Below are 56,145 nucleotides of genomic sequence, written 5' to 3'. Positions count from 1 at the left end.
CCTCCTATTTCTCAATAGACATTATCTTAATATTCGCCGTATATTTTTGTATTAACTGCGGAAAATAAGTCGTGCGCTTTTATATAAGGTGTATTTTAATAATAACAATCAAAACTTGTATAAATTTACTGTTTTTTATGTGCTCTTCACCAATTGGCATTGGCTATTCCTATAAAAGGAGTTTATAAAAAAGTTTTTTATTTCAATTCAGGTAAAATTATGAATATCGTTATCGTTGAATCTCCAGCAAAAGCCAAAACAATTAATAAATATCTTGGATCTCAATACAAAGTCGTAGCATCATTTGGACATGTTCGTGATTTGCCTGCAAAAGATGGTTCTGTTCTACCTGATCAAGATTTCTCTATGAAATGGGATGTAGATTCTGCCTCTGCTAAACGTTTGAATGAAATAGCAAAAGCAGTCAAAGAAGCCGATAGCCTCATCTTAGCAACGGACCCTGATCGTGAAGGGGAAGCTATTTCATGGCATATTCTGGATGTTCTTCGTCAAAAAAAAGTTTTAAAGAATAAACCTGTTAAACGAGTTGTATTTAATGCAATTACTAAAAAATCTGTGCTTGATGCCATGAATAATCCACGTGATATTGATATATCACTTGTAGATGCATACCTTGCACGTCGTGCTCTCGATTACCTTGTCGGATTTACACTCTCCCCTGTTTTATGGCGAAAACTTCCCGGTGCACGTTCGGCTGGTCGTGTTCAATCAGTTGCTTTGCGTATTATTTGTGATCGTGAATCAGAAATAGAACATTTTATTAAAGAAGATTATTGGACCATTACAACACACTTGAAAACCATCCGAAATGATAGTTTTCCAGCACGATTAACGATGTTTAATCAAAAAAAGATTGGCAAACTCGATATTCAATCTCAAGAACAAGCAGATCAGATTCGCCTTATGTTGGAGGAAGCAGAATATCGTACATTAAGTGTTGAAGCAAAGCCCAGTAAAAGAAATCCTTCTCCTCCGTTTACAACATCCACTTTACAGCAAGCAGCTTCTTCAAAACTAGGTTTTTCAGCTTCTCGTACTATGCAAATTGCTCAAAAGCTTTATGAAGGTATTGAAATTAATGGTGAAATGGCAGGACTTATTACCTATATGCGTACTGATGGTGTACAAATAGCACCAGAAGCCATTGATACAGCACGAAAAATAATTCATGAATCCTTTGGTAGTAATTACATTCCTGAAAAACCACGTTTTTATTCAACAAAAGCAAAGAATGCACAAGAAGCACATGAAGCTATACGCCCTACTGATTTTCAACGTATTCCTAGTCAAATACGCGATTTTCTAGACAATGATCAAGCAAAACTCTATGAGCTAATATGGAAGCGCGCTATTGCCAGTCAAATGCGTTCCGCTGAAATTGAACGTACAACTGTTGAAATTGAAGCACAGCAAGGAGAAAATCACGCAAATTTACGTGCTACGGGGTCTGTTATTCGTTTTGATGGTTTTATTTCCGTCTACACTGATCAACGAGATGAAGAAAACAGTGAAGAAAATGAAACAACACGTCTGCCACAAATGAACACTGGCGAAGCCCTTACAAAAGAAAAAGTTGAATCTATACAACACTCCACAGAACCACCTCCTCGTTATTCTGAAGCTTCATTAATTAAAAAGCTTGAAGAGCTAGGAATTGGTCGTCCTTCAACCTATGCATCGACATTGGCTACATTATGTGATCGTGGATATATCGTAATTGATAAACGTAAGCTTATACCTGATGTTAAAGGGCGTATTGTTACAGCTTTTCTTGAAAATTTTTTTAATCGCTACGTGGAATATGGTTTCACAGCAGATCTTGAGGAAAAATTAGATCTTATATCAGATGGAAAACTTTCTTGGAAAGACGTGTTGCACGATTTTTGGAATGGATTTAATGCATCTATTGCCAGTATTCAAGAACTGCGTATAACAAATGTCCTTGATGTTTTAAACGTAACATTAGCACCTCTTGCCTTTCCTGTGCGTGAAGATGGAAGCGATGTCCGTTCCTGTCCTCTTTGTACAAATGGCCAGTTATCCTTAAAACTAGGGCGTTATGGTGCATTTGTGGGCTGCTCGAATTATCCCGAATGCAAATATACACGCCAACTTGGCACAGATACAGGAGAAGAGAATGAAGCCATGCGTAATGATGAACCTGTTACACTTGGTATCGATCCTAAAACAGGAAAAGATATCTCTCTTCGCAATGGTCGCTTCGGACCATATATTCAACTTGGCGAAAACAAAGAAGCTAAGCGCGCAGGACTACCAAAAGAATGGCAAACAGAAAAAATTACTTTTGATAAAGCTTTGGCCTTACTATCCCTGCCCCGTGAAATCGGTATTCACCCTGAAACAGGGAAAATAATCAAAGCTACAATTGGCCGATATGGTCCCTATCTTATGCATGATGGAAAATATGCTCCTCTTCTCCACGCAGATGAAATTTTTGATATTGGCATTAATCGTGCAGTTACAGTGCTTGCCGAAAAACAAGAAAATAAAACAAAACGAAGCAGAACAACAATTTCAGCACTCGCAACATTAGGGGAACACCCAGATGGAGGAACTGTCACCATACGCAATGGACGTTATGGCCCATATGTTAATTGGGGTAAAATTAATGCAACATTGCCAAAAGATAAAGATCCAATTAATGTGACGCTTTCAGAAGCTTTAGAACTAATATCAGCTAAAGAATCCGGTAAAAAAATAACTTCAAAAAGAGCTTCTTCTAAAACAAAAGAGACATAAATTTTGGCTAAAGGTAAAAAAGAAACAAAATATTTCCAATCGCTGAATTTGGAACGATTGCCCAAGAAGGCAGAAATTCTCTCTTTTATCAATGATAATCCTAATCGATCAAGTAAACGTGAAATAGCTAGAGCTTTTAACTTAAAAAGTGATTCTCGCATCTGGTTAAGAGATATATTACGTGATTTAAAAAATCATAACTTAATCCCAAAACAGCATAAAAAAGCAAAAAATAAAGATTCTCAACGTGCTCCTTATACAGGACGAATTATTCGTAAAATAGATATATCACCCAAAAGCATATTTGGTATTGTGCACAAATTAGAAAACAACAAATGGCACCTTGAACCTATAGAACGCAAAACTGAAGAACTATTTATTGATACGCCTTCAAAAATTAAGGTAGAATCTGGTGATCTCGTTGAAGTTGTAATAAAAAAAAATACTGGTTATGGACTAAAGAGTGCGCAAATCAAGAACGTTTTAGGACATATTGAGAATGAAAAAACACTCTCAATGATTGCTCTTCTTTCGAAAAAAATTCCCTATACTTTTCCTGAAGATGTTCTTAAACAAGTAAAAAATGTAAAACCTGCTAGCATAGTCAATCGCGAAGATTGGCGGCAATTACCACTCATTACAATTGATCCATTAGATGCAAAAGATCACGATGATGCAGTTTATGCAACAAGGGATAAAGATCCTGCAAATAGCGATGGTTGGATTGTTGTCGTCGCAATCGCAGATGTTTCTTACTATGTAAAAACAGGAAGTGCTTTAGATAAAGAAGCCTTGAAGAGGGGAAATTCTGTATATTTTCCTAATTATGTTGTACCAATGCTGCCAGAACGTATTTCCAATGATTTATGCTCTCTGCGTGAAAAAAAAGAGAGACCAGCTTTAGCAGTTCGTATGGTTTTTGATGCAAATGGTAACAAACGAAAACATAGTTTTCATCGTATTATGGTGCGTGTAATCGCCAAACTTTCTTATCAAGAAGTACAGTTGGCAATTGAAGGAAATATAAATGAAAAAACAGCTCCCCTTTTTGAGAGCGTCTTGCAACCATTGTGGGAAGCTTATGTATGTCTAAAAACTGCACGTAATCGTCGACAACCACTAGAATTAGAAATAACAGAAAAAAAGATTATTCTCAATGAAAATGGTTGCATCCAAGATGTTGTGAGTGAAACACAGCTAGAAGCACATCGTTTGATTGAAGAATTTATGATACAAGCTAACATTGCAGCTTGTGAAACATTAAAAGAACATCATCAACCCCTCATTTATCGTATTCATGATAAACCTTCTCTTGCTAAGCAAGAAATACTCCGAAGCTTTCTTCAAAGTTTGGATATATCACTCTCTCGTGGAAGCGAACTTACCTCAGCACGGCTTAACAGTGTTCTGGCAAAAGTTATGAATACACCGCGACAAGAATTGGTCAACCAAGTTATTCTACGCGCGCAATCTCAAGCTGAATACAATCCAAAAAATATTGGCCACTTTGGTTTGAATTTACATAACTATACACATTTTACATCACCGATCCGCCGTTATGCTGATCTTATTATTCATCGAGCACTCATTAAAGCTCTGCAATTAGGTGACGACCACCTAACAGATGAACAAGAACAAAATCTTACAGAAATTGCTACACAAATTTCTTTATATGAACGCCGTGCAATGATGGCTGAAAGAGAAACCATTGATCGGCTCGTCGCACACTATTTAACCAGCAAAATTGGTTGTACTTTTACAGGTCGCATCTCCGGAGTTACAAAGGCAGGTCTTTTTATCTCGCTTGAAAAACTCAATACTGATGGTTTTGTGCCTATTTCTACACTTAAAAATGATTATTATCATTTTGATGAAGCACAACATGTTCTTATAGGAAAACGTAGCCATAAAGGCTATCAATTAAGTGATATAGTAGAGGTGAAGCTTATAAAAGTACAACCTTTTGCTGGTGCTTTATGCTTTGAACTCTTAACAGAACCTCGCCCAATAGCCTTTTCATCTGCATCCTATCATAAAAACAAATTTATAACGAAAAAACGAAAACGTACTTTTTATGAAAAAAATAATATTAGATAAAAACCAAAAAAACTGCGCAAAAATTAATCCTTAAACACCATACGCTTGATGAAAAACAACAATAAAAAGAATAATTTAGAAATATTTTTTAAACTGAATTTTCATCCACGATGTATATTGCATCATATTATTTAAAGGAAAAAATACCCTTCTGCCTCATATGGTTTTATGTATTTTATTCTTTATCAGTAACGAGCATATAAAAATCTAGAAAAAGTCCGAATATTAAACGGATTGGAAAAGCTGCCATGGACAGAGTTATCTTCCTCTCACTGAAAAATCAGCTTTTCATAAAATCGATGAATAAAGGCACAATGAAGCTATCCTCGTGGTAAAAATTCCGATATTCAAAATAATTCTCTGCATACAATCATTGCTGCAATTACAACCATTGAAAATTTTGAGACAGCATTGGGAATGAGAACACAGCATATCTTACTGCTGGTGACCAAAAGAGGTGGTTTAAATGGTGCCATCGGTTACAGCACAACAAATGATGAAATCACCATAATTATTGCAACCGTTTTTGCTTCTCGAAACAAAGGATATCTGAGTATTCTCAAAACAATATTGCTTATGATTCTTATTGGCTTTTGAAGCTTTTTAGCACTTTATTTTTTTGAATTAATATGCGTAGGGTTCATGTTAAGATTTATATCACATTCACAATGACAATTATATTTATCCTTGAGATCAACGGTTGCGCGTGATCAAAAAAACGTAGTTTGGTATTTTTCATTTGTGCTATTATATTAAGATTGCAACCCAACACTTTTAGGAAAAGTGAGAACATAACGATTTCTACTTTTGCTGCTAGCTACATCCTTATTGTACTTTCTAAGATTACCAATTTAACTGGCTTGGAAATGAAAGAAAAATTTAAAGAGGGCTAACATATTTATTGCCCCTATGTTTTTTCACGTTCTTACCTCAACAGTAACAGTATTTGTTTATGGTACTTCCAAATAGAAATATAACCCTTGTAACACGCTTTAATTTATCTATCATTAGAGATATAATAAAAATAGGCATCCCATTTTATAGCTTAATTTTGAGCGATTATGCAAAAGATTAGCGCTATCCCTTTATGTATTGCACGATCCTGGATTTTATTAGAATTTTCATTATACCATGGATAATCAGAGAGCAATGGATTTTCACGTTTGCTCTCTTTCTCCTTGCTAGCATCTTTTCTCACCTTTATACAGCCGAGCTTACGCAGTTAGGGGGATGTTCTCAAAGAACACAAACTTACTACTGCTAATTATAATTTATATTTTTTACTATGGAATCGGTATAAGCATTACGTTAATCATTCTTTATAAGACAATATATATCCTTAAATCATTTAATTTTTCAGCTAAAATAGCCTACTTTTTAAGTTTATATATCATTTTAGTATTTGTTCCATTTAAGGAGGAAATTAATCAGCTCTTGACTTTTTTTTACAACATCCGTACTGTTGCGGCAAAATCTGAGTGTATCAAAAATAAACTTTGATATTAAAATGATATCCATTTTCAATATAAATAGGACTCTTAAATATGGCTAAGGCAGCAACCATTAAGATCAAACTTTTGTCGACTGCAGATACAGGCTTTTTCTATGTGACGAAGAAAAATAGCCGCACAATGACAGATAAGATGAGCAAACGTAAATATGATCCAATTGTAAAAAAGCACGTCGAATTTAAAGAAACAAAAATTAAATAATTAATGTGCATCATTTAAATAATAATTGCTGTCACTGAGAGTAATGCGGCTTGTGTTACTCTTTAAACGTCTTTTGGACTGAGTATTCTTTTGCTTTTTTAAAATAAAAAATATAAGCTGATAGTGTATTTTGTTTGTATATTGTTGTATAAATTTGAATGGGATTGATTTATTTTTTTCATCCCTTGTAAATTTTGATTATCGATATGATTATAGTGTTTGATCTTTTTTATATTTAATCAAGCTATAAAGTAAGTTGAATATACAAAAATTTTTCTATTATAATTAAGTGGTACGTTTTTTTGTCAAGGCAAGGGAAGCCTACTGTAAAAATTATAAGCAAATCCTCTCTAAATTATGCATCCTATGGTAGCATTTTTTTGATTTCATGAAGAAAAAAACTCATTTTGATTTAAGAAACTTTAACTTAAAGGCTGTAGGTTTCAGCATCATTATCGTCGCTACCATTCTTATCGTTGCGATAATTTATTTTCAGTATACTCAACCACACCCTAAAAAAGCAGCCTTTATTTCCAAAGAATCACTCGAGGGGCATGCATTTGTTATTGATGGTGATTCAATCATGATTTCCTCTGTCATGATTCGGCTTGCAGGGATTGATGCTCCTGAGCTTCACCAATTTTGTGGTACAAAAAAAGCACGCTATCCATGCGGTCTTGAGGCAAAAAATTATTTAGAACAACTCATAGTAAACCAGCCTGTTACATGTCATTGGTACAAAAAAGATAAATATCGCCGTATTCTTGCGACATGTAAAACAAAAAAAATCAGTAACATCAACGCAATGATTGTAAATAATGGTTGGGCTGTAAGCTACCATGACTATCCTAAAGAAGAGGAAGAAGCTAGAAAGAAAAAAAAAGGAATATGGCAATCAAGTTTTCAAAAACCGCGGAAATGGCGAAAAGCGAATCCTCGAACAGAGTGAAGTATTTCTTTTGTAGCGCATTCTTTAATTTCTTATTTACCAATGAAAAAACAACAGAAAATTTTTAAACTTGAGAAAGAAATTTATTCTTGTCGTGTTTGTATCAAGCATCCACATTATCTCCCTCCTCTGCCACATGAACCGAACCCCGTGGTTTATTTATCCAGTACGGCTTTGATAGCAATCGCAGGGCAAGCGCCTGGGCTGCGTGTACATGAAACTTCTATTCCTTTTAATGATCGTTCTGGGGAAAGATTACGGTATTGGCTTGGTGTCACGCGTGAGGAATTTTATAATAGATCTCTCTTTGCTATTGTTCCTATGGGATTTTGTTTTCCAGGCTATGATCAAAATAAATCTGATTTACCGCCAAGGCGTGAATGTCAAGAAATATGGCATGAAAAGGTATTTCAAGCGATGCCACAAATAAAACTTGTCCTTGCTATTGGAAGTTACGCGCAAAAATGGCATATTGCAGAGCAAAAACATAAAACTGTCTCAGCAACCGTCAATGATTGGAAAAACATTCTCTCCATACGTCAACCTCAAGGCTACAATGTCATGCCTTTACCCCACCCATCATGGCGAAACACTTCTTGGTTACGAAGAAATCCATGGTTTAATGATGAGCTGATTGTGTACCTGCGCAGTTTAGTGCGTAAATTTTTATAAACTGGATATTGAGAAAGAAAAACATGGATCGTCTTGATCGAAAAATTTTACATCTTTTGCAAGAAAATGCGACACTCTCTGTCGCTGATATCGCTAAAAGAATTGGACTTTCTACCACTCCTTGTTGGCGCAGAATTCAAAAACTTGAAGAAGACGGTGTTATTCAACGCCGTGTTGCCGTTCTTTCTCCAGAAAAAGTAAATGCAAGCGTTACAGTTTTTGTTTCTATTCGTACGAACACACATAGCCACGAATGGTTTAAACGTTTTTCAAAAATTGTGCAGGAATTTCGTGAAGTGATTGAATTCTATAGAATGAGTGGAAATATTGACTATTTATTGCGTGTTGTTGTTCCCAATATTGAAGCTTATGATCTTTTTTACAAAAAATTGATTACTAAAATCGATATCCGTGACGTTTCGTCTTCTTTCGCGATGGAACAGATTAAATATACAACGGAACTACCACTCAACTATATAAAACTGCACGAAAAAACAAATGAACAAAACTCTTAAAAAATTTTTTAATCTTTTTTTAAATGATCAAATCTTCTTGTTCGAACACTGCCATTTGTGCATGAGTTAAAACAGCAGCCTTAACAATACCAGCTGCCATAGCCGCACCGGTCCCTTCACCAAGACTCATTCCCAGATCTAGGAGTGGTTCTTTGTCAATTTTTTCTAAAAGCTTGCGATGTGCTGGTTCAGAAGAAACGTGCCCAACAAGAGTATGATCGAGAACTCTTGGATGCATTTTATAAAGTACTGCTGCTGCAGCTGTTGCCACAAAACCATCCAAAATAACCGGTATTTTTTCCATTCTTGCAGCTAAAATGGCACCCACCATAGCGGCAATTTCACGTCCTCCTAAGCAACGCATTATTTGAAAAGGATCATTAAGATGATTCTTATGCAAAGAAAAAGCTGTCTTAATTGCAGCTATTTTACGCTGATAAAATTTCTCTTCTACTCCCATATCGTTGCCTATCCATTCCTCAACTTCCCCACCAAACAATGCTAAACATAAAGCTGAAGCTATCGTTGTATTTCCAACCCCCATTTCACCAATACACAAGAGATCTGTTCCACCAGCAATGGATTCCATTCCAAATGCCATTGTAGCAGCAGTGCTCCGCTCATCCATTGCTGCATCTTTGGTAATATTCATTGTTGGATATTCTAGTGCCAAATCAAATATCTTCAACCCAAGATCATAAGCCATGCAAATTTGATTGATAGCAGCACCACCAGCTGCAAAATTTTGTACCATCTTTTGTGTCATAGATTGCGGAAATGGTGTAATATTCTCATCTGTGATGCCATGATTTCCAGAAAAAATAGCGACTAAAGGCCGGGTTACGAGAGGTTTTTCAGCACCTCTCCATCCTGCATACCAAACCGCTATATCTCCTAATTTTCCTAGCGCTCCTTGCTCCTTTGTTAAACTTGCTTGGCGTTTTTTTGCCAGAATTATAGAAAACTCATCAGCAATAGGTAAATTTGTAAGTAAAGCACGAAAATCATCAAACGGACTGATGGCCATGAAGATACCTTTTCAAATCTATAATGTGTAATTAAAATCCTTGTCATATAAACAGGATATGAATAATTTGTTGTTTTTTAAAAGAAGCGTTTTAAACACATTAAATATTATTAACGAAAATTTTTGCACTCAATAACTGTTTTTATTGATGTATAAATGACAATATTTCAAAGGCTTATCCTATTTCAATATTGAGAGAGGCATTGATAATTCACACTCCTTCAACATCTGATTCAGCATCCTCTACACAAGAAAGAGGATAACTTTTTAAAAGTTACAAGTTTGGATTACTTTAAAAGCTTTAGCAAATCTAAACTTTAGTACCTCTTGATATGATAAAACGTTACTAAATGAGAGCAGAAAAAGCTTCTTTTAAAACATGTACGCCAGCATCTCTTTTTGTTGCATCATTTGATAATATTTGTCGCCATCGACGCGCCCCATCTCGACCATGAAACAAACCAATCATATGACGTGTTACATGAGAAAGCCTACCCCCTGAGGCGATATGTTTGGCAGCATAATCACACATGGCCTCAATAAGATCACCATCACTAAGATCACTCTGCGACTCACCATATATTTCAGAATCAATATGCTTTAAAAAAATTGGATCATGATAAACCTTTCGACCAATCATGGCAGCATCACACAAAGTCAGATGTTCTTTAATCTCATAAATTGATTTAATTCCTCCATTTATCCCAATGAATTTATTATGATATTTGCGTTTTAATTTATAAACTCTTTCATAATTAAGTGGAGGAATATCACGATTCTCCTTTGGACTTAATCCTTTTAACCAAGCTTTACGTGCATGTACCCAAAGTGCATCACCTCCAGCATTCCAAACTTGATCAGCTAAAAGGTCTAAAGCTGTTTCTTCATCCTGCTCGTCCACACCAACACGACATTTAACAGTTACAGAAACTGTAACAACTTTTTTCATCGCTTCTACAGCATTTGCTACAATGTCGGGATGTAACATCAAACAAGCACCAAACGCCCCAGACTGCACGCGATTTGACGGACATCCAACATTGAGATTTATCTCATCATAACCAAAATCTTCTGCAATTCGAGCAGCCTCTGCTAATTTTTGCGGATCTGATCCTCCTAATTGCAACGAAATTGGATGTTCTTTATCGTTCAAAGATAATAGTTGTTTTCGAGCACCATGGATTACAGCATCTGCTACAATCATTTCTGTATAAAGCAGTGCATTTTTCGTTAAAAGACGATAAAAAAATCTGCAATGTTTATCTGTCCAGCCCAACATTGGTGCTACCGCAAATTTTACTGATGAAGGAAGACTATAAAATATCATAGGAGTATTACTCTTATATCTCCGTGAAGTGCTTTCCATTTATCCATATAAATATCTGCTTTTTACTACTTTACAGAAATTTTTTTTATCTTTTACTATCAATTGAAAGCATAAAACACGCTCTCTCCAATTGTCTTTCTCAATTGACATAAAACTTTCTCAAAACCAATAAAGAAAAAACAAAACATCCTGTTCCTAACGGAACGACTTCTGGATATATGATGACTCAACTGACTTTATAAAACACGCATATAACTTATAGAGAATCCGTGGAAATACTGTTCTTCTCCATTCATCTTATTCTTTAAATATTATATCGACAGCATTTGGCACAGCATCTAAGATATTTAAAATCCTATAAATAATAGATCAAGACATTGCATGATCATGCCATTATGGTCTATCTTCTTTCAGCTTTTTGTAATTTAGTGCGCAAATGGATACCACAATAAGGTGCTATAAACTTTGTAAAGACTGCATATCATCATAAACTTTGTTCACTCTCTATTGTTTGCTTTTCATGTAAGCAGAAAGAGCATCAACCTCTTCTTTATTAAACAAAAGCCCAAGTTTTGAACGACGCCATAGCACATCTTCACACGTTTTAGCCCATTCCTTTTCCATTAACCATTTCACTTCTACTTCATAAAGTCCATGTCCAAAATTTTTTCCTCTATCTGCCTTACCATTTGCAAATATCAACAATGCTTCCGAACCATAAGATCGAGCAAGTCTACGGTATGTGAAGGCATCTAAACCTGGAATCAAAAGAGCGATCTTATTTTCAACTGTATCCAGCCTGTTATATGGAAAATCACCGCCAGGAAGAGCTGAGTTGGCTGTCCACTGTGATCCCTTTTTACCAAGCGCTTTTTCAACAAATTTCATCGCATCTTCAGCCAATTTGCGATAAGTTGTAATTTTTCCACCATAAAGATTAAGAATCCGTGGCATACTTTCTGTACCCATTTCTTGCAAAACATAATCACGTGTAATTTCTTGTGCTTTTGAAGCTCCATCATCATAAAGCGGACGAATACCGGAGTAAGTCCAGACAATGTTATTACGCAATACCGGTTGTGTGAAATATTCACTTGCTGCTGTACAGATATACTCAATCTCTGTATCTGTAATATGAACATCAGCAGGATTACCTTGATAGTCACAATCTGTTGTCCCAAGCAATGTAAACTCTTCTTGATACGGAATGGAAAATATAATACGTCCATCACCGTTTTGAAAAATATAAGCACGATCATGAGCATAAAGCTTTGGAACCAGAATATGAGAACCTTTGACAAGTCGTACGGGTGGATGCTCTTTAGAATTTAATACATCTGCCAAAATATGATTAATCCAAGGACCAGTCATATTTGCAACATAAGAAGCTTTAACGCAATATTCTCTGCCGCTTAACTTATCTCGAAGAATTATAAGCCATTTTTTTTCTTCTCTTTTTAAAGACAGAACTTCTGTCTGTACTTTTATATCAGCCCCCCATTTTTCTGCATCACGCGCATTAGCAATTACCAAACGAGCATCATCTACTCTTGCATCAGAATATTCAAAACCTTTATGGTATTCTTCCTTAAGTGTAGAGCTAAAATTTTTTGAAAAATTAACTGTTTTACTGCGCCACAGTTTTTGATTCCAGTTACCGAGATAATCATAAATAAAAAGTCCAAAACGTAATATCCAAGCAGGACGCATTTTTTTATGATAAGGGAGGATAAAACGCAAAGGACGCACAATATGTGGAGCTATACGCCAAAGGATCTCACGTTCTTTCAGCGCTTCACGAACAAGCCTAAACTCATAGTGTTCAAGATAACGAAGACCACCATGAATAAGCTTTGTTGATGCACTTGATGTCCCTGATGCAAGATCATTCATTTCAGCTAATCCGACTTTAAATCCGCGTCCAGCTGCATCCCTTGCCAATCCACATCCGTTTATTCCTCCTCCGATAATAAACAGGTCATAATGCGTTATGGTTTTCATAATTTCACTTTTCATCATTCGACTTAACTTGTTCCACTGTGCTCAATAAAGTAACAGCAAAAAGTCAATACAAATGCTCTCTTATTAGATTGTTAATGTGATTTTTTCCACAGTAAATAGGCATGAAAATATTTTTTATAGCATCATAAATAAAAACAACATTTGATAAAATAAAGAACAAGATTGAGATAATACAAAAAATATAATCACTGTAAAAATATGCGTTACATGAAATATTCTTTAAAAAAAGAAAAAAATTGATATTTTTTCTGTAAAACACTAGATTTGCAAAATAGTTAATTGCTTTGTTTCACATACGCAATGCTTTTCATAGAGTTTAATCAATATCACAAGAGAAATATGAAGGTATACGGATGCCCTATCTATCTCAACATAAAAAAACAACGCTCAGTGCAAAATTTTTAGCAATAGTTATCTTGAGTATTTTAATCTGCTCACCTTCTCTATCAAACACAAAATCAAGCGAGAAAACACCAAATTATTTGAACTCAGAAAATCTTAAAAAACAACTTTTGGAAGATCCCACCTTTTTAAATCAACTTAAAGAAAAAATTACACCACATATCGATGATCAGGATATTCAAAAGATTGTAAGAGAATATTTACTCACTCATCCAGAAATTATGATTGAAATGCAGCTTATCCTTCAAGAAAAGCTGGAAAAACAAAGCAAGCAAGAATCTCAAGAACAAGCTTCCGTTATCAATTTATTAAAAAAGGAAATTTTTCAATCTCCTCATGATGCTGTTTTAGGAAATCCAAATGGCAAAAGAGTGCTCGTTGATTTTTTCGATTACAATTGCAGATATTGTAAAATTTCCTATTCATATATAGAAAACTTAATAAAAAAATACCCAGACCTACGGATTATTATCAAAGATTTACCAATTTTAGGATCTGATTCTATGGCGGCACATAGTGTTGCTTATGTTTTTCGAAAACAATTTCCAGAGAAATATTCTCAGTTCCATAAAGCGCTTTTAACGCATATGAGTCGTGCAAATGAAGCTCAAGCTATAAAAGTAGCAGTTTCATTAGGAGCAGATGAGAAAAAGCTGCGCAATGCAATAAAAAACCCTAACCTGCAAAACTCATTTAAAGAAAATATTCGAATTGCCTCTCAACTCAATATTACCGGAACCCCTTCTTACATCGTTGGTGATAAAGTGCTTATCGGAGCTGTGAGCGAAGATATTCTAAAAGAAGCTATAGAAGATATGGAGTGAACATTTTTTCCTTAGCGCGTTAACTTTGTCAACAATACCGTAAATGAGGTGATTTTATGCTTTCTCTTTTTTAATAACAGGCTTATAAGTACAGTTCTTTTGAGTAGACACTGATTTTAAATTGCAAACTATAATTCTGAAAAAACTAAATAGCTTTTATATAGAAGCCTCGTTAAAAGCGCATCCCTAATCTAGAGATATTAAGTCATAAGAATTAAATAATGACGATCTTCATTGATCAAGGAGTTAGAAATAAAATGGCAACAAAAAAAGTGGACGCGGCAAAACATACCGCCGCAATTGATACGAAAATTATCCGTGACCTTGCTGAAATTTTGAATGATACACATTTGACAAATATTGAACTTGAACAAGGTGGACTTCGTATTTGTGTATCAAGGCAAAACACTTCCACCACTCCCGAACAAACAATTTACGCTCCTATTTCCACTCCTACTGTTGCTGTACCTTCTACTCCTGCTCCAATAACTGAAATCTCTCCACAAGAAGACAAATTAAAGAATGCAATAACGTCTCCAATGGTTGGTACAGCCTATCTTGCACCTTCGCCAGGAGCTCAATCTTTTGTAGAAGTAGGGCAAAATGTTTCTGAAGGACAAACGTTACTTATCATTGAAGCGATGAAAACGATGAATCAAATTCCATCACCACGCTCAGGTACGGTGACCACTATTTTTGTTAAAGATGGCCAACCCGTTGAGTTTGGTGAACCACTTATTGTTGTTGAATAAAGCGAGGAGCAATTATGATTCAGAAAGTCCTCATTGCTAATCGGGGAGAAATTGCTCTTCGCGTTTTGCGCGCCTGCAAAGAACTTGGAATAAAAACTGTAGCGGTTCACTCAACTGCTGACGCTGATGCAATGCATGTTCGTCTTTCTGATGAAAGTGTTTGTATTGGGCCTCCCCCAGCTCGTGATTCTTATTTGAGTATTCAGCAAATTATCGCTGCGTGCGAAATTACAGGGGCTGATGCTGTTCACCCAGGCTATGGCTTTCTTTCGGAAAATGCAAAGTTTGCAGATGTTCTAGAAGCCCATGATATTACATTTATTGGCCCAACGGCTGCTCATATTCGAATCATGGGCGACAAAATCGAAGCAAAGAAAACCGCTAAAAAACTCGGAATTCCCGTAGTACCAGGTTCCGATGGAGCTATCACTGAAGAAATAGAGGCTTTACGTACTGCGAGTGAAATTGGTTATCCCGTTATTATTAAAGCTTCTGCCGGTGGTGGTGGACGCGGCATGAAAGTTGTTCATTCTGAGAAAGAATTTGCTCTAGCTCTCGAAACAACCCGTTCAGAAGCGGCAGCAGCTTTCGGTGATGACGCTGTTTATATTGAGAAATATTTAGAAAAGCCACGCCATATTGAAATTCAAATTGTAGGTGATGGAGCAGGAAATGCTATCCATTTAGGAGAACGCGATTGTTCACTTCAACGACGTCATCAAAAAATATGGGAAGAAGCTACTTCACCTGCTCTTAATGAAACTGAAAGAAAAAAAATTGGCGATATTGTCGCAAAAGCTTGTGCGCAACTTGGATATCGTGGAGCAGGCACCATTGAATTTCTCTATGAAAATGGCGAATTCTATTTTATTGAGATGAATACGCGTTTACAAGTTGAGCATCCTGTAACTGAAGCAATTACAGGTATAGATTTAGTTCATGAGCAAATTCGTATTGCATCAGACTGCGGCCTTTCAGTTGCACAAGACGATATCTGTTTTTCTGGCCATGCTATTGAATGCCGTATCAATGCGGAAGATCCGGTTAACTTTACTCCATCACCAGGAACTATTACACATTTTCATACACCTGGAGGTTTAGGAATTCGGGTTGATTCAGGTGCTTATTCAGGTTATCGCATTCCACCTTATTATGATAGCATGATTGGAAAGCTGATTGTTCACGGACGCACACGTTTAGAATGCATGATGCGTTTACGGCGTGCTTTAGATGAATTTGTGGTTGATGGAATCAAAACCACATTGCCTCTCTTTCGCGATCTCATTAACAATCAAGATGTTACAGATGGTAATTATAATATTCACTGGCTAGAAAAATATCTTTCTACTCAAGGAGCCTCTTCTGATTCGTGATCTAATAACGAAATGATGGATTCTTACCCATGCTTTGACTAAATATTAACGTGAGAATAATATCTGAAATTTTTGAAAGAGATGGTAAAAAAATAAAGAATCTGATTATTTTATAATTTGTGATAAAGTTTTTTAAAAATGTGCACAAAAACTGATAATTTTCTATTTTCCTTTTTATTAGTTTGTGCTAGTGCCTGTGCATGGTTATGCCCTTATAGCTCAGTTGGTAGAGCACCTGATTTGTAATCAGGGGGTCGGGAGTTCGAGTCTCTCTGGGGGCACCATTTTGTGTCTTTAACATATTGAAATATATGGATTTTTTCTTTAATTGGCAATTTTCAGACTACCTTTTAGACCACCTTCTATAGTTTATATAACTTTATCTAATTTGTTCTTATTTGCTCCTTATTTTTCTTTGGTGTAAATGCTAAGATCTCTTTCTTTCTCCACCTTACTGCTCTCCCTAGCTTATAGGGTTGGGGGAACTCTCCTTGAAGCGCCCAATTGCGAATCGTTGTTGTAGATACACTAAAAAGCTGTGCACACTCACGTGTCGTTACATATCTATCGCCATCATCAAATATCATCTCATTATCTTTCTCTTTTTTATATTAATTATGGGTGGGGGCACTCGGGAGGAGAGAAGCACCCCCATAAACTTCAAGCGGCTTTTGTCAAAATTTGCTTCATATCTTGCTCTATTTCTGCTAAAAAGGATTCAACAGCTTTATTAATCTCTTCAATGTGTTTCTCATCACGGAAGATGCGTTTGATTTTCATTCTTAAACCCGTAGATCTCCCTACAAATTGTGGATTATAGCTAATGAAATGACACCATTTGCGTCCTGTGCATGCCATTTGGAATTGCATCTGTGCGATATATTCAGGTTTGATTTCGTCATACATAAAAAAACGAAGATGGCTCGTTGATTGTGGGCATTTGACTTTGATTAAACCGTCTTCTCCAATAAGCCCATCAGGACTTGCACCAGCCATTTCCATTTTGGGGTGTTGAATAAATCCGCATTTTGTGACATTGGTGTCATAAATGAATTCATAATCTTTCAGGGCATCCTCTTCATGTTCAATGCCCCATTGCATAGCCTGTGTTATATAAGATTGGCTTATTTCCCCTGTTAAGCGCTCTGTGATGAGTTTGATTTTGTAGTCTTCATATTTGCTTGTCGGCAATCCTTTTGCTGTCTTACTGAGTACGTTGTAAACATGAGATGCTGTGACTTTACCCAAGCGCGCTTGAAACCATTCTGCTGTCCTTTGTTCCATCTCACACCGCCGTTTGTTGTTGTGTTGGTGCCATTTGCTTATTTTGTTTATCTTTTAAAAGGTGCAAAATGGTTTGCGCTCTTTGATCAGAGATATCATCAAGTTTTTCAACATTCGCATAAGAAAGTATCTTTTCTTCTTCTGTCTTTGTTTGTACTATTAATCTTCTGATTTCATTGATCTTTTGTGGAAAAGCCTTTTTAATAGGTGTGTTCCCATCCGTATCATCATCTTCACTCACGACATTAAGAAGCATACCTAAAAGATATCTGCGTGCGTATGTGATTGCAGAACCAACCGATTGTATATTTGATTTGCATCCTTATAGCGATACGTGAAATACCTTGTTCTGTTTCTAGTAAATCAAAGTCTGCTTCAATATGTAGTAGCTCTTTCAAAGTACGTATATCTTTATCTTTTAATAAAATTTTCACGTTTTGTTCTGAGCACATGGCAATCTTTTCAAGAGCGACAGTTTGTTTGTCGCGTTCTATAAATTGTTTTTCTAGTCCTTTCTTGTCTTTGTGTCTTAAAATAAGTGCCAATAAAAGAGATGCAATAAATGACAAAAAGCTGTAAGAAATATATTTATCCATTCTTGCATCTTTCCCCTCCCCACTTTTTTAGAATCATTGGGAGGTTACTTTTTCAAAAACATTTTTGCAAGACAGGCAATTTCTAAGCGCTCTGTCACAGCGCACGTATAAATACACAACAGCCTTAAGGGGGGATTATGATCATCAATGCACAAACCATTCTATGTCTTGATCTAGGTACCAAGACAAGCTGGGCGATTTGCGGTGCGGATGGTCGTATAACAAGCGATACAGAACATTTTCAATCACATCATTTTGAAGGCGGTGGTATGCGTTATTTACGCTTTAAGCAATGGCTTACTGAACTAAAGAGATCCGTTGATGAAATTGACGCAGTGTATTTTGAAGAAGTGCGCCGGCATGTAGGGACAGATGCTTCTCATGTTTATGGTGGCTTGCTAGGGATCTTAAACGCTTGGTGTGAACATCACAGAATTCCTTACAAAGGCATTCCTGTTGGCACAATTAAGAAGGCAACAACAGGAAAAGGCAATGCCTCAAAAGAAGAAATGATTAAGGCAGTATGTGCAAAAGGACATGCACCTAAAGATGACAACGAAGCAGACGCTTTAGCAATTTTATATTTAATGAAAGAAGGGGGTATACATGTCCAGTAAAATACCTTGGACAAGGCTTTTTGCCGATAAATGGATTCTTGATCTCACTTGTTTGTCTTCTATTGAAGGCAATATATACATGAGGTTACGGTTGCAAATGCTTCACACGGGTGAACCTCTTTTAAATAGCATTAAGGTTTGGGCTAATTATACTGGCTATTCAGTGAAAGCATTTGTAAAAGCATTAGACGTTTTACAGAGCACTGGTCATATTATTCGTTTAGAAGATGGTCGTTTATGGAATCTAGATGTTGAAGCAGAATTAAATGATAGCGTGGGAAAATCGGAAGCTGCATCAAAAGCTGTTAGTGCTAGATGGAAAAAATCTAAAGAAAAAGATGTAAAGTGTAATACGGAATCTATACAAACTAAATACGGAAGTAATACGGATTCTATACGAACTGAATACGAAAGCGATACGCAATCGATACCATATAACAATAACATTAACAGTTATAAAAAAACTAATACTATCGTATTAGCAAAAAAAGAAATCGATTCAGAAAATTTAGAAACGACCAATTTGATTCATGAACCAACAGAGGTTCATGCTTGCGAAAGCCTACCAGAGCAAATCGCAACAACATCAGAAACCCAACCATCCCCTCACGAGCAAGAGAAAGTTCCCCAAAAAGCAAAACAAGCGCAAGCTAATCGCGGTTGTCGATTGCCAGAGGATTTTGAACCCGATTACGATTTTGCAATCGAAGAGGGCTTACCCCCAGAGCGTGTAAAAGTCGAAATCGCAAAATTTCGAGATTATTGGAAAGCTAAAGCAGGCAAGGATGCATGCAAAACTGATTGGAAAGCAACATGGCGTAACTGGGTGCGAAAGGCTATCGAGGATTTAAAGAAAGGACAAAACTATGGAAATTACCCTCAAAAGCAAAAAAGCATTAGTGAACGCCTCGCAGACAGCGTCCTTGATATCGGATCTAGAGGTTTCTTTGAAGCACATTCACGGGATGATAGCAGAGGGGTTCCCTTTGGTTTTGAAGGATGGCAGCCAGTTAACCAAACAGCAGGAAACGATAGCCTTAGATGCTTGTGATCAATTGCAAGAGCTGTTTTCAGTAAAAGCGAGCAAAGAGGACATAGCCAAAGCACTTCGGATGCTTTCATGTGGTTTAAAGATATCACAACAGGCAGATCATGCGGGGATGGCGTTGACCTATGGAATGGTTTTGGAAAATGTTTCTGCATGGTCACTGATGACAACGGTTAAACGGATTTTGTGTGATGAGATAGAAGGTTTATCCGATACGTTTTTCCCTAGCACTCGCGAGCTTGTGAGATTGTGTCATGATCTAGAAAACAGGCTTTTGACCAAAGCCAGTCTTGTTCGCAAAGCTGTTTTGAACACCCGTGCAAAAAGGCTGAAAGAAAAGGCAGCAAGAGAGCATTTTAGTCCATTAAGGGTTGTTCACAAACAAGAGCTTGAAAAAGTTTTAAATGGCATTGGGGGAAAAATAAAAACATTTGAGACAGCAAAATAGTGAAAAGTGCTGATCATTTTTGGATTAGACATGCGTTTAAATCTACAAAAAAGCACCGTACAGAGCGATTTGGTATTTTTTGAAATTACCACGTTGGAGGTAAAAACGACTCTGTACGGTCAAATTTGAGGCAAATAGACCAATTGGTAAAATTATGGACTAAAAGCATGGGTATTTTAAAACATCTGTTCTTAAAAAAACGTAAACAGCCAAGGCAAAAAGAGTTTGTTGCAACGGCGGTTGGCTATGTTCCATGGGGCGATGGAGCAGAAGAGTATTTTTACAACCTCTACGAATATGAAGATGGCACAAGAGAGTGTGAAAAGTTTGATGGCGGCCAGTATTACACCATACCAGAAAATGCAGATTTTAGCACAAAAGCGCAGGTGAAAGCGTGGGTTTATGGGGGTGGTATTCCGAAAAGCGTTCTCAATTACGAACCTCTGATTGATGAAATCAACAAAGGCATAAAAAACTATCGGAAACCGCTTGATGCGCTTTAAGTGGAGGAAAAGTTAACGCATCGAACGAAGCATGGCGTCACGTAAAATGGCGTTAATCCGCGTTTGATACCCTTTCCCTTGACTCTTAAGCCACGCTAGCACATCTGAATCCACACGCACTGTTGTAACAGTTTTAGTGGGTTTATAGAATGGATTACGAACGGCGTTTTTCCAAAATGCATCATTGAGTGGTGGAATATCACTATGATCAATTGCACTGTCTGGCATTGCAGCCAGTTTATCAACTTCAACTCTCTGTTTATCTGTCAAAGGTGATAAGTTACCTACATCAATTTCATAACGAACTTTCTTCTTCATAACGTTTCCTCTCTTTCGAATTGGCGCGCCGCGCTGAAATAATACGGATTACCTCTATGCCATCTTTATCATCATGGAGACAGTATGCGCTACAAGCAGCAGTAAAAAGCCATCCACAAGCCCCAAAGTTTGCCAACGATATTCTCCGTTTTCAATACGGTCCTGTTTAACCATAGCGAATGGATCTGCAAAAACACGTGCCGCTATTTCAAAACTTACACGGTGCTTTCTAAGATTACTTTTTGCTTTAGTTTCATCCCATTCAAATCTTATTTTCATATCTTATGTTAATACATTTATGTATGTATATCAAGAGTTTTAAATAAATACTGAACTATCTATGTTTTTTTGCATATTAAATGTAATTTAATACTTTAAAAACTGTTATTAATAATCTGAATTATTTGAATAAATATGCAAATCATGATAAGATTTTTCATGTATAAATTGCAAATCTAATGGGGCTACAAATATGCTAAATAAAGTGACATTAATCGGGCGCCTTGGTGCTGATCCCGAAAGCAAAACTATGACTTCTGGAGCAGAAGTGGTCAATTTTCGTATGGCGACTTCTGAAAGCTATACAGATAAAAAGACCAATCAAAAAATAGAAAGGACAGAATGGCATTCCGTGGTAGTTTTCAATCCCCATTTAGCAAAAATTGCTCTTCAATACCTAAGCAAAGGTTCAAAAGTTTACACATAGAAGGAAAATTACAAACACGGAAATGGAAAGATAAAAACGGTAGTGAATATTCTTCAACAGAGATTGTCTTACCACAATTCAAAGGCGAATTGTATTTACTTGATGCAAAGAAAAATCAACCTGCATCCCCTGCCCCTTCATCTGTCACTACAAAAAGTTATGCTGTAGCTTCAGGAGCCGCTGATTACAGTACATCTTTTAATGATAGCATACCATTTTGATTGAAAAAATATGACAAAGAGAAAAAAACGTGCAAAACGCGGACGTCCACGGATTCAGGGGTGTATCAGAGAACCAAATGGACGCATCTCGCGAGCAAAAACACCGCGTGATCCTGTTGATCAATTGGCAATTAAAATGCGTGCAAAACGCTTTGGTTTGACATTACAAGAAGCTAAAAATCCGCTTTCCGGTACCTATACCTATATCGGGCGACTTTATTTGCAAGGCGAAATCAATCAAGACCAATATGATGCTGCGCAAAAATATCTTGAAGTGAAAAACAATTACCTATGTGCAAAAGCATTGCCTAATGCAATTTATGATGAAATGCCTACAACTTCTGATGACGGAGCAAGAGAAAAATGGGTACAGACGGCAACAGAACATCTTTCAGCTGTAAAAGGCGTTGTTCAAGAAGCTCAATATTTATACCGTCAATATAACCTTCATGCCGCATTACAGTATCTTGTGATAGAAGATCTATCACTGCCACATCTTGTGCTTTCATTGCGTATTGCTCTTAATGCGCTTTATAAACATTTTACGCAAAACCGGTAGTTTTCAAGCGGCATCTTGGATATTAATGGCAACCTCTTTTCCAAGAGCAATGAGAGTGGACTCTAAGGCATCTAATTTTGTTGCGTGGTTTAAATCCAACAATCGGTCAATTTGTATTGGATGAAGTTTTAAAAGACGTACGAGATCAGCTTTGCGTAAGTTTTTTTCAATCATAGCGTTATGTATTGCAATTTTTAAAGTCACCAATGAAGATACTTCAACAAAAGGATAGGCAATATCACGATGTCCAAAGGGAATAGGTTCACGATCTTGAAAACGCCCCATAATGACTGTTAAAAGTGCATTTTTAGCCTGTTCCAAAGCTTCTTTTTCGTCGTTACCATAGGTAATAAATTCCTGAAAGTCTTTAGAAATGACCAGAAGAGTATCATTGTCATCTTTGATAAATTTGATTGCATATTTCATTTACATCTCCATATTCAGATTTATTTCAGGTCAAGATCTTTAAGGATCTTCTGGACTAATCCTGTTCCTAATTCTTTTCGCGTACCATGCATAGGTAAAACGGACTTTTTAAAACCACGCTTTACAAGCAAATGCCCTCCCTTCCCTGAAGTAAAACTGCAACCATGCTTTATAAGATATCTTTTCAATTCTTGACTATTCATTATAATAACATAACATCTAAAATGTTTCAATGCAACAAAAATGTTGCATTGAGGAAAATAAAAGACATCTTTTGAAACACCATATTTAGGTAAAAAAATAAAAAAACACAAGATCATGATTTTTTTGTTGACATGATGTGAAAAATCATATTTAATGACATCACTGCACTAGTCGTATTGTGTCTAAAATTCAAAAATATTCCCAAAAATTCAGTAAAATGTGAACTTGAAACGTGGCTAGAAAGCCCTGTTTTCTTGCTAATTCTGGCTAATCAATTTTTCACAGAATAAAAATCAATATTTGACTCATGATGTCATTAAATAATTCCCCAAAAGGAGCTATGATGAAAGCTGTCATCACTAAGCCAATGTGTGTCGTTGGCGACAATAAAAGCACCGTTCGTTTTGAACCTTCAACACAAACTACCCCATTTGTTGAAATTTCCAATCAGGTCTATGCACGTCTCAAGCGTGCCAATGCTGTAAAACCTTTTGTTGAGATCAAAACAACAGCAAAACATGATAAGGCAGTTGAAAAGGTTGAGAAAGCAGAAAAAGAAATTGTACAAACATCAACTGAACCAGTGGTAGAGGAAATCACACCAGAACAGCCAAAAGCATCTAAAGCTTCTAAGTCATCAACACCTACCACAAAAAAGACTTAGAAGTTGAAATTAATCATCCGTCAAAAATGGTATCTTCAACAGGTGAAGGATACCTTTACAAGTCTTCAAGCAACACGCCTTAATTGGGCTTTGCGGAATGCTCTAAACACCGCAGCAAAACAAATCGAACGCTTTGCAGAAAAACAAATTGCCGATGTTACATCAGCCAAATCAAAGCGTATCAAGCAAGGCGTTTATATTAAAGAAAAGGCTACAGCAAAGTTCCTTGAGACAGATATCATTGGTTCTGGAACACCGATACCTCTTAAATTTTTTCAAGCAAGAGAAACAAAACGCGGTGTAACTTACAAAATGTTTGGAAAAAAAGAAATCTTACCTCATGCTTTTATCAAAGGTGGAAGTTTTCCAAAGCGTGTTGATTTAAAAAAGCTGAATGGTAATGTCTTTCAAAGAGCGGATGGAGATCAATTCCCCATTGCAAAACAAGAAGGACCCTCAATTGCTGGAGTGATGTCCAAGCCAGAAATTGCAAGTTCTATTGCACAATATGCCAATGAGAGATTAATTGCCAATATACAGAGACAACTTGCTCGTCAAGAATATGCCGCCAATAAGAAAGCTAAATAATGTTCTTATGCTATGCCTATCTGCTACACAATAAGATTTTCTTTCTTGACAAGATTCACAGAAAACATATATCGTTAAATCAGGTGCCTGAAAACACCTTAAAACAACAAGCGGATTGATTACCGAAATAATCAGTCTTCTGTATATTAAAGGCTTTGACTCATTATATGCTGCGCGCATATAATAGCTTCGTCGGGTGTGGTTATGCTATACAATACCCTTGTGGGGAAAGCATAACGACGGGCTTGTTGCCGTGTTTTCAGCGCCCGATACCCTTCTGGGTGTCAATGAAAACCTAATCAACAAGGAGTTCATTATGAACACTCTTATTAAAATTACAGAACAAATGATTGATCAAGAAACTGTTCAAACCGTCAATGCACGAGAATTGCATACGTTTTTAGAAGTTAATGTACGTTTCAATGATTGGATCGCACGGCGGATAGAAGAGTATGATTTTCAAGAAAATCAAGACTTTATGAGTTTTACTCAAAAAAGAGTAAAACCTAAAAGCGGTCGTCCAAGTACAGAATATCATCTCACTTTAGACATGGCGAAAGAGCTTTCTATGGTTGAACGTAATGAGAAAGGACGTCAAGCCCGTCGTTACTTTATCGAGTGTGAAAAGAAACTAAGAAACCAAGCTGTTGATTATGATAATGATACGCGCTTTGATTTACCAAGCTATTGGGAAGGTATGAATGCTGGCGAAAAAGTTTTATATCTTTTAGGTCCTATTCATATGCGTCTTCTTGATGCCTTCAGAGTAGATGAAGAAAACAGAAAATACAAAGCTCTCATTAAAGAAGCAAAACAGGTATTAGCTAGATCTGTCGTAAAAGCGGCTTAGATTTAAAAACTGATTTCATCTTCTCCTCTTTCAGAGTGGAGAGGATGTTAATTTAAAGAAGATTGCCAATTATGCCTCTCCTGTTTCAGAAAAAAAACACAATAAAAACAATGCAAAAGGTACTTCCCAGCGGGTTGGGTCTGTTGCGGGGCAGGCTAGCGCGAACTATCGCTAGCGACAGAATTTTCAAATTGACTGTACATTGTACACTTAATGTATTGATAAATAACAATTCCAATATGTACACTGTACAGTATGTGATTATTTTTAGATAAAAATTATTTTTATTCTTGACATTATTGCGTCAATGTCTATTTTCGAATCAGGTGCCTCAAAAACACCTTAAACCAGCAGCGGATAGATTGCCGAAACAATCTCTTCTCCGCCAATTAAAAACTTTGACTCATTATATGCGTGTGGCATATAGTAGTTTTGTCGGGTGTGGTTACGCTATACAATACCCTTTTGGGAAAAGCGTAACGACGGGCTGTTGGCCGTGTTTTTGAGCGCCCGGCACTCTTTTAGAGTGTCAATCAAAAACATCTAACCAACAGGAGTTCTTATGAACACTCTCATTCCAATATTGGAACAAACTGTTGGACAGGAAACTGTTCAAACCGTTAACGCGCGTGAGTTGCACACATTTTTAGAAATAACATCAAAGTTTGCAGATTGGATTAAAAATCGCATTAAAGAATGTAACTTTCGAGAAAATCAAGACTTTATAGGTTTTTCTAAAAATTTAGAAAAAGGTGGGCGCCCAAGCATAGAATACTACCTCACATTAGATATGGCTAAACACCTTTCGATGATCGAGCGTAATGACAAAGGGCACGAAGCACGTCAATACTTTATCAAATGTGAACGGCTTTTGAAACAAGTAGCAACACCACAAGTTGACTACTCCAAGCCCGAAGCATTGCTGGGAGTCTTGAATCATCTACAAAGCCAAATAGAGCAGAAAGATCATGTTATTTCTGAGTTAACACCAAAAGCAAAAGCTTTGGAAGGCTTAAAACGTTCTGATGGTTTGTTTGGCTTAATTGAAGCAGCAAAGATGTTAGAGGTACGACCAAAAGATTTAACGGATTACTTGCGTAAACATGATTGGGTGTATCGGCGTGCTCCAGGGGCGCCTCTGTTACCTTATCAGGATAAGATCAAGAAAGGATTTATGGACTGTCCTGCTATTACTATTCAAAGACCGGATGGTACAGAAAAGGTGCTCCCCTCAACAAAAATCACATCCAGAGGATTGGCATGTTTGAGAGAACAAATCCATGGAGGTGTACAATGAAGTGCAGTGTCGATTTCTTATGTGATTTGTGGATGGCGTTGTCTCAATTTTCTAATCATCAAAGCGCTGGAGATGAGGATTGTAACACGCTGGTGCAGGTCATGGGTGTAGTGGAAAACGCTTTGATTTTAAAACTTCAAGATGAGGTGCCCAATATTACAAAGATTTTAGCAGTTCTTACAGACTTTGGAGCTTCAGAGTTTCCCACAACTATTGACCCTTTGTTGAAAGCTTACAATCCAGACTTGGAGATCCCCATTAAAAAGGTTGCTTAAGTTTAAAACTCCCTCCCTCCCTTCAAAAGTGGGGAGGTGGTTGGTTTAGCTGCCACTTGCTTTTTAAAGACTTCACCCCTACGTGTTCGCCAGTCTTTTCCTTGTTTCTTAAAAGAGGCAATAACACGTAAGTTCACCATGAAGAATATAACAAATCTGATCCCAGTGCTATTATTATTACACTTAAAATAAATGAATATATAGCTTCAATTATAACCCACATCTTAATAACTTCAATTAGTTAGAGCATAAAGCTAATTCGTTTTCCTAAATGTTAAACAAGACAACAGTATGTCAATATCTTAAAAAAATCATATTTATCTCATTATACTATAAAATCTCATTATTTTAAAGTGGAGAGCTAGTTTGGTTTAGCTGTCACTGGCTTTTTAAAGACTTCACCCACGTTTATGGCGCTCTTCTGTTACATATTTAAAGAAGGAGGGTAGTAAAATACCTTTGGCTGGCTTTAAGCGTGCAAGTTCTTCATTTGTCAATGGTAGAGAATGCACGGCTTCCAAATCTTCTTTTGTATAGCCGCATCCTTCTTCAAAGGTTTTTTTTGAGAACCAATAATTCTTGTGTGACTTGAAGTGTATCCACTTGCATACCGGAATATATACCCGATTATACCGGACCGTCAATTATCTGTTACCTCGAAAATCTCCTGAGTGGAAAGATCATTAAGCACATTCAAATTTATTGATTTTAGAAAATTCGTCTGCTTTTTCAGTTTGTAATATACTAACGTCGTAAGCAGCTTGCATGTTAAGCCAAAATTCAGCAGTGGTATCAAAAAAATAGGCTAATCTTAGTGCTGTATCGGGAGTTACTGGACTGTTTTCAGCAACAATACGTTCTATCCTCGTACGTGGAACATTCAATGCTTTTGCAAGAGCATAAGCAGAGAGAGCATATTCTTTTAAATATTCCTCCCGTAAAATTTCTCCGGGATGAATAGCAATATAATTTTTCATCTCGACCTCCTACAGATCAATGATAATCTACGATTTCAACTTCATAGGCGCTATTAGAATGCCACTCAAAACAAATACGAAACTGGTCATTAATACGAATAGAATATTGACCTTTACGCTCTCCTTTCAATGCCTCTAGACGATTTCCCGGAGGACTGCGCAAATCTTTGAGATCAACCGCTTTATCGAGCATAAACAATTTTCTTTGGGCTATACGTACTAGAGTTGAGGGAAAGCCTATGGGCGAATTACCTTCTAAAAGATCTTTACAACGCTTATCTGCAAAAGATTCAATCACCAAATCACCTTCATTCGCTCTTTTGTGTATCATATCATGATACCAATCTAAAAAAAAGATGAATGTTGAAAAATATTTAGCAAAAGAGATGGAAATGAATAAGAAGCATCGGCATGGTCTCTCGGTTCGTGCATTTGCGAAAAAGATGTGTGTCTCTCCTAATGCGGTGGTTTCACGATTTAAGACAGGTAAATTTGATGCGGCTCTTTTTGAAGATGGTTCTGTCAATGAAACCCTTGCCACAGCCATCTGGAATGAGAATCCTACAAAGCGCCCTGCCCCACTTTTAGCATCTGATGGACAACGGCGGACAAAGATCAAACAAGCCTCGACAGATGGAGCCAACGAATACAAGATAAAACTGGAGCGAATGCAAGTTGCGCTAGCAAAAGAAAAGATTGCTCTGGAAAAGTTACGCGAAACAACTGTTGATCGTGAAGAAGTAAGAAAAGAAGCATGGAACTTTGGAAGAGCGCATCGAGATACAATGCTCAATTTTGCCTATCGCTTTGGTGCTGAAATTGCGGCGCAAGTGGGATGTGATGCTGCGAGCCTTATTGGAGCTATCGATCATCATATGCGCAAAGCTTTAATGGAAAATGTCGTCCCTGTTTCTTTTCACGATCCCAACATTTTAGAAGAGAATCCAGAACATGACAAATGATGCTTCTCCCCCATCCTCTGGTGCTGGACTCTTTTTTTGCTATGCGAATGAAGGACGCCGTCCTGACCCGCCTTATACTGTTTCCGAGTGGGCTGATAAAAATCGTTATTTGAGTACAGTCACGAGTGCTGAGCCTGGATTATGGAGGACTATACGTACCCCCTATTTACGAGAGATCATGGATAATCTTTCTGTTTATGATCCGACTGAAACAACCATTGTCATGAAAGGGGCACAGGTTGGAATGTCGGAAGCAGCGTTGAACTTTTGTGGTTATGCCATTCATCATAGTCCAGGACCGGCACTTTATGTGATGCCGACAGTTGAGACCGCTAAGAAACTGTCAAAGTCTCGTCTTGATCCGATGATTTCAGCTAGCCCTGCTTTAAGCGAACGCATTGCCCCTGCCCACGCACGAGACAGCGGCAATACAATGTTTTCGAAAGAATTTGATGGTAGAGCATTGATACTTACAGGAGCCAACAATGCTGCTGGTTTACGTTCCATGCCTATTCGTTATCTGATTTTGGATGAGGTTGATGCCTATCCTATCAGTATGGATAATGAAGGTGATCCGGTGATGATTGCAGATGTACCTGCCCGTGAACAGAATTTAAGTCTCTGCTAGAGTAAGCTGTCTACTGAGGTAAGACAAAAAAAACTAAAGGAAGTTGGCTTAGCAGATGAAAAAGCTGCTAATGACATCCGCATTCTGCATGATTTGCAGGCTCAATCATTACTTGGAAACCTGTTGAGCTTTTTATCATCCGCGTTCCAAAATTTTCTGAAACTCTGTCGTGACCATACCAACCGTAAACATGAGCTGACTATTCTGGATCTACAAATGGAAGCGCAACACCAAGGCCATACACAACGCCTTGAAGAAATATAGATTCAGGCTGATGTTGCTGAAAGCAAAGCACTCTATGCTCATGCTAGTTAGCCCAGCGGTATAAAATGCGTAGAGGCTTTGCGTGCCTCGATGCTTCCGGTTATTTTACCTATGCATTTTTCATTCTCTTCGCTATCGTTAAAACCCACTTCTCTCTTCAAGCCATTGGATCAGGGTATAGGCATTTGTGACGGACTGATCGCTGTATGAGACGTTGTAACACAAACGTTGTTTGCTTCTGTGATGTCTTTCTGTTTTGGTCAGCGTGCCTTAACAAAATTACGCTCAAATCCTTGAAAAACATGATTTTATTCACTTGATAAGCGCCCAGAATAAAACGTTACTGTAATTGTAAAAGCAATTGAAAACAATGAGATAACGCCATGAGCAAACTATTTTACAAAGCCATAATTGAGAACCTTCAAAACGAAAAATGCACCGATGCAGAGCTGAAAGCGCTGCTGAATGCTTTTGAATATACGGTCAAGAAAATGGATATCACGCTAGCTCACAAGGCTTGGTATGAGCTTAAAGATTATGTCACTGCTAAGCAATACAGAATTAACCTTTTTACGTTGATGATTGAGCCTAGAAAATCCTCAGGAAAGAGCAATGGCATAGCGTGTTTGAATACGGCAGCAAGAAGCTGAAAATTATAGAGACACTGGAAAAATGAGACATATCACACAAAACGGACTAAACATGATTAAACGGTTAGAGGGGTTTTATCGAACCTTTTATTTTTGTCCGGCAGGCTATCCCACCATCGGTTGCGATCATGTCGTCAAAGATGATGAGGTATTTTCAATGAGTATTGATAAAAACAGGCCGAAGAGTTGTTGCGGCAAGATGTGATGATTGCAGCACGTGCTTGCTACAGCTGATTAATGCGCCGCTGACAGATCTCCAACCCGATGCATTGGCATCTTTCAGCTACAATCTGGGCGGGTAGACATAAGGTCTCTAAAGAGCTGGTACAACGATGAGCTGCTGAAGCTGGTTGTATAGGCTATTCTTAAACTCATCCTCAACCTGATAGAATTTTCTCCTCGCCACCTTATTATAATCATAATTAGCACATTCCTACTTAAAATAATTAATTTAAAAGGAAGGTAGAAGGCTAGAACTTAAATCACAACTTTACATTATTGTACCCCATCCAATATAAGAAAAATCGCACGATTCAATTGAATCTCTATCGCCTTTTCTGTTTGAGCGGCAATATGAGATGTGGCATAAAATTGATCCGGACCAAGTGACAGAAGCCCTTGAGGATCATCAGTTATACCTTTATTGTTTTCCCACTCTTGATAATATCCATCCATATAAAAAAAACTTAAACTGCCAGCCTTAAGCAGCTCTTTAATATCTGCAGCTACAACTGTTCTCGGATTGGAAAAACAAAGTATAGATAACTTCGGATTCGCGTACGCCAGATTAACCCGATTGATGATTCCTTTGGTCGAATTATTGAAAGGAATACACATAACCAAAGCATCACAAGTTGAAACGAGACCTTTGAGATCGGATTGCATAAGGCTGAGTTCTTTCTCAAGCGTAGGTTTTGAACTTCGGCTGACATAGAGAATCTTCGCTTCTGAAATGAGACGTATCTTTCGGGCAAGAAGAGAACCGATCTCTCCAAGTCCTAAGATGCCAATTCGGCTTTCCGAGAGCTCTTTTCTGGGCTTTTGCCACCAAGCCGAACCATTCCGCATTTGTGCATAACTGTTGAAGGTACCTGCAAGAGAGCTAATCAACATGGAAAGTGCATATTCGGCTACCCCGTTGCAATTCATATGGGGTGTGTTTGATAGTCGAATACCTGTATTGCGAATCGCCTCTTCATTCACAAAGCTCGGAATACCTGTGCCTAGAAGCACCAAATGTTCTAGCTTGCTCAATTTGGATAACTCTCGGTGACCAATATATTCTGGTCCTCCTAAGATATAGTGGGTCACATCCGGAAAATAAGCGCGTATTTCTTCAAAATTCTTAGGATTTTCTATATGAATGATCTGAAAACCTGCGGTCTGCAATTGCACAAGATGGTTTTTCAGAGACGGTAAAGCACCTGTAGCCAACAACAAGCGTTGTCTATAATTACGAGAAGATTTTTTCATGATGAATTTTCGTTCTATTAGTTCAATTTCACTGATCTGTCCTCTTCACAGCTCGCCTTCAGAAATAGTAAATCTTTTTACACATTCATCAAAAATTTTATATATCAATGAGCTATGAGGACAGTTTCTCTTATAATCACTCTAATCCAAGATATTATCCGGATAAAATCTTATAATGGCTTGCATTAACATGCTGTCACTAATAGTTGAGGGGATTAATAAGTATTTCCAATACTCCTTCCCAAATACCCATGTCGCGATAACGGATACCGCAGCTCACATCCTAGCTCGCCAATACAACGTGGACAACCAATTGGTTTCCCTTCAAAACACCACACTATTTACCTTCTCGACCTGATAACTATGCGGTTCTAATAATCCCATACTTTGTGTCATATATCCTGATGTCATTACGGAATTCCCCCTTGCATTATAGAATCTACTATTTTAAGTGCTCATAGTTAAGCTATTTAAAGCTTTTCAAGCTTGAAATTAAAATTTTTTACGAAACCATCATTTGTTTCAGCGGGTCGTTGCTGCCTGTTAACAATTTTTTTAAGTTGTTCCTTGTGTATCTGATAATATGATTTCTGCGTATGCTGCAAGCTTTCCTTTATATAAAAATTGACTTTAGGTAAATTCCACGGCGGTACCGATGGTAAAAAATGGTGTTCTGCATGATAGTTGCTGTTAAAAAGAAAATATTTTAGAATCCTACTCTTAAGATAAACCGTTCGTGTATTTGATAATTTATTTTTACTCAAGCTACATTCATAGTGCTCAGCAAAAGATGTATAAAAGTTAAATGATAAGCCAATTTGCAACGGCAACCAATATCCCATTAAGCTGAACTTTGGATAATAGAAAGTTACAAATGCAATAAAAACTATCCATCCTAGAAGAAATATCGTATCCAGCTTCACATGGTTAAGCTGTTTCCTATTCTTAATAAAGAATGAACGATAGTTGAATAAACTTGCAATAGATAATCTGAAAAAGCCGTAGATAAAATCTAGATTTGATAAAGCCAAAAAATAGCTCGGAAAAGAATTAAGCTCTCCTTTTGGTTCTGTATCCCCTAGTTGAGATGTTCTTTGATGATGCACAAAGTGAAAAAACTTATATAATGAAAAATTCATTAATATAGGCATTGAAAAAAGCGTTCCCAAAATACGATTTAATTTTCTGCTGGCAAGCAACGTGCCATGACCACAATAATGCATAACTGAAAACAAACCCGAAAATAGAAGGCCCAGAAGTACGTCTGCAAAAATCCAAGTGTAGATGCTATCAAATTTAATTGCGAGCAATAGAACAGTTAGGTAAACAAAAACCATAATCAATAAACGCCCTAAACCTTTATACGATTTTCGTTCCGACAGCTCTTTTAAATGCGGCTTTATGGCTATAAGGTGGATCCGTTCTAATTCTTCTAATTCATTATCAGTCATTAAATTAATAACCTCTATTTGAAATAATTTTATTCTCTCTATTAAAAAGCATTGACTCTTAATATACCTAAAGCACTGCCAGTTTGTACGTTGATAATATGCCCACCATTCCCAGCACGGACTAGACCCCCACAAAATTTTTCATTGAACATATATAAGCCAAATACGACATTGGAATATTCTTTGCTGTTTTTTTTATCTTTATCAACTATCGTAACATCGTATTTATTACTCTCAACGAAACTTTGAACAATGTATTTTTCTTCACTTACAAGTATATCTTCAATCTTTTGTCGCCATATTTCTTCAGAAACATCTCTTCCTACTACAACTCCTCTCCCCCCACACCCAATAGAAGGTTTCATTACATAATTGTTTTTGTTCATCGTAAGGATAATTTCCATAGTATTATTATCCAGAACGAATGTCTTAGGAATATACTTATCAACTAAAATGCGCTCTTCAGGTGACAGTAATCCTCTATTTAAAGCTTTATAGATCAAAGCTAAGTTCATTTTATTCATTAGAATTTCGGATAGAGGTGAAATTGTCGGATAAAGAAATTTTTCTTTTATCAGTGCAAAATAGGTTTTATATCTATCTACATTTCGATCCACATCAATATAAGAAAATAGTTCAAGAGCGATAACAGGTTCATCAACAGAAATACTCTGCAATTTAGCTGCTGTAATGACCTCTATTTTTTCGATTCCGCAATGCTGTAATCCATTCATAACCCACCGAGTTGCTTCAGGTTCATGTATATAGTAATCATCATCCTCAATAATGAGAATTCTATTTACTTTAAGTTTATGGATGTATTTTTTTAGATAGTCTGCCAATCCAAATAAAGGATGAACCCAAGTTTCGTTACTGTTGCAATCTAGAATATTTTTCAGCTCTTGAAGCTTCTTTTGGCATATGCCCCCTAGAGCTAAGCCAGCATTCAATTCAATCACTTTTATCTGATTACCTGAAATTTACCTGAAATAAAAAAGTCCCAACGGTATGGGATACAATCACCTTGTATCTTGAATCTCTGCAATACAGAAATTAACTGGTCACTTAATCCTAAATTTTTAAACCACTGTTTTTGACTTCCTGAAAATAGCTTATCCTTTAAAGAAAATATCATCTTATATAGATAGTAGAAATCACGTGCTAGAGCTTGAGTCTGATGTTTTTCGAAAATAAACGAGGATGCCAATAATTTTCATCCAGGTAAAATAAACCCATCTTCTAAAGCGGCTTTCTGCATTTGAAATAATACGTCGCTTGTCTCAATACCCGCTTTAACCATTACATTGAAATTGAAATCTTTATGAATGGTATTTACAGAAAATTTACATAATGCATGCTGGGTATCAGCTACTACAGATTGACGGTTTGTTGAGGTAAAAACAATATCTGCTAGAGTATTGGAGTAGCTCATTTCAGCGGCAGCACTTTCGCCTACTGAAGCTGTTTTCATATAATAAACTTCAGATTTATAGCCTGTTTCTGGTAAAAAAATATTTTCAACATTAATCTGTGAAATATTATTCGGTAGCTTGGGAAAGTGAATTAATGAAGCAGCTTTTAATCTAGGCTTAGCGTATTTTTCTTCTACACTCACACCAATAGAAAGTAAGAAATGTCCTTCAATTATATCAATATCTGAAGAAGCTTTAATCATCATCGGAATTAAACCACCTGCTGGACGCAACCCAATTTCTAGAAATAGGTGTGGACTTGAATCACGATAAAACGCTTCAATATGAAGCGCGCCATTTGGAGGATTAAAAGTTTCGATGGCTTCTGTAATAAACTCGTTCCACCGAAGCAGCTTTTGTCTGTCTGTTTCAATTATAGAAACCAGAGGAGCACCATTAATAGCCCCATAACCAGCATTTTCTTGGTAACATCCTACAGAATAGAAAATGCACTTAGTATTTTCTACCAAGACATCAATATGATATAGGTTATCACTAATATATTCTTGTATTATAGGGTCTGATATCTTTTTAAGAGCATTTAATGCTTCGTTTTGATTTTTGCATAACATGACCCCAATTGAAGCTGCTTGATCTATGGGTTTTATTACAATCGGATACGTAGTACGGTTATTGAATACGTCTTCTTTTGTATATTGCACAGGTTGAACAAGTTTTCCGGTTTTGCTGATTTGCTCCGCCATCATAGCCTTATTCCTGAACCTTAGCATTTGCTCTAAGCTTAGCTTTGGCTCTAGTTTGAAAAAATTTTCAAGATAATGCGCACTTGAAACTGCAAACTCTTCCATAGCAACAATGTGTGTAGGCTTAAAGCTGTCAGTGATTTTAACAGCTAAGCTCTTTAAAACTTCAATATTTTCCATATCACTAATCTGGATACAGTTTTTTTGAGGTGTGCTAGAAGTTTGATTGTAACATTCTTGAATTATAATATACTCGCCGATTAGATGAGTATATCTCTTTACGATATCTTCTACTTCAGCCTTCATCCGTTCGCTCGTTACGAGAATTACTGGAAAAATTAAACCTTTTGTTTTTGCCATAGTCCCCTCACCCGCCAAGTGAAATCCGTTTTTTCATTAAAACTCTAAAGAATTGCCAAGCAATAATGACACAGATTACAGTTGAAAGCCAATAATAATATATTAAACTTGAATATGGGTTTAATAATGCCGTTACAGTTACACCCGCACCTACCAATGAGGGCACAAGAGAGATTATAGCTATCAAACTCATCATGCCAAATAGATGCGGTGGCAATAGATTGAGTTTGAACATCTCGCTATGTATATATTCAACAGGAAGATATTTTTGGCTTAAAAGTGAAATAGAATGCAGAAACGTTACAAAAGCCAGATTGGAAATGACAGTAAAAAAAACTGTCAACAAAGTAATTGTTATAGACAGCAGAGTGAAATCCAATTTGAGCATATTAACATACAATGCGTTTAAAATCAGTAAGCCAAAGAGTATTAGTAAGTTATTATTATTCGCCCATCGCAATAACATATGATAAACAAGAGGAACTGGCTGCATTAAGAGCGGCTCTAATTTACCTGAAAGAAGCGCATAAAAAAAATTATTTATCGATGAAGCAAAAGTGTTTAGTAATAATGATATCACTAACATAAAAAAAATAAGGCCGTTAAATTCTTCTAGCGTCCATCCTTTTAATGAGCTCGTATTTTGATAAATGGAATCAGCATATAATAATCTAATAAGGGTCACGATAAATGTTAAGGCAATGTACCCCACGAGATTGGCTTTATAGGCGCTAGAGTTTTTCAAACTATTTGAAACATAAGGTAGAAATTTTCCCATAATTTTAACCTCCTGCTGTTTCATATTTAGTCATAACAACTTTCCAATAAATTGCACAAAGAACAATGAATACAAACATATACAAGTTTAACTGAAGAGAATATGAGATTAGATTATCAATATTGGGGTCGATAATAAGTTCAGCGGGTGCGGCGATAATAAATCTGAACGGATTATAAAACATGATAGGTGCTATAGTTTCAGGCCAAAAGCTTGGGGGCAACATGGTCCCGCCTAATATGCCTTGCAGCGCAGATAACAGCGCTAAAAGAAAATCAGGCCGAACAAATTTAAATGTGCTAAGCGCCATAAAAAGGCCAATTAAATAACACAATATTTGTGTCTCTATGATATAGATAATCGTCCAGAACCAATAGAAGAAGCTTATAGTTTCGACTTCGAAAAAAAAAACAAACAGCCACAATGATAATAATTGGCCATGCATAGATAATAGCACCACCCAAAAAATCCCAAAATCTTTGAACCGGAATGGGTATAGGCCACAGTAAACGGGGTTCGAGTTCACCAGCTTGAATGTTTCGTGCAAAATATTCAATCACACTGTAAGAATTGTTAAGCCGCCAGAATGCTATAGAAATTGCAAAGTAGAACATTAATTGCTGAAAATTATACCCGCTTACACTTTCCTCTGCATTGCCTGCGTAAATATAGTTCCAAATAATATATTGCGTGATAAAAGGAATACTCGTTGCCAATAATAGATCGATTATGAGCATATATTTATCAATAAGGATCTCCTTGACGGCTATAAAAGCGAATAGCTTTGCACAACCCAGATATAGCCGCACTGTCTTTAGCATCAGGAAAGGTTTTAAACGCATTCTTGCTTCCCACTGTCCTTAAATTGTTTTAAATAAATGTCTTCAAGAGAAGGCGGAGAAAATTGAATTAAGATATTTGGCTGATCCATGACAAGCTTTTGTAAACATTCAAACATTTTATCTTTGATATCTGCGTCAATCAGCCATTCCATTTTCGATTGCGTCATAGCTTTTGAAATTATTTCACCTTGAGTTGAAATATAATCAACAGCTGCCTTGACTTGTTCAATAAAATCATCCGAAAGTGGGCATTCTTGTACAACAAGTGAGCTTGTTACAAAATTGCCAACTTTTTCTGATACTGTACTAACAGAACCATCAAAAATAATTTCACTTTCCTTGAGAAAAACAATCCTCGAAGCACAATGTTCTATATCCGCCATATCATGGCTTGTTATGATAATTCCTTTATTTTGCTGCTTAACAAGACTGTGAAGATATTTGCGCAACTCATATTTGGATAGGATATCCAGCCCAACAGTCGGCTCATCTAATATCAGTAAGTCGGGGTCATGAATAAGGGCGGCAACAACTTCACATTTAACCCTTTCCCCAAGGCTTAAATTTCGAACCTTCCTATTAAGGATTGAAGACAGACCCAAAGCTTGCGTAAGCTCTTCCAGCTTTAACATGAAATTTTTGCGATCTATATCATAGATTTTCTGTAATACAGCATAACTGTCTTTAACAGGCAGATCCCACCATAGGCTAGACTTATGTCCAAAAACAACGCCGATTCTTCTTAAGAAATCATAATCGCGATGTGAAGGGGAAGAACCCAACACCCTAACCTTGCCGCAATCAGCTTTTTGTAAGCCGCAAATTGTTTTGACTAATGTGGATTTTCCTGCTCCATTTGGGCCCAAAAGTCCTAAACACTCTCCAGCTTTTAACTGAAGCGTTACGTTTTTTAATGCATATTTATCATTATTTTCTTGCCTCTTTGAGGGAAGAAAATAATCCCAGAAGGCTTTCTGACTTTTGTAAACCTTTGAGATATCCCTTACATCAACTAGAGTTTGTTGATTATTCATCTTAACCATCAAGCTACCTTTCGAGCTTTATTTATTAACAGTTCCACAATCGCATCTGGAAACTCAAATCGATCCATTAAAATGTCTGGCTCTGGGTTAACTTCAATAAGGTAAAAATTCCTCCCAGCCCCTTCTATTATATCTACGCCTGCAATATCAAGCCCAAGAGCCTTAACGGCATCAATAGCCAAAGCAGTAGCGAGATTATCAAATTTTTCTGGAGGCAAAATCTCAATGTGTCCTCCATGTGTACCATTGCAAATTGGGTATAATCCACCGGAATTAAAAGCATACCTTTTATTACAAACCTTAACTTCGCCGCTGACAATATCGCATCGCCAAATAAATCTACCCGGATTTTCAATGAGAAACTGAATTATAAATTGTCCATCACGGTTTAACCATTTTTTTATTTCATCCAGAGGTGGATTTTTTGCTGCAAATATCTGTACTTCATTCGAGCAAAAACCCAATGTTGATTTAGCCACTAAAGCTATATCCTTATTTAATAGAAACTCGTTGAATTGGTTTAAGCTTTGGAATATATGAGTCTCTGGGATTGGAAAACCAAGCTTACCCAAGTAGATTGCTGTAAGAGCTTTATCGCGAGCTAATTGATAAGACAATGGTTGGTTAATTATCGCGTCGTTGACTGAAGGTAGATTTGCAAGCTGTATAAATTGGGAGTGATAAGAACACCTAAATTCTGCCAAGCGGTCCATAAAAATAGCATCAAATTCATCAAGATTTGAGGTAACTTCGTTTGGGGCTGCTAATATTCTGATTTCTGACCAGTGAATAAACTCTGTATTAAAGTTTTTTTTATAAGCGTAGCGTGCACTCTTTCTAGAAGAGGATGCATTTCGTCATAGATAATCGCAATCATATATGAATGCATTGAATTTTCCCTAAAAATTAAGCTGTTTTTTTATATTGTTAAAGAATATACGCCTTTTGAGTTTATTCAAAGGAGGAATATGATCTACAGTGACCAACTCAATATCTATTTTTGAGTGAAAAAGATAACACATTTCATTCGTAAAGTTCTTAATGCATTGCATCGCTTTGTTGGAAGGCGTACCGCTTTTCCAAATCGTTAAAATTCGTATCTTATTAACTTCTTCTTGTATTACTCTAAATTCAATGATGCCAGCGTCATCATGACTCAACCATTTTTCTGCAATTTCTAACATCATGCCTGAAGGTACTAATCTATTACTTATACTTATAAATGCATCGTCTATTCTTCCATGTATTGCTTTTATTCGTCTATAGGATGACCCACAGCAACACTTTTCTCCAGCCCAACCATTATTACTTCCAGCTGTTTGCCCATGCCACTGCCCAAAGTCACCTTGATCATAGCGGATTATAGGCATAGCCATGTTCCATAGTGAAGTGCCAACAATCCTGCCCAAATCACTATCGCTATCAGTAATCAGCTCAATATGCGTGTCATGCTCCAAGAAGTGGTAGTTTCCTTCTGTACATTCATATGCCATCAAACCGACTTCCTCACTACTGTACTCATCTCGAACTTTTACATTTAATGAAACCTCTAACTTATCCCGTTGGGTTCTAGTCGAAGTTTCAGAATTAGTACTCAAGCAAGTGACTCCCAGCCCCACTAAATCTATATTAGAATCTGCTAATTTTTCTGCGGCACTAAATATTGAAGAAATAAATTTAGGTCTGAGCAGCTGAATATGCTGCTTGATTGACTCTATCGGGCAACGTTGAGATACCGTAAAAACTCTATAAAACCCACATAAATTAGTATGCCACCAATGAGCATGATTAATATTATATATCCATTCTTTGGGATTAAGTTGATTGCCCGACATTTCTTCAAACATATTCATGCGATGGATTGTATCAATTTCAGTGAGTGATTGATCCATCATTATTTGTACTGGTTTACCTGTAGACCCAGTAGTTTCAAGTCCACGCAGCTCGTCATGGAGCAAGTGACTTGACAAATGATATGAATTAAGATCTCCTACAAAAGGTAAATGTTCTCGTGAAATTATTGGCAGTCGCGTAAAATCATCATATGATCGAATTTCTCCTACACTATAGCCTATCTCTTTATATAGATCACGATAAAAAGGCACTGATGTAAAAGCCCAATCGACTAATTCTCCTAATCTCTGAAGCTTCCATTTGCGCAGGCTAACGTCGTTAGATCTCACTTTTAACTTTAGCATATCACGTGTATAGGACCATCTAGACAGTACCTTATATTGAAGCCAAGGTAATTCTGGCTTTAAGAAAGCCCAATCTATTTTAAACCTTTCTATATCTTGAGCAACGTTAGAGCCTAATGTTTGCATATTCACCCCCCTATCTCCAAGCACTGGACACAGCTTCACGTAACCTCTGCAATGCCAATTCAAATACACTGTCTTGCTTCATTAAACTTGCCCTCACAAATTGATGCCCTAATTCATCAGGCCTACTCCAATAGAAATATCTACCAGGCAAAAGACACAAGCCAAAAGCTTTGCAGTGCTGCACGAATTCAAGATCACTAAACCCTGTCGCCGAGCAATCAATCCACTCTAACGGCATAGCCGATTCAACAGATTTTTTTGCTATCTCTAAATTTGTTTGATTTAATATATTACGAAAATTAGTACGCCTAACATCCACTTCTTTCCATAGCACTTCTTCTAATCCAATCTCGGATGCTTTCTCAACAATTCTGCTGATTACTTCCAAAATAAAGGGAGACACGCATAAAAATATTTCCTCGTAAATTTGTTGTATTGCACTTTTAAGCTCAGAATGGAAGAGCATTAAGCTAGCTTTCATATCTTGCGTTGGAAAAGTCTTACCAGAATCTTCAATGATTACATATTTAACACCTGAACTATCCAATATCTTATGATAATCTGGTTTTTTACGATCATAAAAACTAAATGTAGCATCAATAATCAGTATGACAGTACGCTCGCGACACACGTCAGCGATATTTGAAAGCTGGTTTTCATTAAAGATCATCCCTGTAGGATTGTTTGGATTTACTATAAATAAAGCGTCTAAACTATTTTCAATAAAATAGTTCGAAAGTGCATCTTTATCTGAAGAGAAAATAAATAAATCATCTTCTAGGAGCGGTACTAAGTTTACGTTGCGCCTTCTCATTAGTAGAGGGAGATTATCAAAACATGGTAATAAGAGAGCAGTCCTTTTTCGAGAGCAAGCTAAGTATGCACCTACTATATCAATAGAATTAGAGGCTGTCGGGCAAATGAGATATTCCGCATGTTTCGCCATCGTTGGTGATTTTGACAACTCACCCCATTTTTGAATGAAACGCGCCTATATCTCAGGTATTTTGTGTGATTTTGCCCAGTCCCAACTATCTTTTAATCCCACAATAATATCATTAAAGCTCTCGTGAAGATTGTAATATGCATGACCATCCGCAAGATTTGCTTCTTGTGTTAAAGCAGACCTTTCATAGTAAGTAAGTGCTGACTTAAACAATTGCCCCCCTATTATCTCTAAGTTTCAAGGTATCGCCAATATACTAATATAAAAATAAATCAATACATTATTAATTAAAAACAACTGCCAATGATAGCATATGACTTATCATTTCATTTTTTGCATTTATGTAAATTATTTTCTTAATAAATGATTTAATTACAAATATTTACTATGTCTCACGCAGATTTTTAAGTATTTTTAATAATTATAAATATTTAGCTACCTATAAAAATTTGGCTTATTTTATAATTATGTGATTCACTGCCGTGGTTAGAAGGATTTAATCATATTGCAGCTGTAATTTTTTAATTTTGAAAAGCGTTTGGCTAGCATATCGAAGGCGAATGCCCCCTTGGAAATCCTAGCGCGACTATAGATTCTAAACTACTTCGCAATTTGCTAGGGAAATAGATTAAATATCCTTACTGAAAGAAGGAATGATATCCACCTTTCGTGATGCTAATATTAAAAATTCTGATACTGCAAGCGCTGCACAGTCTATAAAATGAAATGATAAGATACCAAAACAAGAGCTAAGTTTACTGAACGTCATAGAAATTAAATAAAACTTTAAAGTTAAAGATAATCAAATCAAAAGGATTGACTGCTTCTGAAAACAACTACCTAAGAAATTGAAAATTAACCATGTTTTCAATGAACACCAAAAGGATTCAAACGCAAGATTCGTAAATTACTTTCAGTAATGTAATTAGGAATATACCGAGAACAGAAATCAAACCAGTACAAAGCATTGCAACATAAAACTTTCTTGTTGTTGTTTTCAGAGCAATTATTTAGTGAAATTCAATGGTGAGTGTAGCGGTTTTAAACTCAAAGGGGTTCAATACAATGCCATTTCTAATAAATCAGTGTAGCTTGCCAGCAAGTTTTGTACAAATTCATTTTTTAAAATGATCTTTAAAGGGATCTTCAAGAATCTTGAAAGATCATTAAAGACCCTTTAATCAGTCTTTTCTCTTCTCCTAAATATCACAATTGGTGATGAAATGTTCCTTACAGCAATTATATTATTTGGAGAGTTACACAAATAAACTGTTCTCACCTTTTTTATATGGAATTGACTAAAAGTCTTTCAGACTTCTGTCACATCATTTAAAGACAGAAGAAACTTTCCCTTTAGTTGCGCAAGGAGCCTAGACATCGTCGGATAATCTTACCGCTTAAATTCTTTCCGTAATAATCCTCATGCTCCAGTAGGGCAACTCAAGATAAAACAAGGTGTTTGAACGATCATAACGCATAATAAAATCAGACCAGCCTAAATGTTCAACAGTAACACCTGCTAAACAAGGGTAAATAAGTTTTAATACGCCTTCAAGTTTAAAAGTATTAAACCGCGCACTACGTCCGATTTCAACACTCATCGTACAATTGGATACCTTCCCGCTAAAACTTAATCGCTTTAAATATAAAAACCTTGAAGCCCGTCTAAATACGTTAGGTTTTCTGGATCCTGCTGTATTAAACGTTGAAACTCCTCACGGCTACTAATCTGAACCTCTAACAATTCTATAAAAGGATGCTAGCGGCATTACAACACCCGAAAAAAAATTCATCATATCTCTTAAAAGATCATTGATAATTTCAGAGGTTGGGGTCAATTCCCATCTAAAGAATATTCCCCCATGCCAATAAAAAGTTCAGCGTAAATGCTATGAGGGGGATATCTTCAATGATTTTGACAATAGTTTTGGCTAACCTGCTTTTGCCACCAATATAAGCAGCAGCTGGTGTGACTGGATCAACAGATTTTAATTTTTCATCGTAAAGTATATCCATCATTTTTTAACACTCTATTCATCTATATTATCCATCTTTTCACTGCTTTAAGTGATAAGAAGTAGCTGCGATGTCAAGTTGAGTTGCATCAGACGGATGTGTTCCCAAATATCCCCGTTGGCTGGACCAGCCCAGCCCCTATCTAAAGAGAAGAATTTTTGCTTTTCTTCAGCAATAGGGTAACTTGACCTTATTGCTCTTTCGCTAACCACAGTGCAAACATTGCATTTTTATCTCAGGGAGCATCACGATCAATCAAAGGTGCAGGTTGCTCTTTTAATTTTCCTTTTTCACAAAGTTTTTTTCCTTGTCTGGCACTTCTAGGATAATTTCTGAGTTGTATCCGCTTGTTTTTTCATAGCGGTGGGCCAACGCTGCGACTTTCCAAGAGCTATTGATTTCTCTACAAAACCCTTGCAAAAAAAGAAGTTAATCAGCCATGATTTCGGTATGCCCTTGTAAGGTCAAAGAACCACTACTGGTAGTACGGCAGAGCCTATCTGATTCTGAGACGGCAACAAGCCAAAGTCTTCTCTTCACAAGTGTAATAACTGCGCAAACGTCGCACGGGACCTGTAAAACCTGTTTGATGTTTTACTTGATGCTGTTGCCCTTGGAGGCAATCAAAATAACGTTCTTCTATGATACTAGATTGGATGCGAAGCTCGAGCGTAAATTACCAATGCAAACAATCATGTCGACGGCATTCCCTATCAAGCAAAATGTGAAAGCGTAACACTACCAAATTTGAACTTGGTCGTTGAAAACTATCGCGGGGGTGGCATGGATTCGTCTATTGAGGTTGATCTTGGGCTCGAGACTCTCATCCTCTCCATGACCATTTCTGATTGCTCTCCAGAGTTGATGGCGCTGTTGGAACGGTCTGATGTCAACATTTCATTACGAAGTTCAATGCAAGCGCAAGGCACACCCGCAGAAGGTGTTGTCATTACCATGAGAGGACTTTGTAAAGGCTTTGAAATGGCAGAATGGCAACCGGGGAGCAAAGCAACATCCACAGCTACCTTCACATTGCAGTATTTCAAATATGTCCAGAAAGACACTGAAATTGTTGAGATAGACACCCTCAACATGGTCAGGAAATTCAATGGCGTCAATCAATTAGCAGATCATAAAAACTTTTTAGGAATGTAAAAATGACAGTACAAACAAGCATGACACATCAATTGCTTATCCCTGTGACCTTTGAAGGAAAAGAGCATACCACAATTACCTTACAGCGTCCCAAAACAAAAGATGTGCAAGCAATCGATAAGAAAGAAGGTGTTGAACAAACAATCGCTATGGTTGCACGCCTTTCTGAATGGCCGCACGAAGCTGTAGGAGAACTCGATATTAATGATTTGTCGAGCATTGGGGAAATTCTAGAGTCTTTTATCAAGCGGCGGGACACCTCGACTGGGAAACCGCCGCTAAACTCATAGCCGATATTGCTCTCGTTTTTCATTGGTCCCTTTCAGACATGATGGAAATGGAGCTGGAAGAATTAATATTCTGGCGTAATCAAGCAGCAGAAAGGTATAAAACAAAATGAGTGAAAAAGTTGCTGATGCAAAGGTCAAACTGTCCCTTGAAGACAAACTCACCGCACCTCTTAAACATCTTCAAAAAAAATTCGATACATTGTCGAAAACACTCTCACAGAGATTGAGTATTCCTCGCTTTTCTGCTGCGGTAAAAAATATGACATCAAGTTTAAAAGGTGTTCAAGGTGCCCTTAGCACGGCGGCAAGCCGTGCTTCGATCTTTACTGGTGCTTTAGGGCTTGCTGGTGGTGGTCTTGTCGCAAGTGTGACCGCCATCACCATGAAAACCATGCATCTGGGGGATAGTCTTCACCATGCATCACGACATTTGGGGATGAGTGTTGCATCGCTTCAATTATGGGGCGATGCAGCCGATAATTCAGGATATTCTGCCGAACTCTTTCAACAATCTCTAGCCACTTTAAATAGGCGTTCGGCACAAGCATATGCTGGACAAAAAAGAGGCATTATGGGATTTGAGGCGCTTGGCATTTCTGTCAAAAACGCCTCTGGAAAACTCAAATCAAACTCCGTTTTGTTAGAAGAAATTACTGACAAGATGAGTAAGATGAAAAATCAAGCACAAAGACAGCATATTGCTGCTCTGCTGTTTGGTGGGGATGGCAAAGAAATGGCCGCCATGCTTGCACAAGGGATGGCACCCATTAAAGAGCTGTTTGCAAAGGCGCGGAAAGGAAAATGGCTCATCGGTGCCGATGTCGCGCACTATGCAGCAGATTTAAGTGACAAGATGGGAGCGTTTAAGAAAAAAATAGGCGGTATCGCTAGTTTTATTGGTGCGCGTTTCATGCCCGTGATTAATGATATGATTGACGGTTTTTCTCGACTGATTGATGAAAACCGCGACCTCATTCAAACAACCGTTGCTGGATGGGCTAAAACTATAAAAAAAGTCTTTAATGATTTGCTTAATCCTACCTCTGATTTGAGAAAAGGCATCAGTGATCTTACAGAGAGAATTAAAAGCTGGTTTCAATGGATGGAGCCACTAATCGGTGAAATAACCCTCTTAAAGGTAGGTCTTGTAGCGCTTGGTTTATTCATTTTTGGTCCACTTATTACGTCATTAGCCGTAGCGGGAGCAGCGTTTGTCACACTTGGCTATACAATCATGACAACACTTATTGGTTGGCTAATTGGCGGCATTGCAGCAATTGTTGTACTCTATAAATATTGGGACAAACTCAATGGTTGGGTAGCTGCATCTTTAGCCGCAGTTGGAGTAGTTCTTATAGCTTCAGTTATTCCAGCAATAACCGCCGTTGGTTCTGCTTTTATATCGCTTGGTATCGCAATCATGACCACTCCCATAGGCTGGATACTTGGCGGCATTGCATTACTTGTCGGAGCTGGATATCTGCTCTACAAAAATTGGGACAAAATCAATGGATGGTTGGCTACATCCTTAACTGTAGTTGGTGCAGTTGTTATCAGACTGGCTGTTGCTTTTGCTGGACCGCTGTTTTCAGCAATAGGCTCAGTTTGTTCAGCATTTATGGGACTTATTACAACTCTTGGAAAATCCCTATTTTCAAAAATAGTCGCGGCTGACAAAGCTTTTATAGGGCTTGCCAGAACTCTCGGTAAATCACTGCTTTCAGCAACAAGAACAGTGTGTTCAGCATTTATGAAGCTTGCTGTAACTCTTGCAAGAACGCTCTTTTCAGCATTAGTCTCTGTTAGTTCAGCTCTTCTTTCGCTTGCCGCGACTCTTATAGGCTCTCTGCTTTCAGCAATAACTGCCGTTAGTTCTGCTTTTATATCGCTTGGTATCGCAATCATGACAACACCCATAGGCTGGATAATCGGTGGCATTGCAGCACTTGTTGGAGCTGGATATCTGCTCTACAAAAACTGGGATACCGTCATAAGTTTTTTAGGAAAGTTATGGGATTCTTTTTCTAGCTTATGCAGTAATGTTTTTAGTAAACTCTTTACGCTCTTTAAAAACTTTTCGCCACTTTATTGGATAGCGAAAAAAATCAATGCATTGATTAAATGGTTGTTTGGGGTCGATTTGATGGATGCAGGTGCCAATCTCATTGGCAGCTTGTGGGACGGCATCAAAAGTAAGTGGCAAGCCCTGTCCGAATGGTTTAGCGGCATGATAAGCAAATTAACCAGTTGGATGCCTAATTGGGTGAAAGAAAAACTTGGTTTTAATGTTTCAATCAACAAAACTTCAACGCAAACGATTAAAACCTTTACCGATGAAACCAATGCACGCGCAAAAAGAATGGTTGATACAGCCGTTGTCACCAAAAATCCTTTTGAAAAACGTAAGAGTGGTTTTAATACAGGGACAGTCGAAACAAAGCATATGGAAGTTCCAAATGCAAAAGTGGCTGCTTTTAAAGCTCCCAAGCCAATTACAGTTCACAAGCCTGTTGAAGTAGACGCCCGTGTAACCATTACAAATCTCAATATTTCAGTACCAAATGGTCTCAAGAACGAAATCAGAGACGCCGTCAATCAAGCACTTGAACGCTATGCGAAGCAGCAACGTTTAGCTATAGCCTCCAGCCTTTCGGATTAAATGCCATGATGTTAGCTTTGGGTGGTTTTATTTTTTCAATCGAAACAGCAGCTTATCAAACACTTGATCTGTCTTATGGTGTTCCATGGGTGGAGCAAGGGCGATTGGGGCGAAAGGCTGCTCTTCAATTGCCTGCTGTTGCAAATGCAGAATTTTCTTTAGCAGGGGTGATTTATCCAGATTTCAAAGGTGGTCACAGACAGCTCGAATATTTACGGCAAATAGCGCATGAAGGACCTCATATCCTTGTAACGGGTCAAGGCAAAATCTTAGGTAAGTTTGTCATTCTTTCCGTAGAGGAAAAGCAAAGCGTTTTTCATCAAAACGGCACCCCAAAAAAACAAGAATTTACTGTTAAATTGAGAGAATATGGTGAAGACCTATGAGTGACCTTTAAATGACCAAAGATGGCGATATGGTGGATGCCATTTGCTGGAAATACTATGCCAAAGGTCAACAAGCACTTGCTGTTGAACGCGTCTATGCAGCAAATTTTGGGCTTGCAGACTATGGACCCATTTTAAAAGCAGGTATCACGATACTCTTGCCATCCCTCCCCTATCCCAAAGCCACACCAGTGATCAGAATTTGGGGTAGCAAATCATGAAACCTTTTTGCATGGTTCTGGCAAATGGAGAAGACATTACCAAAACGCTTATGGATTATGTTTTATCAATTGAAATTACCGATGAAGCAGAAAACAAAAGCGACCGTATTACCATAGAGCTTGATGACCGTGCACGCGACAGTGATAATGGCTTTCTTGATATTCCTCTTATCGGAACAGTTATTTCCGTGACACTTGGCTATGAAGGTAGCAAAACACGCGATATGGGAGCCTATCTGATAGACGAAATCTCTGTGAGCAGCCCACCACAAAGCTTAAGTGTTACAGGGCGCGCTGCGTCAATGAACACGTCTTACCGAACCCCTAAAAGCCAATCCTATCACCAGCAAACGCTTGGCAGTATTGTTCAAGAGATAGCAGAGCGTAATGGCTATACACCAAAGGTTGATCCTTCTCTTGCAAAAATTGTTGTGCGTCACATTGATCAAACAGCAGAAAGCGATATGGCTTTTGCCGCACGCCTTGCAGAAGAATATGATGCGGTAGCAAAGCCCGTTGACGGTAAACTTGTGCTTGCCAAACGGGGTGAAGGCAAAGCCATCACTGGTGAAACACTCCCTGTTGTTGTCATCCATGAGAAACATTGCACCTCTTGGGATTTTAAATACAGCGCACGCGATGAAGCAGGTGCAGCAAATGGCTTAGAAACGGATGTGGGAGACGACCAAAAAGCCGCGGCTGACGCACGAGCACCAGAAGAGATAGATGATGATGAAAACTCCATTCATATGGATGAAAATGATCTACCAAACCCATCTGAAGCAGAGATAGGAGAAAAAACAGAAAAAGAAGCGGAAAAGCAAGAAGAAGAGAAAAAAGGTGGTGTTCTCGCAACCTATCATGATATCCGCAGTGGTGAAAAAAAAGAAGTCAAAGTTGGCAACCCGCCATTTCATGAACTCAAATATACCTACCATAATCAATCAGAAGCTGTTGCGGCCATCGCTGCTTATCGCAATAAATCATCACGCGGTAAGTCTTCTTTCTCATGTGATATCGGTGGTGATCCCTTTGTGCAAGCAGAAGCAAAGCTTGTTCAAGATCCCCCTTTCCGACCTTATATTCCGGCAGAATGGCGCATCAAAAGCGTTAAGCACAAACTTGATAAAACGGGTGGTTACACTACAAAAATAGAATGCGAACTTTTTGACAAAGCACAAGAAGATGCGGCTGGAAACGTTGCAAACACAACACCAGACAAGGATGATACCCTTGATCCAAACGCTCCACCCAATGCATGCGATGAAGGCGAAGGCGTCATCCATATGGATGAGGAGGATATATAAACAAAACTATCTGATGATAATAAAAAGCATATTCCTATCCGAAAGAAAAAGAAATCTAATTTTTATTTCACTATTCCTAAAAATACAGCCAAACAGCGTTCAATTTCTAACATTTTATCTGTATGAATGGAGCCAAAAGCAGGACTAACTTTTTCACATCTCACCGTCATAATCTTATCAATCATCACTTGCGAAGGCTTTTGTAAACCATTTTTGGCATCTGGCTGAAGGGTAATGCGAAGTAATGGCGCCGAAACAAGTGTACTTGTAATTGGTAAAACTGTTACACTTGTATGTTCACTGAATTGATTAGCTTGAATGATCAATGCAGGTCTTGGTTTACCAAAATCGCCTTGCATAGCGATTGTTACGAGAGATCCACGCTTCATTCTGTCCAGCCATCAACATCAATTAAAGATTGATCCATAAATAACTGCATAGATGTATCTGTTTTATCCATTTTTGCCACTAAACGACACTGACGGCGGCACTCTTCTGCAAAGTTCGGTTGGCGTGTATCTGGCACCCAAATTTGCATCAAGCGTAATCCCGCTTTCCTTTGTGCGTTGCGATGTTTTTGAACACGTTCATTGACATGCATTGTAGCCATAACAAAATCTCCATTATGTTTCATGTAACGTATAACACAGAAGAAAGTTACATGAAACGAGATTTTTAATAAAAGGCAATCATTACAATTTTTAATATTCACACATCCCCGCCTTGTGTGGGGCTTTTTTTTATGGAGAAGCATATGCGAAAAATATCATCAGAAGGACTTGCACTCATTAAACAATGGGAAGGTTTGCGTTTAAATGCCTATAAAGATGCTATTGGTGTGTGGACAATAGGTTATGGACATACGAACAACGCCGGAAAACCTTTTATTTATGAAGGCATGACAATCACTGAAAAGCAAGCAGAAGAACTTCTTTGCCAAGATTTAAGACAATTCGAAAATGCTGTTGAACGCGCTGTTAGCGTTTCCTTAACGGATGAACAATTCGCAGCACTCGTGTCCTTTTGTTATAATGTAGGAACAGCAGCCTTTTGTAATTCGACACTGTTAAAAAAGCTCAATCAAGGTGAATATGAAGCGGTCCCTGCCGAACTACAGAAATGGACCAAAGCGGGAGGCAAACGTTTACAAGGTCTCGCACACCGGCGTGCAGCAGAAGCAGGATTATGGGCTAAAGGAGCTTATGTTTCCTCCAATTATCAAACAGTCGAGACACAAGCACCAACAGGGCTTTTCAAAGCAGAAGCCCTTGCACCAATTATTGGTTCTTTCTCAGGTCTTGGAGGTTTGTTAGCAGGCAATGGTCCCATCCAATGGGCTCTCGCTGCCATTATGGTTTTAGCAGCTTGTACTGGCATTTTCTTTGTGGCCAAACGTTTTCAGGAACACCGCTTATGATCTTATGGATGAAAAGAAATCTGATGGTAACAGGTGCGGCTTTAGCCGCTTTTTTTATGATTTTAGCTAGAGCTTTTACTCTTGGGAAAAAAGCAGAACAACAAAAGCAAACAGAGAGTTCTTTAAAGACAGCAAAAACACGGCTGGAGGTGGAAAATGAAATTAATCAGAAAAGTGATGCTGATGTACGTGCTACTCTCTCTAACTGGTTGCGCGACAAATAAAGTCGTTTCTTCTTGTGTTGGGTGGTTGCCTATTTATTTAAACCGTCAAGATTTAAACGCCATCAGTTCAAACTTAGCAAGAGAAATCTTAAAGCATAATAAGCAGGGTGAGTATTTGTGTGGATGGAAACATGGCTAGAAAAACTGAAAAACATACCGAGCTTACAGAAGCAGAAAAAGCAATGCTTCAGGAACTGATACTCACCTATCAAAGTGTGAAAATGATGTCACGTTATACGAAATGGATTGTATTCATTATACTCTTATTAGCGCTTGATTTTTCACGTATTATGGATGCATTAGTAAGTATCTTTACACAAAAACCAAATATCCGACTCTAAATACACTTTGAAACGCACGAAATTTTTTAGCCAATAGATTTTCAATTTTGCTCGTCTCATGGATGCGGTAAAGAATGTCGTCGCCCATTTAAAACAGTGGATTTCAAAGAATTAATCTTTGAATTAATTATTTCATGAATTTAAAGCTTCTAATAAACTATATTTGATATGAACAGCTTCGAAATTTTAATCCTTTAAGGATGAAGAAGAAGTCAAATCTCTGTAAAATGACACAATTGCTTGTCTTTTATAGATCAGGGGCGATAATGAAAACAAATTTAAGTGGACGCGTAAGAAATACATCTTTACCAGAAAATCACGCTCTACTGCCTCTTTTTGAAGCAGTTGTAAATTCTATTCATTCCATTGAAGAAATAGGAAATGATTTTTCCTCACGCTACATTATAATTTCAGTCATAAGATCGGAGCAAGCTTCACTATCACTTGAAAAAGATACTGAAAAACGAAACAAAACACCAATTATAGGTTTTAAAGTAATCGATAATGGTACAGGCTTTAGTGATCATAATTTTCAATCATTTGAAACTTTAGATTCAGATCATAAAAGAGAAAAAGGTTGCCATGGTATAGGACGACTTTTATGGCTTAAAGCTTTTGATAATATAAAAATCAGGAGTATTTATGAAACAGATAAAGGATTAAAAGGGCGTAAATTCTCATTCGACGCTGTTCTCGGTATAAAAGCATTACACGAATTTCAAGATAATTGTACAAAGAGAGAAACTGTTGTTGAGTTAACAGGTCTAAAACAAAAATATAAAAATCATATTCCTAAAAAACTACAATCTATCGCAAAGGCACTCTTAGAACATTGTCTCTGGTATTTTGCAAGAACCGGTAGTTGTCCTTCTATAACTATTGAAGATGAAACAGAAAAAATATTATTGAATGATCTATATAAACAATACATGCATGGAACCGTTTTTAATGAAAAAATAGAAATAGAAAATTATAACTTTTCTATTATGCATATTAAATTTAGGTCCTTACCTTTAGAAAATCAGGCTTTATATTTTTGTGCAGCCAACAGAGTTATCACAAAAGAAGTATTATCTCATAACGTTCCTGGTATTCATGCAAAACTGCAAGATGATATAGGTGAATTTATCTACTCTTGCTACGTAAGCTCTCCTTTTTTGGATGAAAGAGTACGTGCTGAAAGAATAGGCTTTGATATTGAAGAAAATACTGAAGGGTTACTAGAGAAAATAGATATATCATTTGATAAAATACGGAAAGCTGTAGTCCCTAGGATTCAAAAATACTTAGATAAAGAATTAAAGCAAAACATTCAAAACAGTAAGAAAATAATTGAAAAATTCGTAGCTGAAAAAGCACCACGTTACCGTACAGTTCTAAAACATTTAACTGAAAATGACTACATAGCTTCTCCATCAAGCTCTGACCAAAGCTTAGAGCTTCTCCTTCATAAACATCTTACTAAATTAGAAGAAAAGGCTTTAAAAGAAGGTCATGATATTTTGCACGCTGAACAAAACGCAACTTATGAAGAATACTTAAATAAAGTTAGCGCATATGTAGAAACTGTAAATGATCTTAATCGCTCTGATCTAATAGGTTACTTATGCCACAGAAAAGTTATCTTAGATCTTCTAGAAAAGGCTTTAAAGAAAAGTGATAAAGGCTACGCTAAAGAAAATGTTATTCACAAACTCATAATGCCAATGAAGTGTGATTCCAATGACATTTCTATGGATAATTGTAATTTATGGTTAATAGATGAAAAGTTAGTTTTTCATGATTATTTAGCTTCCGATATCTCATTGAAGGCAATGCCTATTACAGGCTCTACAGAAGATAAAAGACCTGATATATGTGCCTTAAATGTATACGACAATCCTATTTTAATATCAGATGAAGAGCCTATGAAATTGGCATCTCTTTTTATAATAGAAATTAAACGCCCAATGAGAGATGATGCACAATCGGGAACGGAAAAAGATCCTATTAAACAAGTGTTTGATTATCTAGACGAAATTAGAAAAGGTAAAGTAAAAACATTCGATGGTCGTCCTATAAAAGACTCTCTTGATATACCTGGTTATTGTTATATTATCTGTGATTTAACTGATAGTATAAGGAAATGTTGCAAAAACTCGAATTTAAGAATAACAGGTGATAACATGGGGTATTTTGGATATAACGAGAATTATAAAGCTTATATAGAAGTGATTTCATTTGACAAGCTTGTAGATAATGCCAAGAAAAGGCATCGATTATTTTTCGATAAGATGAATTTGCCAATAAAATGATTCCTCCCCTTCCCGCTTTTGAGGTAGGGAAAGAGAGAGATTATATCGCAATCTATTCGCTAATCGCTTAAGTGTTTCTTAAACACCTGACTCGACAATAGACATATTATCAAGTCGCTCCTGATATAAAAGACGCCCATTGTTCTAAGAGGACACGGCGTTGCTCTAAAAAGTCTGTTCGCATGTAAGCCTTTGTCACTGAACTACCGACTGAATGCGCAAGAACAGATTCCGCAATTTCAAATGGTGTTGAGGTTGTCTCTGCTATCCAGTCACGTAAGCTTGAACGAAAACCATGTGGACGATAGGCTAAGCCGCAAAGTGTCATATATTTCGCCATGGTAGCATCAGAAATGGGGTTGCCTTTAAGACCAGAAAAAAGAAAACCATTTTTTTCAAAAGGAAGAGATTTTTCAATAACTCTCAAAGCTTCATCACTTAGTGGCACACGAAAGTCTGAAACTTTCCCTACAATACCTTTCATGTTTTCTTTTGGTATCGTCCATATATTTTTGTCAATTTGTTCAAGACGCAAATAGCGCAATGGATATGACCGTGCTCCCGTCAAAATCAGTAACTTCAGTGCTAAATTTGAAAGGATATTATCCTTTAAGTTTTGATAAAAAGCCGGCACTTCTTGCCATGGCATAGCAGGAATATTTGTTGCTGTCGCACGTGGTTTTCCTAAAAGCGCGCGTGCCTTCATACAAGCTTGTAGATCAACATCCAAACCAAGAGCCGCAGCATATTTCAAACAAATATTGATACGGTTAAGTGCCTTTCGCGCTGTATCTGCTTTTTCATGCCAAAGTGGAGCAAGAACATTGCGAATGATATTGGCTGTTAATTTTTCTATAGGTAAATTACCTATGTGTGGAATAACGTGCAACTCTAGTGGAGAAAACCAACGACCATTTTTACCTTCATTTTTTAACTCTGCTTTCTTGCTTTCAAAAGCCGCTTGTGCAATTTCTTGGAAAATATTGCTTTGCTGTTTTAAAATAGTCTGTTCTCGAAACACAATAGGATCATTGCCTTCTTTAAGAATATCACTATAATGCCTAGCAAGCTCACGTGCTTCTTTTAAAGAAAGTTTCGTAACAGGACCAAGTCCCATTTCACGGCGCTTATTGTGGTGCGTATAGCGAAAAAACCAAGAGCGTGTATTGTCTTTTCTAACATTTAACCATAGCCCTGCCCCGTCACAATATTTACCCTGCGGAGACGTCTTTACGAATGATGCTGATAACCGATGAATCGCCCTCACTTAACGCCCCCTCTCGTCCACCTTTTCACACATCGACCGTCCACCTTTTTTGATCCACCTTTTAGACCACCTTTAATTTTTGATTTGAGATTTTTTCTTTAATACTTAATTTTTTTATTGAATCATAAAAAGCTATAGACATCAATACATCCTTGCACATATTTATATAATTTGATTCTTGCTAATAAAGCCTGATTCGCCCTCTGGGGGCACCATTGTATTTTATCTCAAATAACTTATTGATTTTCCATATTTTTTTAAGGTGAGGGATGCGTCGATAAAAGTGAGGGAATAGGATTTTCAAATCATGCCTCTACAAAAGTAGCATTCTCTTTTCTTTTTACTTCGTTAAGCATTTCTAAGAATTTTTTGAATGCTTCTAAATCTTCCTGTGAAAAAGCATCTAAAAGTCTAACAAACATGCCAACAATTTCACGACTCAACGGATTTGAAGGCTTGATTGTAAAACTTGTGCGAGAAGCATCTGCTTCCCTTCTTAAAAGGGATGCCATCTCTTCATCTAACGCGTAGAGTTCAATGATCTTTTCTTCCATTCCTACCGGAACAGACTTTTTGCCAATTTCTACAGAAGATAAAAATGGTACAGATATGTTTAATTTCTCAGCCATATCTAATA

At 37.2% G+C, this 56,145-nt stretch carries 63 protein-coding genes, 1 tRNA gene and 4 pseudogenes; 37 read left to right on the top strand and 31 right to left on the bottom strand.

The window, feature by feature from the left end; all coding sequences use genetic code 11:
• Window positions 1-219: 219 nt before the first annotated feature.
• The 6 genes from topA to MCQ_RS06890 all read left to right on the top strand — a co-directional run bounded on the left by topA (window position 220) and on the right by MCQ_RS06890 (window position 8,726).
• Window positions 220-2,781, top strand: coding sequence for a type I DNA topoisomerase (gene topA, locus MCQ_RS06920; RefSeq protein ID WP_006924417.1), 2,562 nt, complete (start codon window positions 220-222; stop codon window positions 2,779-2,781).
• A 3-nt stretch (window positions 2,782-2,784) separates the two neighbouring features.
• Window positions 2,785-4,878 carry a ribonuclease R gene (gene rnr, locus MCQ_RS06915; RefSeq protein WP_006924416.1) on the top strand — a complete coding sequence of 698 codons (2,094 nt, stop codon included), beginning with the start codon at window positions 2,785-2,787 and terminating at the stop codon, window positions 4,876-4,878.
• 1,544 nt (window positions 4,879-6,422) lie between these two features.
• Window positions 6,423-6,590, top strand: a complete 168-nt coding sequence (rpmG, locus tag MCQ_RS06905; RefSeq protein ID WP_005767215.1) for a 50S ribosomal protein L33 — start codon at window positions 6,423-6,425, stop codon at window positions 6,588-6,590.
• Window positions 6,591-6,978: 388 nt separating this feature from the next.
• Window positions 6,979-7,539 (top strand): thermonuclease family protein, encoded by a 561-nt coding sequence (locus MCQ_RS06900; RefSeq protein WP_006924415.1) that lies wholly within the window; start codon window positions 6,979-6,981, stop codon window positions 7,537-7,539.
• A 42-nt stretch (window positions 7,540-7,581) separates the two neighbouring features.
• On the top strand, window positions 7,582-8,211 hold the full coding sequence (locus tag MCQ_RS06895; RefSeq protein WP_006924414.1) for a uracil-DNA glycosylase family protein: 630 nt from the start codon (window positions 7,582-7,584) through the stop codon (window positions 8,209-8,211).
• Between the two features lie 23 nt (window positions 8,212-8,234).
• Complete coding sequence (locus tag MCQ_RS06890; protein ID WP_006924413.1) at window positions 8,235-8,726, top strand: Lrp/AsnC family transcriptional regulator; 492 nt, start codon at window positions 8,235-8,237, stop codon at window positions 8,724-8,726.
• A 19-nt stretch (window positions 8,727-8,745) separates the two neighbouring features.
• On the opposite strand, the gene cobT is transcribed toward MCQ_RS06890, so the two are convergent.
• The 3 genes from cobT to glpD form a co-directional block, all read right to left on the bottom strand.
• Window positions 8,746-9,753 (bottom strand): nicotinate-nucleotide--dimethylbenzimidazole phosphoribosyltransferase, encoded by a 1,008-nt coding sequence (gene cobT / locus MCQ_RS06885; RefSeq protein ID WP_006924412.1) that lies wholly within the window; start codon window positions 9,751-9,753, stop codon window positions 8,746-8,748.
• 346 nt (window positions 9,754-10,099) lie between these two features.
• The gene (gene dusA / locus MCQ_RS06880; protein ID WP_006924411.1) at window positions 10,100-11,080 is read right to left on the bottom strand and encodes a tRNA dihydrouridine(20/20a) synthase DusA; all 981 of its coding nucleotides are present in this window, start codon (window positions 11,078-11,080) and stop codon (window positions 10,100-10,102) included.
• 504 nt (window positions 11,081-11,584) lie between these two features.
• A complete protein-coding gene (gene glpD / locus MCQ_RS06875; protein WP_006924410.1) occupies window positions 11,585-13,099 on the bottom strand; it encodes a glycerol-3-phosphate dehydrogenase in 1,515 nt (504 codons plus the stop codon).
• A gap of 356 nt (window positions 13,100-13,455) precedes the next feature.
• Between glpD and MCQ_RS06870 the strand changes: the two genes are divergently transcribed.
• The 4 genes from MCQ_RS06870 (at window position 13,456) to MCQ_RS06855 (ending at window position 16,737) form a co-directional block, all read left to right on the top strand.
• Window positions 13,456-14,328, top strand: coding sequence for a DsbA family protein (locus tag MCQ_RS06870; RefSeq protein WP_006924409.1), 873 nt, complete (start codon window positions 13,456-13,458; stop codon window positions 14,326-14,328).
• Between the two features lie 257 nt (window positions 14,329-14,585).
• A complete protein-coding gene (accB, locus tag MCQ_RS06865; protein WP_006924408.1) occupies window positions 14,586-15,080 on the top strand; it encodes an acetyl-CoA carboxylase biotin carboxyl carrier protein in 495 nt (164 codons plus the stop codon).
• Between the two features lie 14 nt (window positions 15,081-15,094).
• Window positions 15,095-16,453, top strand: coding sequence for an acetyl-CoA carboxylase biotin carboxylase subunit (gene accC, locus MCQ_RS06860; RefSeq protein ID WP_006924407.1), 1,359 nt, complete (start codon window positions 15,095-15,097; stop codon window positions 16,451-16,453).
• Between the two features lie 208 nt (window positions 16,454-16,661).
• Window positions 16,662-16,737, top strand: a tRNA-Thr gene (locus tag MCQ_RS06855).
• 99 nt (window positions 16,738-16,836) lie between these two features.
• Here the strand turns inward: MCQ_RS06855 and MCQ_RS06850 are convergent.
• The 4 genes and pseudogenes from MCQ_RS06850 to MCQ_RS09410 all read right to left on the bottom strand — a co-directional run bounded on the left by MCQ_RS06850 (window position 16,837) and on the right by MCQ_RS09410 (window position 18,333).
• Window positions 16,837-17,040: a helix-turn-helix transcriptional regulator gene (locus MCQ_RS06850; RefSeq protein WP_006924406.1), complete on the bottom strand. Its 204-nt coding sequence runs from the start codon at window positions 17,038-17,040 to the stop codon at window positions 16,837-16,839.
• A gap of 73 nt (window positions 17,041-17,113) precedes the next feature.
• Window positions 17,114-17,737, bottom strand: a complete 624-nt coding sequence (locus MCQ_RS06845; protein WP_006924405.1) for a lambda exonuclease family protein — start codon at window positions 17,735-17,737, stop codon at window positions 17,114-17,116.
• A 1-nt stretch (window position 17,738) separates the two neighbouring features.
• Window positions 17,739-18,059, bottom strand: a pseudogene (locus MCQ_RS06840) (ERF family protein); the annotation flags it as partial.
• Complete coding sequence (locus MCQ_RS09410) at window positions 17,983-18,333, bottom strand: hypothetical protein (protein WP_006924403.1); 351 nt, start codon at window positions 18,331-18,333, stop codon at window positions 17,983-17,985. The pseudogene MCQ_RS06840 and the gene MCQ_RS09410, both read right to left, overlap by 77 nt.
• A 137-nt stretch (window positions 18,334-18,470) precedes the next feature.
• Between MCQ_RS09410 and MCQ_RS06835 the strand changes: the two genes are divergently transcribed.
• From MCQ_RS06835 to MCQ_RS06820, 4 genes are all read left to right on the top strand, one after another.
• On the top strand, window positions 18,471-18,950 hold the full coding sequence (locus tag MCQ_RS06835; RefSeq protein WP_006924402.1) for a crossover junction endodeoxyribonuclease RuvC: 480 nt from the start codon (window positions 18,471-18,473) through the stop codon (window positions 18,948-18,950).
• The gene (locus MCQ_RS06830) at window positions 18,940-20,001 is read left to right on the top strand and encodes a DUF1376 domain-containing protein (RefSeq protein WP_006924401.1); all 1,062 of its coding nucleotides are present in this window, start codon (window positions 18,940-18,942) and stop codon (window positions 19,999-20,001) included. Before MCQ_RS06835 ends, MCQ_RS06830 begins: the two co-directional genes overlap by 11 nt.
• Window positions 19,937-20,446 carry a hypothetical protein gene (locus MCQ_RS06825; RefSeq protein WP_244595360.1) on the top strand — a complete coding sequence of 170 codons (510 nt, stop codon included), beginning with the start codon at window positions 19,937-19,939 and terminating at the stop codon, window positions 20,444-20,446. The genes MCQ_RS06830 and MCQ_RS06825 overlap by 65 nt, the downstream gene beginning before the upstream one ends.
• Before the next feature lie 167 nt (window positions 20,447-20,613).
• The gene (locus MCQ_RS06820) at window positions 20,614-20,949 is read left to right on the top strand and encodes a hypothetical protein (protein WP_006924399.1); all 336 of its coding nucleotides are present in this window, start codon (window positions 20,614-20,616) and stop codon (window positions 20,947-20,949) included.
• Window positions 20,950-20,961: 12 nt separating this feature from the next.
• Here the strand turns inward: MCQ_RS06820 and MCQ_RS06815 are convergent, their stop codons facing one another.
• Both MCQ_RS06815 and MCQ_RS06810 read right to left on the bottom strand, forming a co-directional pair.
• Complete coding sequence (locus MCQ_RS06815; protein WP_006924398.1) at window positions 20,962-21,267, bottom strand: BrnA antitoxin family protein; 306 nt, start codon at window positions 21,265-21,267, stop codon at window positions 20,962-20,964.
• Between the two features lie 54 nt (window positions 21,268-21,321).
• The gene (locus tag MCQ_RS06810; RefSeq protein ID WP_006924396.1) at window positions 21,322-21,546 is read right to left on the bottom strand and encodes a BrnT family toxin; all 225 of its coding nucleotides are present in this window, start codon (window positions 21,544-21,546) and stop codon (window positions 21,322-21,324) included.
• Between the two features lie 193 nt (window positions 21,547-21,739).
• Here MCQ_RS06810 and ssb point away from each other — a divergent pair.
• A pseudogene (ssb, locus tag MCQ_RS06805) lies at window positions 21,740-22,194 on the top strand (single-stranded DNA-binding protein).
• Between the two features lie 10 nt (window positions 22,195-22,204).
• The gene (locus tag MCQ_RS06800; protein WP_006924394.1) at window positions 22,205-22,753 is read left to right on the top strand and encodes a hypothetical protein; all 549 of its coding nucleotides are present in this window, start codon (window positions 22,205-22,207) and stop codon (window positions 22,751-22,753) included.
• Between the two features lie 3 nt (window positions 22,754-22,756).
• On the opposite strand, the gene MCQ_RS06795 is transcribed toward MCQ_RS06800, so the two are convergent.
• Window positions 22,757-23,179: a type II toxin-antitoxin system HicB family antitoxin gene (locus tag MCQ_RS06795; RefSeq protein WP_006924392.1), complete on the bottom strand. Its 423-nt coding sequence runs from the start codon at window positions 23,177-23,179 to the stop codon at window positions 22,757-22,759.
• Between the two features lie 20 nt (window positions 23,180-23,199).
• The gene (locus MCQ_RS06790) at window positions 23,200-23,382 is read right to left on the bottom strand and encodes a type II toxin-antitoxin system HicA family toxin (protein WP_035008197.1); all 183 of its coding nucleotides are present in this window, start codon (window positions 23,380-23,382) and stop codon (window positions 23,200-23,202) included.
• A 344-nt stretch (window positions 23,383-23,726) separates the two neighbouring features.
• On the opposite strand from MCQ_RS06790, the gene MCQ_RS06785 reads away from it, so the two are divergent.
• The 5 genes from MCQ_RS06785 (at window position 23,727) to MCQ_RS06765 (ending at window position 27,057) form a co-directional block, all read left to right on the top strand.
• Window positions 23,727-24,047: a hypothetical protein gene (locus tag MCQ_RS06785; protein WP_006924390.1), complete on the top strand. Its 321-nt coding sequence runs from the start codon at window positions 23,727-23,729 to the stop codon at window positions 24,045-24,047.
• Between the two features lie 3 nt (window positions 24,048-24,050).
• Entirely contained in the window at window positions 24,051-24,635 is a 585-nt protein-coding gene (locus MCQ_RS06780; protein WP_181461089.1) for a hypothetical protein, read from the top strand.
• Window positions 24,636-24,951: 316 nt separating this feature from the next.
• Window positions 24,952-25,485: an antA/AntB antirepressor family protein gene (locus tag MCQ_RS06775; RefSeq protein ID WP_006924388.1), complete on the top strand. Its 534-nt coding sequence runs from the start codon at window positions 24,952-24,954 to the stop codon at window positions 25,483-25,485.
• Between the two features lie 562 nt (window positions 25,486-26,047).
• Window positions 26,048-26,782 (top strand): phage antirepressor Ant, encoded by a 735-nt coding sequence (locus tag MCQ_RS06770; protein WP_006924386.1) that lies wholly within the window; start codon window positions 26,048-26,050, stop codon window positions 26,780-26,782.
• The gene (locus MCQ_RS06765) at window positions 26,779-27,057 is read left to right on the top strand and encodes a hypothetical protein (RefSeq protein ID WP_006924385.1); all 279 of its coding nucleotides are present in this window, start codon (window positions 26,779-26,781) and stop codon (window positions 27,055-27,057) included. The genes MCQ_RS06770 and MCQ_RS06765 overlap by 4 nt, the downstream gene beginning before the upstream one ends.
• 683 nt (window positions 27,058-27,740) lie before the next feature.
• On the opposite strand, the gene MCQ_RS06755 is transcribed toward MCQ_RS06765, so the two are convergent.
• Both MCQ_RS06755 and MCQ_RS06750 read right to left on the bottom strand, forming a co-directional pair.
• Window positions 27,741-28,034 (bottom strand): HigA family addiction module antitoxin, encoded by a 294-nt coding sequence (locus MCQ_RS06755; RefSeq protein WP_006924383.1) that lies wholly within the window; start codon window positions 28,032-28,034, stop codon window positions 27,741-27,743.
• A gap of 16 nt (window positions 28,035-28,050) precedes the next feature.
• A complete protein-coding gene (locus MCQ_RS06750; protein WP_006924382.1) occupies window positions 28,051-28,365 on the bottom strand; it encodes a type II toxin-antitoxin system RelE/ParE family toxin in 315 nt (104 codons plus the stop codon).
• A 61-nt stretch (window positions 28,366-28,426) separates the two neighbouring features.
• Between MCQ_RS06750 and MCQ_RS06745 the strand changes: the two genes are divergently transcribed.
• The 4 genes and pseudogenes from MCQ_RS06745 (at window position 28,427) to MCQ_RS09950 (ending at window position 30,840) form a co-directional block, all read left to right on the top strand.
• Entirely contained in the window at window positions 28,427-28,996 is a 570-nt protein-coding gene (locus tag MCQ_RS06745) for a hypothetical protein (protein WP_035008194.1), read from the top strand.
• Window positions 28,986-29,588: pseudogene (locus tag MCQ_RS06740) on the top strand (phage terminase large subunit family protein); the annotation flags it as partial. The gene MCQ_RS06745 and the pseudogene MCQ_RS06740, both read left to right, overlap by 11 nt.
• Before the next feature lie 683 nt (window positions 29,589-30,271).
• Complete coding sequence (locus MCQ_RS06735) at window positions 30,272-30,538, top strand: hypothetical protein (protein WP_006924375.1); 267 nt, start codon at window positions 30,272-30,274, stop codon at window positions 30,536-30,538.
• Between the two features lie 164 nt (window positions 30,539-30,702).
• Entirely contained in the window at window positions 30,703-30,840 is a 138-nt protein-coding gene (locus MCQ_RS09950) for a glycoside hydrolase family protein (protein ID WP_420021780.1), read from the top strand.
• Window positions 30,841-31,033: 193 nt separating this feature from the next.
• Here MCQ_RS09950 and MCQ_RS06730 read toward each other — a convergent pair whose 3' ends face one another.
• The 14 genes and pseudogenes from MCQ_RS06730 to MCQ_RS09700 form a co-directional block, all read right to left on the bottom strand.
• The gene (locus tag MCQ_RS06730) at window positions 31,034-32,011 is read right to left on the bottom strand and encodes an NAD(P)-dependent oxidoreductase (protein WP_006924374.1); all 978 of its coding nucleotides are present in this window, start codon (window positions 32,009-32,011) and stop codon (window positions 31,034-31,036) included.
• 470 nt (window positions 32,012-32,481) lie between these two features.
• Window positions 32,482-33,462 carry a fatty acid desaturase family protein gene (locus MCQ_RS06725; RefSeq protein ID WP_006924373.1) on the bottom strand — a complete coding sequence of 327 codons (981 nt, stop codon included), beginning with the start codon at window positions 33,460-33,462 and terminating at the stop codon, window positions 32,482-32,484.
• A gap of 41 nt (window positions 33,463-33,503) precedes the next feature.
• Window positions 33,504-34,421, bottom strand: a complete 918-nt coding sequence (locus MCQ_RS06720; RefSeq protein WP_006924372.1) for an ATP-grasp domain-containing protein — start codon at window positions 34,419-34,421, stop codon at window positions 33,504-33,506.
• 254 nt (window positions 34,422-34,675) lie between these two features.
• Window positions 34,676-35,998 (bottom strand): ATP-grasp domain-containing protein, encoded by a 1,323-nt coding sequence (locus tag MCQ_RS06710; protein ID WP_006924371.1) that lies wholly within the window; start codon window positions 35,996-35,998, stop codon window positions 34,676-34,678.
• Between the two features lie 7 nt (window positions 35,999-36,005).
• Window positions 36,006-36,776 (bottom strand): ABC-2 family transporter protein, encoded by a 771-nt coding sequence (locus MCQ_RS06705; RefSeq protein WP_006924370.1) that lies wholly within the window; start codon window positions 36,774-36,776, stop codon window positions 36,006-36,008.
• A gap of 4 nt (window positions 36,777-36,780) precedes the next feature.
• On the bottom strand, window positions 36,781-37,086 hold the full coding sequence (locus MCQ_RS09450; protein WP_006924369.1) for an ABC-2 family transporter protein: 306 nt from the start codon (window positions 37,084-37,086) through the stop codon (window positions 36,781-36,783).
• The gene (locus MCQ_RS06695) at window positions 37,076-37,618 is read right to left on the bottom strand and encodes a hypothetical protein (protein ID WP_006924367.1); all 543 of its coding nucleotides are present in this window, start codon (window positions 37,616-37,618) and stop codon (window positions 37,076-37,078) included. The genes MCQ_RS09450 and MCQ_RS06695 overlap by 11 nt, the downstream gene beginning before the upstream one ends.
• Entirely contained in the window at window positions 37,609-38,661 is a 1,053-nt protein-coding gene (locus MCQ_RS06690) for an ATP-binding cassette domain-containing protein (protein WP_006924366.1), read from the bottom strand. The genes MCQ_RS06695 and MCQ_RS06690 overlap by 10 nt, the downstream gene beginning before the upstream one ends.
• Window positions 38,661-39,374, bottom strand: a complete 714-nt coding sequence (locus MCQ_RS06685; protein WP_006924362.1) for an ATP-grasp domain-containing protein — start codon at window positions 39,372-39,374, stop codon at window positions 38,661-38,663. Before MCQ_RS06685 ends, MCQ_RS06690 begins: the two co-directional genes overlap by 1 nt.
• 186 nt (window positions 39,375-39,560) lie before the next feature.
• On the bottom strand, window positions 39,561-40,985 hold the full coding sequence (locus MCQ_RS06680) for a phenylacetate--CoA ligase family protein (protein WP_006924356.1): 1,425 nt from the start codon (window positions 40,983-40,985) through the stop codon (window positions 39,561-39,563).
• Between the two features lie 10 nt (window positions 40,986-40,995).
• Window positions 40,996-41,949: an aminotransferase class I/II-fold pyridoxal phosphate-dependent enzyme gene (locus MCQ_RS06675; protein ID WP_146739250.1), complete on the bottom strand. Its 954-nt coding sequence runs from the start codon at window positions 41,947-41,949 to the stop codon at window positions 40,996-40,998.
• A gap of 1,379 nt (window positions 41,950-43,328) precedes the next feature.
• A complete protein-coding gene (locus MCQ_RS09710) occupies window positions 43,329-43,532 on the bottom strand; it encodes a hypothetical protein (protein WP_006924349.1) in 204 nt (67 codons plus the stop codon).
• A gap of 244 nt (window positions 43,533-43,776) precedes the next feature.
• Complete coding sequence (locus tag MCQ_RS09705; RefSeq protein ID WP_006924348.1) at window positions 43,777-43,950, bottom strand: hypothetical protein; 174 nt, start codon at window positions 43,948-43,950, stop codon at window positions 43,777-43,779.
• A 273-nt stretch (window positions 43,951-44,223) separates the two neighbouring features.
• A pseudogene (locus tag MCQ_RS09700) lies at window positions 44,224-44,656 on the bottom strand (hypothetical protein); the annotation flags it as partial.
• Here MCQ_RS09700 and MCQ_RS06660 point away from each other — a divergent pair.
• Genes MCQ_RS06660 through MCQ_RS06635 form a run of 7 tightly spaced genes read left to right on the top strand, consistent with a single transcriptional unit; the run spans window position 44,653 to window position 49,965 of the window.
• Window positions 44,653-45,102, top strand: a complete 450-nt coding sequence (locus tag MCQ_RS06660) for a phage major tail tube protein (protein WP_244595363.1) — start codon at window positions 44,653-44,655, stop codon at window positions 45,100-45,102. The pseudogene MCQ_RS09700 and the gene MCQ_RS06660 sit on opposite strands and share 4 nt — an antisense overlap.
• Before the next feature lie 2 nt (window positions 45,103-45,104).
• A complete protein-coding gene (locus MCQ_RS06655; protein WP_006924345.1) occupies window positions 45,105-45,392 on the top strand; it encodes a phage tail assembly protein in 288 nt (95 codons plus the stop codon).
• Window positions 45,393-45,430: 38 nt separating this feature from the next.
• Complete coding sequence (locus MCQ_RS09695; RefSeq protein WP_081489782.1) at window positions 45,431-45,502, top strand: GpE family phage tail protein; 72 nt, start codon at window positions 45,431-45,433, stop codon at window positions 45,500-45,502.
• Entirely contained in the window at window positions 45,499-48,051 is a 2,553-nt protein-coding gene (locus MCQ_RS06650; RefSeq protein WP_006924344.1) for a hypothetical protein, read from the top strand. The genes MCQ_RS09695 and MCQ_RS06650 overlap by 4 nt, the downstream gene beginning before the upstream one ends.
• 5 nt (window positions 48,052-48,056) lie before the next feature.
• Window positions 48,057-48,437, top strand: coding sequence for a phage tail protein (locus MCQ_RS06645; protein WP_006924343.1), 381 nt, complete (start codon window positions 48,057-48,059; stop codon window positions 48,435-48,437).
• An 11-nt stretch (window positions 48,438-48,448) separates the two neighbouring features.
• A complete protein-coding gene (locus MCQ_RS06640; protein WP_006924341.1) occupies window positions 48,449-48,658 on the top strand; it encodes a tail protein X in 210 nt (69 codons plus the stop codon).
• On the top strand, window positions 48,655-49,965 hold the full coding sequence (locus MCQ_RS06635) for a contractile injection system protein, VgrG/Pvc8 family (RefSeq protein ID WP_006924340.1): 1,311 nt from the start codon (window positions 48,655-48,657) through the stop codon (window positions 49,963-49,965). The genes MCQ_RS06640 and MCQ_RS06635 overlap by 4 nt, the downstream gene beginning before the upstream one ends.
• Before the next feature lie 62 nt (window positions 49,966-50,027).
• On the opposite strand, the gene MCQ_RS06630 is transcribed toward MCQ_RS06635, so the two are convergent.
• Window positions 50,028-50,354, bottom strand: a complete 327-nt coding sequence (locus tag MCQ_RS06630; RefSeq protein ID WP_006924339.1) for a type II toxin-antitoxin system PemK/MazF family toxin — start codon at window positions 50,352-50,354, stop codon at window positions 50,028-50,030.
• Window positions 50,351-50,575, bottom strand: coding sequence for an antitoxin MazE family protein (locus MCQ_RS06625; RefSeq protein ID WP_006924338.1), 225 nt, complete (start codon window positions 50,573-50,575; stop codon window positions 50,351-50,353). The genes MCQ_RS06630 and MCQ_RS06625 overlap by 4 nt, the downstream gene beginning before the upstream one ends.
• Before the next feature lie 144 nt (window positions 50,576-50,719).
• Between MCQ_RS06625 and MCQ_RS06620 the strand changes: the two genes are divergently transcribed.
• The 5 genes from MCQ_RS06620 (at window position 50,720) to MCQ_RS06600 (ending at window position 54,241) form a co-directional block, all read left to right on the top strand.
• Entirely contained in the window at window positions 50,720-51,382 is a 663-nt protein-coding gene (locus tag MCQ_RS06620) for a lysozyme (RefSeq protein ID WP_006924337.1), read from the top strand.
• Window positions 51,379-51,606 carry a hypothetical protein gene (locus MCQ_RS06615; protein ID WP_006924336.1) on the top strand — a complete coding sequence of 76 codons (228 nt, stop codon included), beginning with the start codon at window positions 51,379-51,381 and terminating at the stop codon, window positions 51,604-51,606. The genes MCQ_RS06620 and MCQ_RS06615 overlap by 4 nt, the downstream gene beginning before the upstream one ends.
• A complete protein-coding gene (locus MCQ_RS09690) occupies window positions 51,539-51,745 on the top strand; it encodes a hypothetical protein (protein WP_035008152.1) in 207 nt (68 codons plus the stop codon). Before MCQ_RS06615 ends, MCQ_RS09690 begins: the two co-directional genes overlap by 68 nt.
• Window positions 51,738-51,947, top strand: a complete 210-nt coding sequence (locus tag MCQ_RS06605) for a hypothetical protein (RefSeq protein ID WP_006924335.1) — start codon at window positions 51,738-51,740, stop codon at window positions 51,945-51,947. Before MCQ_RS09690 ends, MCQ_RS06605 begins: the two co-directional genes overlap by 8 nt.
• 266 nt (window positions 51,948-52,213) lie before the next feature.
• Complete coding sequence (locus MCQ_RS06600) at window positions 52,214-54,241, top strand: hypothetical protein (protein ID WP_006924334.1); 2,028 nt, start codon at window positions 52,214-52,216, stop codon at window positions 54,239-54,241.
• Between the two features lie 109 nt (window positions 54,242-54,350).
• Here the strand turns inward: MCQ_RS06600 and MCQ_RS06595 are convergent, their stop codons facing one another.
• Both MCQ_RS06595 and MCQ_RS06590 read right to left on the bottom strand, forming a co-directional pair.
• Complete coding sequence (locus MCQ_RS06595; protein WP_006924333.1) at window positions 54,351-55,508, bottom strand: tyrosine-type recombinase/integrase; 1,158 nt, start codon at window positions 55,506-55,508, stop codon at window positions 54,351-54,353.
• 305 nt (window positions 55,509-55,813) lie between these two features.
• A partial coding sequence (locus MCQ_RS06590) for a transcriptional regulator (RefSeq protein WP_006924332.1) occupies window positions 55,814-56,145 on the bottom strand: 332 nt, incomplete at its 5' end.

It is taken from the genome of Candidatus Bartonella washoeensis Sb944nv, from assembly GCF_000278135.1.
Lineage (GTDB): Bacteria > Pseudomonadota > Alphaproteobacteria > Rhizobiales > Rhizobiaceae > Bartonella > Bartonella washoeensis.
The sequence above is the reverse complement of the archived record's forward strand: the minus strand, read 5'-3'. Positions and strand labels throughout refer to the sequence as shown.

Coding starts and splice junctions, on each gene's coding strand:
- topA (WP_006924417.1), top strand. CDS start 220: ATGAATATCGTTATCGTTGAATCTCCAGCAAAAGCCAAAACAATTAAT.
- rpmG (WP_005767215.1), top strand. CDS start 6,423: ATGGCTAAGGCAGCAACCATTAAGATCAAACTTTTGTCGACTGCAGAT.
- MCQ_RS06900 (WP_006924415.1), top strand. CDS start 6,979: ATGAAGAAAAAAACTCATTTTGATTTAAGAAACTTTAACTTAAAGGCT.
- MCQ_RS06895 (WP_006924414.1), top strand. CDS start 7,582: ATGAAAAAACAACAGAAAATTTTTAAACTTGAGAAAGAAATTTATTCT.
- MCQ_RS06890 (WP_006924413.1), top strand. CDS start 8,235: ATGGATCGTCTTGATCGAAAAATTTTACATCTTTTGCAAGAAAATGCG.
- cobT (WP_006924412.1), bottom strand. CDS start 9,753: ATGGCCATCAGTCCGTTTGATGATTTTCGTGCTTTACTTACAAATTTA.
- dusA (WP_006924411.1), bottom strand. CDS start 11,080: ATGATATTTTATAGTCTTCCTTCATCAGTAAAATTTGCGGTAGCACCA.
- glpD (WP_006924410.1), bottom strand. CDS start 13,099: ATGATGAAAAGTGAAATTATGAAAACCATAACGCATTATGACCTGTTT.
- MCQ_RS06870 (WP_006924409.1), top strand. CDS start 13,456: ATGCCCTATCTATCTCAACATAAAAAAACAACGCTCAGTGCAAAATTT.
- accB (WP_006924408.1), top strand. CDS start 14,586: ATGGCAACAAAAAAAGTGGACGCGGCAAAACATACCGCCGCAATTGAT.
- accC (WP_006924407.1), top strand. CDS start 15,095: ATGATTCAGAAAGTCCTCATTGCTAATCGGGGAGAAATTGCTCTTCGC.
- MCQ_RS06850 (WP_006924406.1), bottom strand. CDS start 17,040: ATGATATTTGATGATGGCGATAGATATGTAACGACACGTGAGTGTGCA.
- MCQ_RS06845 (WP_006924405.1), bottom strand. CDS start 17,737: ATGGAACAAAGGACAGCAGAATGGTTTCAAGCGCGCTTGGGTAAAGTC.
- MCQ_RS09410 (WP_006924403.1), bottom strand. CDS start 18,333: ATGGATAAATATATTTCTTACAGCTTTTTGTCATTTATTGCATCTCTT.
- MCQ_RS06835 (WP_006924402.1), top strand. CDS start 18,471: ATGATCATCAATGCACAAACCATTCTATGTCTTGATCTAGGTACCAAG.
- MCQ_RS06830 (WP_006924401.1), top strand. CDS start 18,940: ATGTCCAGTAAAATACCTTGGACAAGGCTTTTTGCCGATAAATGGATT.
- MCQ_RS06820 (WP_006924399.1), top strand. CDS start 20,614: ATGGGTATTTTAAAACATCTGTTCTTAAAAAAACGTAAACAGCCAAGG.
- MCQ_RS06815 (WP_006924398.1), bottom strand. CDS start 21,267: ATGAAGAAGAAAGTTCGTTATGAAATTGATGTAGGTAACTTATCACCT.
- MCQ_RS06810 (WP_006924396.1), bottom strand. CDS start 21,546: ATGAAAATAAGATTTGAATGGGATGAAACTAAAGCAAAAAGTAATCTT.
- MCQ_RS06800 (WP_006924394.1), top strand. CDS start 22,205: ATGACAAAGAGAAAAAAACGTGCAAAACGCGGACGTCCACGGATTCAG.
- MCQ_RS06795 (WP_006924392.1), bottom strand. CDS start 23,179: ATGAAATATGCAATCAAATTTATCAAAGATGACAATGATACTCTTCTG.
- MCQ_RS06790 (WP_035008197.1), bottom strand. CDS start 23,382: ATGAATAGTCAAGAATTGAAAAGATATCTTATAAAGCATGGTTGCAGT.
- MCQ_RS06785 (WP_006924390.1), top strand. CDS start 23,727: ATGAAAGCTGTCATCACTAAGCCAATGTGTGTCGTTGGCGACAATAAA.
- MCQ_RS06775 (WP_006924388.1), top strand. CDS start 24,952: ATGAACACTCTTATTAAAATTACAGAACAAATGATTGATCAAGAAACT.
- MCQ_RS06770 (WP_006924386.1), top strand. CDS start 26,048: ATGAACACTCTCATTCCAATATTGGAACAAACTGTTGGACAGGAAACT.
- MCQ_RS06765 (WP_006924385.1), top strand. CDS start 26,779: ATGAAGTGCAGTGTCGATTTCTTATGTGATTTGTGGATGGCGTTGTCT.
- MCQ_RS06755 (WP_006924383.1), bottom strand. CDS start 28,034: ATGAAAAATTATATTGCTATTCATCCCGGAGAAATTTTACGGGAGGAA.
- MCQ_RS06750 (WP_006924382.1), bottom strand. CDS start 28,365: ATGATACACAAAAGAGCGAATGAAGGTGATTTGGTGATTGAATCTTTT.
- MCQ_RS06745 (WP_035008194.1), top strand. CDS start 28,427: ATGAATAAGAAGCATCGGCATGGTCTCTCGGTTCGTGCATTTGCGAAA.
- MCQ_RS06735 (WP_006924375.1), top strand. CDS start 30,272: ATGAGCAAACTATTTTACAAAGCCATAATTGAGAACCTTCAAAACGAA.
- MCQ_RS06730 (WP_006924374.1), bottom strand. CDS start 32,011: ATGAAAAAATCTTCTCGTAATTATAGACAACGCTTGTTGTTGGCTACA.
- MCQ_RS06725 (WP_006924373.1), bottom strand. CDS start 33,462: ATGACTGATAATGAATTAGAAGAATTAGAACGGATCCACCTTATAGCC.
- MCQ_RS06710 (WP_006924371.1), bottom strand. CDS start 35,998: ATGGCAAAAACAAAAGGTTTAATTTTTCCAGTAATTCTCGTAACGAGC.
- MCQ_RS06705 (WP_006924370.1), bottom strand. CDS start 36,776: ATGGGAAAATTTCTACCTTATGTTTCAAATAGTTTGAAAAACTCTAGC.
- MCQ_RS09450 (WP_006924369.1), bottom strand. CDS start 37,086: ATGGCGCTTAGCACATTTAAATTTGTTCGGCCTGATTTTCTTTTAGCG.
- MCQ_RS06695 (WP_006924367.1), bottom strand. CDS start 37,618: ATGCGTTTAAAACCTTTCCTGATGCTAAAGACAGTGCGGCTATATCTG.
- MCQ_RS06690 (WP_006924366.1), bottom strand. CDS start 38,661: ATGGTTAAGATGAATAATCAACAAACTCTAGTTGATGTAAGGGATATC.
- MCQ_RS06685 (WP_006924362.1), bottom strand. CDS start 39,374: ATGGACCGCTTGGCAGAATTTAGGTGTTCTTATCACTCCCAATTTATA.
- MCQ_RS06680 (WP_006924356.1), bottom strand. CDS start 40,985: ATGCAAACATTAGGCTCTAACGTTGCTCAAGATATAGAAAGGTTTAAA.
- MCQ_RS09710 (WP_006924349.1), bottom strand. CDS start 43,532: ATGAGTGTTGAAATCGGACGTAGTGCGCGGTTTAATACTTTTAAACTT.
- MCQ_RS09705 (WP_006924348.1), bottom strand. CDS start 43,950: ATGATGGATATACTTTACGATGAAAAATTAAAATCTGTTGATCCAGTC.
- MCQ_RS06655 (WP_006924345.1), top strand. CDS start 45,105: ATGACAGTACAAACAAGCATGACACATCAATTGCTTATCCCTGTGACC.
- MCQ_RS06650 (WP_006924344.1), top strand. CDS start 45,499: ATGAGTGAAAAAGTTGCTGATGCAAAGGTCAAACTGTCCCTTGAAGAC.
- MCQ_RS06645 (WP_006924343.1), top strand. CDS start 48,057: ATGATGTTAGCTTTGGGTGGTTTTATTTTTTCAATCGAAACAGCAGCT.
- MCQ_RS06640 (WP_006924341.1), top strand. CDS start 48,449: ATGACCAAAGATGGCGATATGGTGGATGCCATTTGCTGGAAATACTAT.
- MCQ_RS06635 (WP_006924340.1), top strand. CDS start 48,655: ATGAAACCTTTTTGCATGGTTCTGGCAAATGGAGAAGACATTACCAAA.
- MCQ_RS06630 (WP_006924339.1), bottom strand. CDS start 50,354: ATGAAGCGTGGATCTCTCGTAACAATCGCTATGCAAGGCGATTTTGGT.
- MCQ_RS06625 (WP_006924338.1), bottom strand. CDS start 50,575: ATGGCTACAATGCATGTCAATGAACGTGTTCAAAAACATCGCAACGCA.
- MCQ_RS06620 (WP_006924337.1), top strand. CDS start 50,720: ATGCGAAAAATATCATCAGAAGGACTTGCACTCATTAAACAATGGGAA.
- MCQ_RS06615 (WP_006924336.1), top strand. CDS start 51,379: ATGATCTTATGGATGAAAAGAAATCTGATGGTAACAGGTGCGGCTTTA.
- MCQ_RS09690 (WP_035008152.1), top strand. CDS start 51,539: ATGAAATTAATCAGAAAAGTGATGCTGATGTACGTGCTACTCTCTCTA.
- MCQ_RS06605 (WP_006924335.1), top strand. CDS start 51,738: ATGGCTAGAAAAACTGAAAAACATACCGAGCTTACAGAAGCAGAAAAA.
- MCQ_RS06600 (WP_006924334.1), top strand. CDS start 52,214: ATGAAAACAAATTTAAGTGGACGCGTAAGAAATACATCTTTACCAGAA.